Source organism: Staphylococcus coagulans (assembly GCF_002901995.1).
In the GTDB taxonomy this organism is placed as follows: domain Bacteria; phylum Bacillota; class Bacilli; order Staphylococcales; family Staphylococcaceae; genus Staphylococcus; species Staphylococcus coagulans.
Genome location: NZ_PPQN01000031.1, coordinates 1 through 47,946 on the forward strand (window position 1 = coordinate 1; position 47,946 = coordinate 47,946).

At 35.5% G+C, this 47,946-nt stretch carries 46 protein-coding genes, 1 rRNA gene and 1 pseudogene; 24 read left to right on the plus strand and 24 right to left on the minus strand.

The genetic code is table 11. From position 1 onward, the window contains the following. Positions 1-93 (plus strand): 5S ribosomal RNA (gene rrf, locus CD118_RS07220); the annotation flags it as partial. A 480-nt stretch (positions 94-573) separates the two neighbouring features. Here the strand turns inward: rrf and ilvA are convergent. From ilvA to ilvD, 9 genes are read right to left on the minus strand one after another with little or no spacing between them, the layout of a single operon-like run. Further along, complete coding sequence (gene ilvA / locus CD118_RS07225) at positions 574-1,842, minus strand: threonine ammonia-lyase IlvA (RefSeq protein ID WP_050345373.1); 1,269 nt, start codon at positions 1,840-1,842, stop codon at positions 574-576. A 12-nt stretch (positions 1,843-1,854) separates the two neighbouring features. Next, positions 1,855-2,427: a 3-isopropylmalate dehydratase small subunit gene (gene leuD / locus CD118_RS07230; RefSeq protein WP_103356469.1), complete on the minus strand. Its 573-nt coding sequence runs from the start codon at positions 2,425-2,427 to the stop codon at positions 1,855-1,857. Next, positions 2,427-3,800 carry a 3-isopropylmalate dehydratase large subunit gene (leuC, locus tag CD118_RS07235; RefSeq protein ID WP_103356470.1) on the minus strand — a complete coding sequence of 458 codons (1,374 nt, stop codon included), beginning with the start codon at positions 3,798-3,800 and terminating at the stop codon, positions 2,427-2,429. The genes leuD and leuC overlap by 1 nt, the downstream gene beginning before the upstream one ends. Positions 3,801-3,803: 3 nt before the next feature. Next, positions 3,804-4,853 carry a 3-isopropylmalate dehydrogenase gene (gene leuB / locus CD118_RS07240; protein WP_050330444.1) on the minus strand — a complete coding sequence of 350 codons (1,050 nt, stop codon included), beginning with the start codon at positions 4,851-4,853 and terminating at the stop codon, positions 3,804-3,806. Then, positions 4,850-6,382: a 2-isopropylmalate synthase gene (locus CD118_RS07245; protein ID WP_103356471.1), complete on the minus strand. Its 1,533-nt coding sequence runs from the start codon at positions 6,380-6,382 to the stop codon at positions 4,850-4,852. The genes leuB and CD118_RS07245 overlap by 4 nt, the downstream gene beginning before the upstream one ends. Positions 6,383-6,401: 19 nt before the next feature. Continuing rightward, a complete protein-coding gene (gene ilvC / locus CD118_RS07250) occupies positions 6,402-7,406 on the minus strand; it encodes a ketol-acid reductoisomerase (RefSeq protein ID WP_103356472.1) in 1,005 nt (334 codons plus the stop codon). Positions 7,407-7,434: 28 nt separating this feature from the next. Next, positions 7,435-7,908, minus strand: a complete 474-nt coding sequence (gene ilvN, locus CD118_RS07255) for an acetolactate synthase small subunit (protein ID WP_103356473.1) — start codon at positions 7,906-7,908, stop codon at positions 7,435-7,437. Continuing rightward, positions 7,905-9,659 (minus strand): biosynthetic-type acetolactate synthase large subunit, encoded by a 1,755-nt coding sequence (gene ilvB / locus CD118_RS07260; protein WP_103356474.1) that lies wholly within the window; start codon positions 9,657-9,659, stop codon positions 7,905-7,907. The genes ilvN and ilvB overlap by 4 nt, the downstream gene beginning before the upstream one ends. A gap of 19 nt (positions 9,660-9,678) precedes the next feature. Further along, a complete protein-coding gene (ilvD, locus tag CD118_RS07265; protein WP_103356475.1) occupies positions 9,679-11,367 on the minus strand; it encodes a dihydroxy-acid dehydratase in 1,689 nt (562 codons plus the stop codon). A gap of 495 nt (positions 11,368-11,862) precedes the next feature. On the opposite strand from ilvD, the gene tsaE reads away from it, so the two are divergent. Genes tsaE through tsaD form a run of 4 tightly spaced genes read left to right on the plus strand, consistent with a single transcriptional unit; the run spans position 11,863 to position 14,428 of the window. Then, positions 11,863-12,309: a tRNA (adenosine(37)-N6)-threonylcarbamoyltransferase complex ATPase subunit type 1 TsaE gene (gene tsaE / locus CD118_RS07270; RefSeq protein WP_050330452.1), complete on the plus strand. Its 447-nt coding sequence runs from the start codon at positions 11,863-11,865 to the stop codon at positions 12,307-12,309. Beyond that, positions 12,302-12,958, plus strand: coding sequence for a tRNA (adenosine(37)-N6)-threonylcarbamoyltransferase complex dimerization subunit type 1 TsaB (gene tsaB / locus CD118_RS07275; protein ID WP_060829618.1), 657 nt, complete (start codon positions 12,302-12,304; stop codon positions 12,956-12,958). The genes tsaE and tsaB overlap by 8 nt, the downstream gene beginning before the upstream one ends. Continuing rightward, positions 12,937-13,407 carry a ribosomal protein S18-alanine N-acetyltransferase gene (gene rimI / locus CD118_RS07280; RefSeq protein ID WP_050330456.1) on the plus strand — a complete coding sequence of 157 codons (471 nt, stop codon included), beginning with the start codon at positions 12,937-12,939 and terminating at the stop codon, positions 13,405-13,407. Before tsaB ends, rimI begins: the two co-directional genes overlap by 22 nt. Beyond that, the gene (gene tsaD / locus CD118_RS07285; protein ID WP_060829619.1) at positions 13,400-14,428 is read left to right on the plus strand and encodes a tRNA (adenosine(37)-N6)-threonylcarbamoyltransferase complex transferase subunit TsaD; all 1,029 of its coding nucleotides are present in this window, start codon (positions 13,400-13,402) and stop codon (positions 14,426-14,428) included. The genes rimI and tsaD overlap by 8 nt, the downstream gene beginning before the upstream one ends. Before the next feature lie 448 nt (positions 14,429-14,876). Here tsaD and abc-f read toward each other — a convergent pair whose 3' ends face one another. Next, on the minus strand, positions 14,877-16,820 hold the full coding sequence (abc-f, locus tag CD118_RS07290; protein WP_103356476.1) for a ribosomal protection-like ABC-F family protein: 1,944 nt from the start codon (positions 16,818-16,820) through the stop codon (positions 14,877-14,879). 152 nt (positions 16,821-16,972) lie between these two features. On the opposite strand from abc-f, the gene CD118_RS07295 reads away from it, so the two are divergent. The 4 genes from CD118_RS07295 to CD118_RS07310 all read left to right on the plus strand — a co-directional run bounded on the left by CD118_RS07295 (position 16,973) and on the right by CD118_RS07310 (position 21,120). Then, positions 16,973-17,611, plus strand: a complete 639-nt coding sequence (locus tag CD118_RS07295; RefSeq protein ID WP_060829621.1) for a redox-sensing transcriptional repressor Rex — start codon at positions 16,973-16,975, stop codon at positions 17,609-17,611. A gap of 292 nt (positions 17,612-17,903) precedes the next feature. Continuing rightward, positions 17,904-18,986, plus strand: a complete 1,083-nt coding sequence (locus CD118_RS07300; RefSeq protein WP_103356477.1) for a YeeE/YedE family protein — start codon at positions 17,904-17,906, stop codon at positions 18,984-18,986. Positions 18,987-19,010: 24 nt separating this feature from the next. Continuing rightward, the gene (locus CD118_RS07305) at positions 19,011-19,235 is read left to right on the plus strand and encodes a sulfurtransferase TusA family protein (RefSeq protein WP_050330465.1); all 225 of its coding nucleotides are present in this window, start codon (positions 19,011-19,013) and stop codon (positions 19,233-19,235) included. A gap of 397 nt (positions 19,236-19,632) precedes the next feature. Continuing rightward, positions 19,633-21,120 carry a sucrose-6-phosphate hydrolase gene (locus CD118_RS07310; protein WP_103356478.1) on the plus strand — a complete coding sequence of 496 codons (1,488 nt, stop codon included), beginning with the start codon at positions 19,633-19,635 and terminating at the stop codon, positions 21,118-21,120. A gap of 57 nt (positions 21,121-21,177) precedes the next feature. Here CD118_RS07310 and agrA read toward each other — a convergent pair whose 3' ends face one another. From agrA to CD118_RS07330, 4 genes are read right to left on the minus strand one after another with little or no spacing between them, the layout of a single operon-like run. Beyond that, positions 21,178-21,894 carry a quorum-sensing response regulator AgrA gene (gene agrA / locus CD118_RS07315; RefSeq protein ID WP_103356479.1) on the minus strand — a complete coding sequence of 239 codons (717 nt, stop codon included), beginning with the start codon at positions 21,892-21,894 and terminating at the stop codon, positions 21,178-21,180. 14 nt (positions 21,895-21,908) lie between these two features. After that, positions 21,909-23,201: a quorum-sensing sensor histidine kinase AgrC gene (gene agrC, locus CD118_RS07320; protein ID WP_103356480.1), complete on the minus strand. Its 1,293-nt coding sequence runs from the start codon at positions 23,199-23,201 to the stop codon at positions 21,909-21,911. 31 nt (positions 23,202-23,232) lie between these two features. Continuing rightward, positions 23,233-23,367 (minus strand): cyclic lactone autoinducer peptide AgrD, encoded by a 135-nt coding sequence (gene agrD / locus CD118_RS07325; protein WP_050345386.1) that lies wholly within the window; start codon positions 23,365-23,367, stop codon positions 23,233-23,235. A gap of 2 nt (positions 23,368-23,369) precedes the next feature. After that, positions 23,370-23,936, minus strand: a complete 567-nt coding sequence (locus CD118_RS07330; protein WP_103356481.1) for an accessory gene regulator AgrB — start codon at positions 23,934-23,936, stop codon at positions 23,370-23,372. 406 nt (positions 23,937-24,342) lie between these two features. Here CD118_RS07330 and CD118_RS12370 point away from each other — a divergent pair, with 406 nt between their 5' ends. Then, positions 24,343-24,420, plus strand: coding sequence for a delta-lysin family phenol-soluble modulin (locus CD118_RS12370; protein WP_103356492.1), 78 nt, complete (start codon positions 24,343-24,345; stop codon positions 24,418-24,420). 252 nt (positions 24,421-24,672) lie between these two features. Here CD118_RS12370 and CD118_RS07340 read toward each other — a convergent pair whose 3' ends face one another. Continuing rightward, a complete protein-coding gene (locus CD118_RS07340; protein ID WP_060829626.1) occupies positions 24,673-25,476 on the minus strand; it encodes a carbon-nitrogen family hydrolase in 804 nt (267 codons plus the stop codon). Between the two features lie 165 nt (positions 25,477-25,641). Between CD118_RS07340 and CD118_RS07345 the strand changes: the two genes are divergently transcribed. After that, positions 25,642-27,147 (plus strand): SdrH family protein, encoded by a 1,506-nt coding sequence (locus tag CD118_RS07345; RefSeq protein ID WP_142380862.1) that lies wholly within the window; start codon positions 25,642-25,644, stop codon positions 27,145-27,147. Positions 27,148-27,259: 112 nt separating this feature from the next. Here the strand turns inward: CD118_RS07345 and mroQ are convergent, their stop codons facing one another. Continuing rightward, complete coding sequence (gene mroQ, locus CD118_RS07350) at positions 27,260-28,012, minus strand: intramembrane glutamic endopeptidase MroQ (protein WP_103356483.1); 753 nt, start codon at positions 28,010-28,012, stop codon at positions 27,260-27,262. A gap of 204 nt (positions 28,013-28,216) precedes the next feature. Between mroQ and groES the strand changes: the two genes are divergently transcribed. Then, positions 28,217-28,501 carry a co-chaperone GroES gene (gene groES / locus CD118_RS07355; protein WP_016425569.1) on the plus strand — a complete coding sequence of 95 codons (285 nt, stop codon included), beginning with the start codon at positions 28,217-28,219 and terminating at the stop codon, positions 28,499-28,501. A 45-nt stretch (positions 28,502-28,546) separates the two neighbouring features. Continuing rightward, on the plus strand, positions 28,547-30,166 hold the full coding sequence (groL, locus tag CD118_RS07360) for a chaperonin GroEL (protein ID WP_050330477.1): 1,620 nt from the start codon (positions 28,547-28,549) through the stop codon (positions 30,164-30,166). A 174-nt stretch (positions 30,167-30,340) separates the two neighbouring features. Here the strand turns inward: groL and CD118_RS07365 are convergent, their stop codons facing one another. Continuing rightward, positions 30,341-30,895 (minus strand): histidine phosphatase family protein, encoded by a 555-nt coding sequence (locus tag CD118_RS07365; RefSeq protein ID WP_060829648.1) that lies wholly within the window; start codon positions 30,893-30,895, stop codon positions 30,341-30,343. A 347-nt stretch (positions 30,896-31,242) separates the two neighbouring features. Between CD118_RS07365 and CD118_RS07370 the strand changes: the two genes are divergently transcribed. Continuing rightward, positions 31,243-32,079, plus strand: coding sequence for a MetQ/NlpA family ABC transporter substrate-binding protein (locus tag CD118_RS07370; protein ID WP_240621915.1), 837 nt, complete (start codon positions 31,243-31,245; stop codon positions 32,077-32,079). 5 nt (positions 32,080-32,084) lie between these two features. Then, positions 32,085-32,891 (plus strand): MetQ/NlpA family ABC transporter substrate-binding protein, encoded by an 807-nt coding sequence (locus tag CD118_RS07375; protein WP_103356484.1) that lies wholly within the window; start codon positions 32,085-32,087, stop codon positions 32,889-32,891. Positions 32,892-33,043: 152 nt separating this feature from the next. On the opposite strand, the gene CD118_RS07380 is transcribed toward CD118_RS07375, so the two are convergent. The 4 genes from CD118_RS07380 to CD118_RS07395 form a co-directional block, all read right to left on the minus strand. Continuing rightward, a complete protein-coding gene (locus CD118_RS07380; protein ID WP_103356485.1) occupies positions 33,044-34,288 on the minus strand; it encodes an acetylornithine deacetylase in 1,245 nt (414 codons plus the stop codon). Next, positions 34,281-34,793, minus strand: coding sequence for a methylated-DNA--[protein]-cysteine S-methyltransferase (locus CD118_RS07385; protein ID WP_060829652.1), 513 nt, complete (start codon positions 34,791-34,793; stop codon positions 34,281-34,283). Before CD118_RS07385 ends, CD118_RS07380 begins: the two co-directional genes overlap by 8 nt. Before the next feature lie 23 nt (positions 34,794-34,816). Beyond that, positions 34,817-35,638, minus strand: coding sequence for an SPL family radical SAM protein (locus CD118_RS07390; protein ID WP_103356486.1), 822 nt, complete (start codon positions 35,636-35,638; stop codon positions 34,817-34,819). A 65-nt stretch (positions 35,639-35,703) separates the two neighbouring features. Then, a complete protein-coding gene (locus tag CD118_RS07395; RefSeq protein ID WP_103356487.1) occupies positions 35,704-36,990 on the minus strand; it encodes an aminotransferase class I/II-fold pyridoxal phosphate-dependent enzyme in 1,287 nt (428 codons plus the stop codon). Between the two features lie 218 nt (positions 36,991-37,208). On the opposite strand from CD118_RS07395, the pseudogene CD118_RS12205 reads away from it, so the two are divergent. The 7 genes and pseudogenes from CD118_RS12205 to CD118_RS07420 all read left to right on the plus strand — a co-directional run. Further along, a pseudogene (locus CD118_RS12205) lies at positions 37,209-37,292 on the plus strand (Trp-rich small protein); the annotation flags it as partial. Positions 37,293-37,564: 272 nt separating this feature from the next. Beyond that, positions 37,565-37,741: an SE1626 family protein gene (locus CD118_RS11990; protein WP_169925593.1), complete on the plus strand. Its 177-nt coding sequence runs from the start codon at positions 37,565-37,567 to the stop codon at positions 37,739-37,741. 691 nt (positions 37,742-38,432) lie between these two features. After that, complete coding sequence (gene pmtC, locus CD118_RS07400) at positions 38,433-39,308, plus strand: phenol-soluble modulin export ABC transporter ATP-binding protein PmtC (RefSeq protein WP_060829655.1); 876 nt, start codon at positions 38,433-38,435, stop codon at positions 39,306-39,308. Then, positions 39,305-40,033 carry a phenol-soluble modulin export ABC transporter permease subunit PmtD gene (gene pmtD, locus CD118_RS07405; RefSeq protein ID WP_050330495.1) on the plus strand — a complete coding sequence of 243 codons (729 nt, stop codon included), beginning with the start codon at positions 39,305-39,307 and terminating at the stop codon, positions 40,031-40,033. The genes pmtC and pmtD overlap by 4 nt, the downstream gene beginning before the upstream one ends. A 170-nt stretch (positions 40,034-40,203) precedes the next feature. Further along, entirely contained in the window at positions 40,204-40,881 is a 678-nt protein-coding gene (locus tag CD118_RS07410) for a GntR family transcriptional regulator (RefSeq protein ID WP_103356488.1), read from the plus strand. 18 nt (positions 40,882-40,899) lie between these two features. Further along, positions 40,900-42,444 carry a gluconokinase gene (gntK, locus tag CD118_RS07415; protein WP_060829657.1) on the plus strand — a complete coding sequence of 515 codons (1,545 nt, stop codon included), beginning with the start codon at positions 40,900-40,902 and terminating at the stop codon, positions 42,442-42,444. Positions 42,445-42,456: 12 nt separating this feature from the next. Continuing rightward, a complete protein-coding gene (locus tag CD118_RS07420) occupies positions 42,457-43,818 on the plus strand; it encodes a gluconate:H+ symporter (protein WP_060829658.1) in 1,362 nt (453 codons plus the stop codon). 160 nt (positions 43,819-43,978) lie between these two features. Here CD118_RS07420 and CD118_RS07425 read toward each other — a convergent pair whose 3' ends face one another. Further along, entirely contained in the window at positions 43,979-44,536 is a 558-nt protein-coding gene (locus CD118_RS07425; protein WP_103356489.1) for a thioredoxin family protein, read from the minus strand. Between the two features lie 170 nt (positions 44,537-44,706). Between CD118_RS07425 and CD118_RS07430 the strand changes: the two genes are divergently transcribed. Beyond that, positions 44,707-45,264, plus strand: coding sequence for an HAAS signaling domain-containing protein (locus CD118_RS07430; RefSeq protein WP_050345405.1), 558 nt, complete (start codon positions 44,707-44,709; stop codon positions 45,262-45,264). 2 nt (positions 45,265-45,266) lie between these two features. Continuing rightward, positions 45,267-46,109 carry a DUF4097 family beta strand repeat-containing protein gene (locus CD118_RS07435; protein ID WP_103356490.1) on the plus strand — a complete coding sequence of 281 codons (843 nt, stop codon included), beginning with the start codon at positions 45,267-45,269 and terminating at the stop codon, positions 46,107-46,109. Positions 46,110-46,173: 64 nt separating this feature from the next. On the opposite strand, the gene CD118_RS07440 is transcribed toward CD118_RS07435, so the two are convergent. Together CD118_RS07440 and CD118_RS07445 are read right to left on the minus strand one after the other, a co-directional pair. Continuing rightward, the gene (locus CD118_RS07440) at positions 46,174-47,217 is read right to left on the minus strand and encodes a C45 family autoproteolytic acyltransferase/hydrolase (RefSeq protein ID WP_103356491.1); all 1,044 of its coding nucleotides are present in this window, start codon (positions 47,215-47,217) and stop codon (positions 46,174-46,176) included. 315 nt (positions 47,218-47,532) lie between these two features. Continuing rightward, positions 47,533-47,919 carry a hypothetical protein gene (locus CD118_RS07445; protein ID WP_060829661.1) on the minus strand — a complete coding sequence of 129 codons (387 nt, stop codon included), beginning with the start codon at positions 47,917-47,919 and terminating at the stop codon, positions 47,533-47,535. Between the last annotated feature and the right edge of the window lie 27 nt (positions 47,920-47,946).

Here is a 47,946-nt window from a genome sequence, read left to right on the forward strand (position 1 = left end):
TCACACCTGTTCCCATGCCGAACACAGAAGTTAAGCTCTTTAGCGCCGATGGTAGTCGGACTGACGTTCCGCGAGAGTAGGACGGTGCCAGGTTATTTCTAAAGAGACATCGTGTATGTCTCTTTTTTTATTTAATTAATCAGGCAAATGGATGGGCTATTAAATGCAGACAGTCATAATGGATTTTAGGAAAAGGCTAAGGCATTAATCCCAAAATAAATAGCGCTAAGATGGTTTTTACTAGAAAATCGTCTTAGCGCTTCCTTTTTATGTTAAAACTTTGTATGAGATGACTTCGTTTTCCAAGTGGCAAGCCTTAGTCTATAGTCTTTGGCTCGTCCTGTTCTCTCAGATGTCTCGCCATTAATAGGAAGAAAGTATTTTCCACACACATCAAACAAAAATCGGCAATGTGGAATCGAATCATTCATTGCACATTACAGATTAATCATAGTTTCACGCATTGGTTGATGTATGATTGAAAAAAATACATTTCAGTCATCTCTCATTAATATTCGATAAGTTTTATACGGAAACAGTTTCACTGGACCTTTATTAATCTGAGAAGTGACACTAAATTAATAATGAGTAGAGCATTTTATTTTCGTTAATATAAATATTCTTCGGATCAAACTGATTCACGTGCTGCTTGAGCTGTTCTAAATCCGTATGTCTCTGCAGTTGAATGCCTATAATCACAGTTCCCGTATTTTGGGAAGACTTTTTTAAATACTCAAACTTTGTAATATCATCATTGGGTCCTAATACATCATTAACAAATTCCCTTAATGCACCGGGACGTTGGGGGAAATTGAGGATAAAGTAATGTTTCATCTCTTCATAAAGAAGAGAGCGCTCTTCAATTTCTTTCATCCGATTGATATCATTATTTCCTCCAGAAACAATACATACGACATTTTTACCTTTTATTTTCTCTTTGTATTGTTCCAATGCGCTTACACTTAGCGCACCAGCAGGTTCAGCTACAATCGCTTGTTTAGAGTACATGTCTAATATCGTAGAACACACTGCACCCTCATCAACTTGGATGTAATCATCTAAAGTCTCACGGCAAATATCAAATGTAATGTCTCCTACTCGGGCTACAGAGGCGCCATCTACAAACTTATCAATGTTTTCAAGTGTTACAACATGACCTTGTTTAATCGACTGATACATACTACTTGCGCCTAAAGGTTCTACACCAATCATCTGTGTCTGTGGTGAATAGGATTTAAAATAAGTAGACACACCCGACATCAGTCCGCCGCCCCCGATTGCTCCGAAAACGTAGTCGATTTTAAGTTTGTTTTTTTCAGATTGTTCAATCATTTCTTTGGCTAAAGTGCCTTGTCCGGCAATCGTGTGTACATTATTAAATGGATCGATAAAAGTCATACCTTGTGATGTGGTGTATGCAAGAGCAGCCTTTAAGCAATCGTCAAATGTATCACCAATGAGTTTAATTTCGACATTGTCATCACCAAAAAATTGAACTTGATTAACTTTTTGTTTTGGCGTTGTCACTGGCATAAAAATAACGGCATGAAGATTCAATTGTTTTGCAGTATATGCGACACCTTGCGCATGGTTCCCTGCGCTTGCACAAGTGATACCACGAAGCCTTTGTTCATTGGGTAATACTGCAATGGCATTATAGGCGCCTCGCAACTTAAATGAACGGACCCACTGCAAATCCTCACGCTTTAAATAGACATTACATTGATATTTGAGCGATAAATAATGATCTTTTTCTAAAGGTGTTTCTTTTACGATGTTTTTAAGACGTAAATGTGCATCTTCCACATCTAGTGCATGTACAGTTGTTCGAAGATTAGACATCTCTTTCACTCCTTAAGTATATTTAAGTTCATAATCTTTTATTTCTTTTTCATATTTTAATGTGATTGCGATGTCATCAAGACCATTCACTAGTTTTTCTTTCCATGTCGAATCAATTTCGAAATGAAAAGTTTGTTCTGGTGATTGTACAATTTGTCGGGGTAGATCGACGGTAATGATTTTAAATTGAGCTAAATGTTTTCGTGTATTCTGGTCTAATTTGATGGGTAAAAGCGCATTTTTTGTACAGTTCATATAAAAAATATCACTAAAACTTTCAGCTATTATCACTTGAAAACCAAAATCTTTAAGCGCCCATGCGGCATGTTCTCGGCTCGAACCACAACCAAAGTTATCACCCGTAATTAAAATGGTTGCATCTTTATAATTTTCATCATTTAATATAAAGTCTGGATTGTCTGAACCATCAGAGAGGTAACGCCATTCATCAAATAAAAAGGGACCATAACCCGTTTTAGAAATACTTTTTAAATGAACTTTCGGAATAATTTGGTCTGTATCAATATTGTCATAAAATAAAGGAACAACTTTACCAGTATATTGAGTGATAGGTTTGATTTCCATTACGCTTCAATCTCCTTTCTTACATCTACAAAGTGACCTTGGATGGCTGCCGCCGCTGCCATAGCAGGGGATACAAGATGAGTTCTCGCACCTTTTCCTTGTCGGCCTTCAAAATTACGGTTACTTGTTGAAGCACAATGGACACCAGCAGGGACTTGATCTGGATTCATTCCTAAGCACATACTACATCCAGGTTCACGCCACTCAAACCCTGCGTCCTTAAAGATGACGTCAAGCCCTAGTGCTTCTGCCTCTTTTTTTACTTGACGAGAACCTGGAACGACAATCGCTGTAATATTAGGGTGAACTTTCTTTCCTTTTACGAAATGACTAGCTTCAATTAAATCAGAGAGCCTTGCATTCGTACAAGAACCTAAAAACACGTAGCCTAAAGGAATATCTTTAGCGAACTGGCCGGGTTTTAAATCCATATAGCGGTAAGCACGTTCGTCATTACTATCTTTCGATTCTGGAAAAGGTGTAGTAAACGAAACACCCATTTCAGGACTTGTTCCCCAAGTCACTTGAGGTTCTAAATCTGAAACGTCTAATTGAACCACTTTATCAAAATGTGCGTCCTCATCACTATACAACTTTTGCCACTGTGGCATTTTTAAATCCATATCTTGAGCATAACGACGTCCTTTAAGATAGTCATAAGTTGTTTGGTCTGGTTGGATTAAGCCATATTTTGCACCTGCTTCAATAGCCATATTACATATTGTCATACGACCTTCCATTGAAAGTGATTGAATGGTTTCACCAGTAAATTCAAGTGCATAACCTGTTCCAAAATCAACACCATACTGATTAATTAAATATAAGATAATGTCCTTAGCATATACGCCTTTTGGAAGTACGCCATTGACTTCAATTTTTAAGTTTTTAGGTTTTGTTTGCCAGAGCGTTTGTGTTGCAAAAACATGTTCAACTTCGCTCGTTCCAATACCAAAGGCAATCGCACCAAAAGCACCATGTGTCGCTGTATGTGAATCTCCACATACAACTGTTTTACCGGGCTGAGTGAGTCCTGTTTCTGGTCCTACCATATGTACGATACCTTGTTCGTCAGCACCCATGTCAAAAAGTTGAACGCCAAAATCTTTGCAGTTTTTTTGTAAAGCTTGTATTTGCTTACTTGCAATTTCATCTTGAATATTAAAAATGTCGACAGTCGGGACGTTGTGATCTAATGTTCCAAAAGTTAAATCAGGTCGTCGTAATTGACGGTTTTGTAATCTTAATCCTTCAAATGCTTGTGGAGACGTCACCTCATGAATAAGATGTAAATCGATGTATAAGAGTTGTGGCGCACCATCTTGCCCCGTAATGATATGCTGATCCCAAATTTTATCAAAAAGTGTCTTACTCATTTGTTAAGCCTCCTTTAATTCCTGTATAAAGTGATGGAACACCGCATCAGTCCCATAATGACCTCCTAAATCAGAGGTTGTAATGCCATTTTTAAGTAAGTGGTCGACGGTTTGTTCTAAAAGCTGTGCCATTTTTTCTTGTTGTGCGGATTGGCGTAAACACATGGCGAGTGACAAAATCATGCCGAAAGGATTGGCTTTATTTTGCCCAGCAATGTCAGGTGCAGAACCATGTATCGGTTCGTAGAGTGAAGTACCATTTGTACTAAAGCTTGCAGAAGGGGAAAGTCCTAACGAACCAGGTAACATTGAGGCTTCATCGCTTAAAATGTCTCCGAATAAATTTTCTGTTACAATGACGTCAAAATCAGACGGTCGTTTAATAAGATGCATACTACAAGCATCAACAAGCAAATGTTCCACTTCGACGTCTGGATAGTGCTGTGCGACTTCATTAATCGTTTTACGCCAAAGTTTGCTGCTTGATAACACGTTTTCTTTATCGACAGAAGTTAGTTTTCCTCGACGAGATTGTGCAAGTTTAAAAGCAGTATGTGCAATTCTCATTATTTCCTCTTTACTATATGTCAGTGTATCTACCGCTTCATTTGCATTAAAATAACGTGGTTCACCAAAATAAAGACCTCCCGTGAGTTCTCTCACAATGATTAAATCGGTTTGATTAACAATCTCACTCTTAATAGGTGACAAGTTCACTGTATAAGGTGTTACACGAGTGGGGCGTATATTTGCATATAAATTTAATGCTTTTCTAAGCTGAAGTAATCCGTGCTCCGGACGACAATCGGGATTTTCCCATTTAGGACCACCGATGGCACCTAACAAAATAGCATCCGCATTTTGACAAGCTTGTAATGTTTCTTTAGGCAAAGGTGTGCCATAGTGATCTATGGCACAACCGCCTATTTTATAATTATCGACATGACAGTCAAAATTGAATTTTGTGGCAAGCACGTCAAGAATTTCTAACGTGCCAGCCATTATTTCTGGTCCAATACCATCGCCTGGAAGTGCAACAAGGTTGAATGTCATTCTGTTGCACCTACCTTGATCACAGGCGTTGTCGATTTAGCTACAGCTTCTACGTAGGCTTTACATGAGGCATAGATAATATCATGGTCAAAGCCAATCCCTGTATATTCTTGTCCATTGACTTCTATACGGACATGAACTTCAGCTTGTGCATCAGAACCTTCAGTTACAGCATCAATGCGATAATCCAATAAGGCAGTTTCAACTTTAAAAATGCGGTCTACTGCATTATAAATAGCTAAAATAGAACCTGTGCCTATACTTGAATCTTGATAAACTTGACCATCGTTATCTTTGATGACGACGACTGCACTTTGTAAACCATTTGAAACGAATTGAAGTTGTAATGCATCAAGATGATACTGGGCATGCTTATCATGTTCACTATCTTGAATTAACGCATGAATGTCTTGATCTGTGACATGCTTTTTCTTATCCGCAATATCTTTAAATGATTTAAACAACGTCTTTTGTTCCTCTACATCGATGTTGTAACCTAAAGCTTTTAATTTTTCTTGGAATGCATGTTTACCCGATAGTTTACCAAGAGGTAATTCTGTATTTTTCACACCGACTAATTGAGGTGTCATAATCTCATAGGTTTCAGGATTTTTAAGAAAGCCATCTTGGTGAATACCAGACTCATGGCTAAAAGCATTTTTGCCTACAATCGCTTTATTACGAGGAACCCTCAAGCCAGCATAGCGTGCTACTAAATCAGAAGTTTGCTTTGTCAGTTCAAGATTGATTCGACTTTGAATTTGGTAGTGATCTTGTCGGACATATAAGCCCAGTGCAACTTCTTCGAGTGCAGTATTGCCAGCACGTTCGCCAATACCATTGACGGCACCTTCAATACGTGTTGCGCCATTTTCAATTGCGGCCATGCTATTGGCAACTGCTAAACCAAGGTCGTCATGACAGTGTGCACTATAAGTAATAGGTTGCGTAGTCTTTACTTTTTCGATTAATGTTTTGAAAATGTAGCCATATTCAGTTGGAAATGTATAACCGACAGTATCAGGTATATTAATTACAGTAGCACCTGCATCAACAGCGGCTTGTACACTTTGAATTAAGAAAGGTAACGGTGTTCTTGTAGCATCTTCAGGTGAAAATTGGACAACTACAAAACGTTCTTTTGCATAAGTGACATATTTCGTAATCGCAGCTAATACTTCATCTTCCGTCATTTTTAATTTGTACTTCAAATGGATTGGACTTGTCGCAATAAATACATGTATAGAAGGGGAGACAGCGTCTTTAGTCGCTTCGTATACAGCATCGATATCAGCTTCACGACATCGGGCTAATCCTGTCACAGTTGTCTTTTTTAATGTTTGTGCAATTGCTTTTACAGAATCAAAACTACCTTGACTTGAAGCGGGAAAGCCTGCTTCAATCACATCGACACCCCATTTTTCAAGTTGTTCAGCTATTTTTAACCGTTCTTCAAATGAAAAACTGACGCCAGGTGTTTGTTCTCCATCTCTAAGTGTTGTATCAAAAATTTGAATATGACTAGACATTTTCAATCACTCCTCACAATTATTTCTGAATGCTTTTCGATTTAATAAACGGCATCATTTCACGCAATGATTGTCCCACCTGTGTGATTTGATGATCCTGTTGTGCTTGTCGCATTGATTTAAAGTCTTTAAATCCGTTATGATTATCATCAATGAAACGTTGGCTGAAACGACCATCTTGAATATCTTTAAGGACAGCTTTCATGTTGGCTTTCGTATCCTCTGTGATGACACGTGGTCCTGATACATAATCCCCAAACTCTGCAGTATTTGAAATAGAATAGCGCATATTTTCAAGTCCGCCTTCATACATAAGGTCAACAATTAATTTCATTTCATGTAAAACTTCAAAGTATGCAATTTCAGGTTGGTAACCAGCTTCAACTAAAACTTCGAAACCACTTTGAATGAGGCGTGTCACCCCACCACATAAAACTGCTTGCTCACCGAATAAATCTGTCTCTGTTTCCTCTTTATAAGAGGTTTCTAACACACCTGCACGTGTTGCGCCAATGCCTTTAGCATAACTTAAGGCCAAATCTCGAGCTTGCCCTGAAGCATCTTGGTGAACAGCAAAGAGTGCAGGAACTGCTGAGCCTTCAACAAATGTGCGTCGAACTAAATGACCCGGTCCTTTTGGTGCAACTAAAAACACATCGACATCACTTGGTGGATTAATCACATTGAAATGAATATTAAAACCATGTGCAAATGCGAGCGCATTACCCGCTTCTAAATAAGGTTCAATTTCATTTTTATAGACATCACCTTGGATTTCGTCAGGTAATAGAACCATAACGACATCGGATTGTTGAACGGCTTCACCAACTGGGGATACATCAAATCCATCTTCTTTTGCTTGATCAAAAGATTTACCCGGTCTAATTCCAATGACAACATCGTAACCATTATCTTTTAAGTTTTGTGCATGAGCGTGGCCTTGAGAACCATAACCAATAATTGCGATTTTTTTCCCTTGTAATGCATCGTTTTCAACTGAATTGTCATAATATACTTTTGCCATATTAAACGACCTCCATATGTACATATTTTTAAATAATTGCTGCTGTGCCTGTGCGTGCGACTTGATCAATTTGAAATGATGATAGATCGTCAAGAAGTTGATTTAACGTATATTGAGGGCCTGTCGCTTGAATAAACGTATATTGCCCATCTTCTTTTAATACAGAAACTAGCGCATCATAAGGTTTGATAACTTGCTTCAAGTCGGCTTGTTGATAAGGTTTTTTTAACTTAATTAAAAGTAATTCTCTGTTAAAGCTGTTGGTACTTGTTATATCTTGAACAAGAAGGGTATTGACTTGCTTTTCTAATTGTTGAATGATAGTTCTCTGTTTTTCATCATCTGGAACTTCCGCGATAAAAGTGATTTCTGAAATACCTTCCTCCAAAGTAGGGGTAGCTGTAATGCTTACGATATTAATTTGGCGTCTAACAAACAGACTGGTTAATCGATTCAACGTTCCTGCTTTGTCAAAGACACGTAACTTAAACGTTCGCTTCATAGTAAACCCTCCATTTCATGATTTGCTTTACCACTTGGAACCATTGGCAATACAGGTTCCGTTGGTGAAATTCTAACTTCAATTAATGCTGGGCCATCATGAAGAAAGGCTGCATCGATTTGCGATTCTAGTTTCTGATTGTCATCGATTAAAAAGCTTTTAACCCCATAGGCTTCGCTTAATTTTCTAAAATCAGGTTGATCATTAAATACAGAATGAGAAAAGCGTTGATTAAAAAATTTATCTTGCCACTGCTTAACCATACCGAGTGTGCCGTTATTAATGAGGACAATTTTGATTTTTAAATTAAATTCATTGAGTAAGGCCATTTCCTGATTCGTCATTTGAAAGCCACCATCACCAACAAAAACAACGACCGTGTCAGAAGGTTTCGCAAATTGAGCGCCTATTGCTGCTGGAATACCAAAGCCCATCGTTCCTAAGCCACCACTTGTAATAAGTTGACCATAAGTTTCAAATGGATAAAATTGAGCAACCCACATTTGATGTTGACCGACATCGGTTGCGACATAAGCTTTCCCTTTTGTAATCTCACCAATATATTCAATAACGCGTTGTGGTCGGCTGAATTCGCGTTGTTCAGATGGAAGATATTTGAATGGGTGTTTTGATTTATTGGCATTAACAGTATCGAGCCAATCTTCATGATCGGGAACTTCAATATGATACTTCGATAATGCAGCTAATACGGCACCTACATCAGCAACGATACCTAAATCAGTTCTAATAATTTTGTTGATTTCAGATGGATCAATATCAACACGGACAATTTTGGCATGCGGTGCGAATGATTCTGGTTGGCTTGCAAGACGGTCATCAAAGCGAGAACCAAAGTTAATGAGTAAATCGCAATCCGTTAGTGCCATATTGCTTGCATAGGAACCATGCATGCCGCCCATTCCAAGAAATAAGGGGTGGGAAAAAGGAATAGCACCTAAGCCATGTAAAGTAGTCACTACAGGAATTTGATATTTTTCAACAAATTGTAGGAGGGCTTCATTTGATTTTGAAAAGTTCACACCGGCACCCGCTAAAACAAGAGGTTGCTTGGCTGATTTTAATAATGCAGTCAATTTTTGAATTTCATCAATTTCAGGTTTGTGGTTCACATAATAACCAGGCGTATTAACTGTCTCGTCGTTTGTCGTTTCAGTAGAGAGGACACCCATATCTTTAGGAAAATCAATAACGACAGGTCCTTTTCTACCAGAATTGGCAATATGGAATGCTTCTTTTACAATTCTAGGAATATCCTTTACATCATGAACTTGGTAGTTATGTTTCGTAATTGGTGTCGTCATTGATAAAATATCTGCTTCTTGAAAAGCGTCTTTGCCGATACCGGGTGTTGCAACTTGACCCGTGATGACAACTAAAGGTAAAGAATCACTATAAGCATCTGCAATACCTGTCATCGCATTTGTCGCACCTGGACCACTTGTTACTACGACAACGCCGGGTTTACCACTCACACGTGCATAACCTTCTGCAGCATGTGTGGCGCCTTGCTCATGACGGTAAAGGATATGCTTAATTTGTCCGTTATAAAAAGTATCATAGAGTGGTAGAACAGCACCGCCAGGGTAACCAAAAATATACTCAACTTCTTCTTCTAAAAATGCTTCTACTAATAATTCTGCACCAGTTTTCAACGCGTGTGTCTGTGGTTGTAAAGTTGAAGTCAATTGCTCTGTCTGTCCATAATCCGTTGCTTTTTCAGTGTTTGTCATCTTGAATCCCTCCATCTTTTTAAAGTAACTCATCTGGTACTTTCATGATGCCACCTGTGTTAGCACTCGTAACAAGCGCGGTATATCTGGCTAAATAACCTGTTTTCACTTTTGCTTTAAAGGATTGCTGTTGGGCATCTCGTTTTTCAAGTTCTTCATACGATACATTTAAGGATAAAGTGCGGTGCGTAAGGTCGATTGTAATTTCATCGCCATCTTCAATTAAGCGGATAGGACCACCTGAAGCGGCTTCTGGTGAAATATGACCCACAGCAATACCACGTGTTGCTCCTGAAAAACGACCATCTGTAATTAATGCCACGCCTTTGCCTAAACCTCGCCCTACAATCGATGAAGTAGGTGCTAGCATTTCAGGCATGCCTGGACCCCCTTTAGGACCTTCATAACGAATGACAACGACATGTCCTGCACGCACCGTATGATTATCAATAGCTGAGACCGCTTCGTCATGACTATCAAAACAAATCGCTTTTCCTGTAAAGGTTTTGATGGATGGATCTACTCCGCCAACTTTTATGACTGCGCCATCTGGAGCGATATTGCCATATAAAATAGATAGACCGCCTTGTTGATCATAAGGTGTATCTAAGTGTCGAATGACTTGATTATTAGTAATCTCTTTGTCTTGATTGTTTTCTCGAAGTGTTCGTCCTGTGACAGTTATCCGATCAGGATGTAAGACACCGTCTTTTTTCATTAATTCATTAATAATTGCTGGTACGCCGCCCGCTTGATGGACATCTTCCATTGAATATGCTGAACTAGGTGCGATTTTAGATAAATACGGTGTTTTTTTAGCGATATCATTAATCCGTTGAAGGTCGTAATCAATGCCTGCTTCATTGGCGATAGCTAACGTATGTAATACAGTATTTGTAGATCCACCCATTGCCATATCAAGTGCAAATGCATCATCAATTGCTTCTTTCGTGATAATATCTTTAGGCTTTAAATCATTGTTGACATTTTCTACCAACTGTTTTGCGGCTGCTTTTATCATCTCTCTTCTTTGATCACTCACTGCTAATGCTGTGCCGTTATAGGGTAATGCCAGTCCTAAAATCTCCATTAGACAATTCATTGAATTTGCAGTGAACATTCCTGCACATGAGCCACAAGTTGGACATGCGTTTTGTTCCATTTCTAAAAAGTCTTCTTTACTCATTGAACCTTCTTTAAATGCACCAACTGCTTCAAACATAGATGAGAGAGTCAATGCTTTACCTTGAGAAGATAACCCCGCTTTCATAGGACCTCCAGAACAAAATATAGCTGGGACATTCGTTCTCACTGCTGCTAGTAACATTCCAGGTGTGATTTTGTCACAGTTTGGAATGTAGAAGACACCATCGAACCAATGGGCATTGATAACTGTTTCAGCTGCATCTGCGATAATTTCTCGGCTTGGTAATGAATAGCGCATCCCAATATGGCCCATCGCAATGCCATCATCGACACCAATCGTATTAAATTCAAATGGAATGCCACCCGCTTCTCTAATCGCTTCTTTGGCGATATCAGCTAATTCTCTTAAATGCACATGACCAGGAACAATATCGATATATGAATTACAAATAGCGATAAAAGGTTTGTTCATGTCAGTAGGGGATTTAATTTGTCCCGTCGCATGTAATAAACTTCTGGCCGGTGCTTGTTGGTCTCCTTTTTTAATCATGTCACTTCTCATCTGTATGGCCTCCCTTGATTTTTGAAAATAAAAAAAGATACGCCCCAATTGGTGTTGGGACGCATCTTTAAGTCCCATTCAATTAGAAATAGGACTTAAGCGATTAGTAAAATTTCTACTAATGCTCCAGTCCTGAGCGTAAAATTAAAATGACAATATAATTTTGTTGTGTATGTGTCATGCATGAATATGTTTTCATTGTCTAACGCTCCCTTCAAAATGAATGTGATGTATGTTAAATTAAATTGGTTTCATCAATTACGAGAATGAGAAAAATTTAGAATTTAGAGAATTGTCTAAAAATTACGTGTTATAAATTTAACCCATCTTTTCTTCTAAGTCAACAGTAAATGTAAAATTTTCTGAAAATAATCTTAAAATACAGTCAATAAAGCGTCATTCTTATTTCAAAGTAAATGTCAAGAATCAGATAAGGTCAAATAGAAAAAAATTTGTTACAATAGATAGGAAAATTAAGTCAGGAGTGCGGAAAGTATGAGAATAAAAAATATAGCAGAAATGCAGAGGTTCGCTAATTTACTGACACCACTTCTAAAAGCGCAAGATGTGTTGTTATTAGATGGTGATCTTGGCGCTGGTAAAACAACTTTAAGTCAATTTATCGGAAAAGCATTAGGGGTTAAACGTCACATCAGTTCACCGACCTTTAATATTATTAAGTCATATAAAGGAGACACCTTAAAATTTCATCATATGGATTGCTACCGACTTGAGAACTCCGATGAAGATTTAGGGTTTGATGAATTTTTTAATGACCACGCAGTTACAGTCGTTGAATGGAGTACGTTTATTAAAGATTATTTACCGGATGCATTTTTAAAAATTAACATTAAAGTGATCAATGAAGATGAACGAGAAATCGAACTCGAGGCAAAAGGTCAACATTTTGAAGAAATCAAGGAGCAAATGACACATGTATAGTTTACTTATAAATAGCGCGAATCAACCTTTATCAGTTGCTGTTTTACAAGATGGCAAAGTTTTAGTAACACATACAACGACGGTTAAACGCAATCATTCTATACAATTAATGCCATTAATCGAGTTTTTACTTGTGCAATGTGAACTTAAAGCAAAAGATTTAGATGAAATTATTGTGGCAGAAGGGCCAGGCTCTTATACAGGATTGCGTATTGGTGTCACTACGGCTAAAACATTAGCGTACACTTTAGGCATTCAGTTATATGGTGTCTCTTCATTAAAGGCAATTGCAGCGAATATTGAATACTCAGATGCCTATATTATCCCAATCATTGATGCCCGAAGAGGGAACGTCTTTGCTGGAGTTTATCAATGGCAAGGTCAACAGTTAGTCGCTGTCATGGAAGATCAACATATTGCCTTATCTCAATTAATTTCACAATGGTCTAACAAAGAGAATGTTATCTTTATAGGTGATGATGTCACACATTTCACAAATGAACTTGAAGGATACCAATGTAACGCAGAACCGCCTAGAGCAGATAAAATGTATCGATATAAAGGTGAACCACGTGAGATTCATACGTTTGTACCGCAATATTTAAAGTTATCGGAGGCAGAACAAAATTGGATGGATCAACAGAAATAAAAGAGAAACTTCAAATAAGACATATGATGCTTGAAGATGTTCCAGCTGTTTTTGATCTTGAACAGATAAGCTTTAAAAAGAGTTCGTGGACGATTGATGCGTTTTATTATGAATTGGAGCAAAATCATTTTGCCCATTATTTTGTTGTAGAGTTCGAAGATAAAATAATCGGTTACCTAGGCTTATGGATTGTTGTTGACCAAGCCCAAATTACAACAGTTGCTATTGATCCGGACTATAGAGATTACGGATTAGGTCAATTATTATTAAAATATGTTATTAATTTTGCGTCTTCAATCGCAACGGTAATGAGTTTGGAAGTGCGTGAAGATAATCATGTCGCGCAGCATGTTTATCAAAAACTTGGTTTTGAATATGGCGGTAAAAGAAAAAATTATTACGGTGATGGAGAGGATGCGTTAGTCATGTGGGTGAGTTTAAATGACTGAGAATACAACGATTTTGGCACTTGAGACAAGTTGTGATGAAACAAGTGTCAGTGTAATAGAAAACGGAGCAAAAATTTTAAGTAATAGTGTGTTAAGTCAAATTGACAGTCATAAACGATTTGGCGGTGTTGTCCCTGAGGTCGCAAGTCGTCATCATGTTGAAAATATAACATTAATCATTGAAGATGCATTGCAACAAGCAGACAAATCAATGGACCAGATTGATGCAGTGGCTGTAACGCAAGGCCCAGGTCTTATTGGTGCGTTACTTGTGGGTGTCAATGCTGCTAAGTCACTAGCTTTTGCTAATGATAAACCACTTATACCTGTCCATCATATTGCGGGGCACGTGTATGCGAACCAACTTGGAACAGGATTGAAATTCCCATTAATTGCATTAATTGTTTCGGGTGGACATACGGAGCTTGTCTATATGAGAGATCATTTACAATTTGAGATTATTGGTGAAACACGAGATGATGCAGTAGGCGAAGCTTATGATAAAGTCGCACGAACAATTGGTTTACCTTATCCCGGAGGCCCAGCGGTTGATCGATTAGCAACGCAAGGTGAGGACACATATCAATTTCCTCGTGTTTGGTTGGAGCCTGAGAGTTATGATTTTAGCTTTAGTGGTTTGAAAAGTGCAGTGATTAATAAATTGCATAATCTAAAGCAAAAAGGTGAGCAAGTGATTCCTGAAAATGTTGCGACAAGTTTTCAAAACAGCGTAGTGGAAGTGCTCGTTGGAAAAGCAATGCGTGCTTGTGAAGATTACAATGTTAAACAGTTGATAGTAGCTGGAGGTGTAGCAAGTAACAAAGGGCTTCGTAAAGCTTTAGAACAAGCTACGCGTGAAAGAGGCATAGAACTCGCTATTCCAGAACCACGTCTATGTACGGATAATGCCGCAATGATTGGAGCAGCAGCTCATTATATTTACGAAAAAGGAATTCGGGGCGACATGGCTTTAAATGGTAAAAGCAGTATGGATATTGAAATGTATTTAGATCATGAATAATGAATGCTGCACGTTTTTAAACAGCAACCTTATTTTGAGGGTGAGACAATGAAATCAAACGATTTCTGTCTCTCTTTTTTATATCAAAAGAAAAGTGATATATTCTAATCACCATTAAAATTTAGATGCTTGTCTATATAGATGTATAACTATAAACAACTTAAATCTTCACATTTTAAGCTCACTTTTCTGATTGAGCAAAAGTCAATAGAGAACATGCGTACTTATGCACAAGTTGTTAAGAACCTGTGCATAACATTGACGTAAAATTGGGGATAAGTTGTATATAATTGTGCATAAGGATAGAATATTCTTGTTTTTAACTTGTGGATAATGTGGATAACTTTGTGGATAGTTGGTATTATGCTATTTCATGTGTGGACGAAATGTAAACAGTAGGTGATTAAAAAAATAAACCGAGTAGAAAATTTTACTCGGTTTACTTCATTTAATCTTCATATTCAGTTAACAAAAGTTGTAATTCTTCCCAGTTTGTCATCACTTGTTCTAATGCTTGTTCGATTTTTTGACGTTCTTCAGCTAGAGATTGTGTTTTTTCGAAATCATTAATGACAGCTTCATCTGTCATTTGCAAATCAATCGCTGCAATCTTGTCTTCTAACTCAGAAATTTGGCTTTCGTCACTTTCAATCTGGCGCTCTATTTTACGTTTTTCACGACGAAGCGTCTTTTGATCTTGATAAGTCGTTGGCTGAGTACTTGAATCTACTTCTAACGTCGCTTGATTTTGTTGGTTATCATATGCAGCAAGTGCTTGTTGTTGCTCTAACTTTTCCAAATAGTATTGATAATCCCCTAAATAAAGCGTGCCACCTTTTTCGTTTAAATCAAAAATTCGATTCGCCAATTGGTTGATAAAATAGCGGTCATGCGAAACAAAAATGAGTGTCCCTTGGAAATGTTTTAAAGCTTGCTCTAACATCTCTTTAGAATCAATGTCTAAGTGGTTTGTCGGTTCGTCTAATATGAGCACATTGTTACGTTCTAACATGAGTAATGCCAATTGCAAGCGTGCTTTTTCACCGCCTGATAAATCATTGATGACTTTTAATACGTCATCTTGCGTAAATAAAAAGCGTCCTAAAACGGCACGCACATCTTTTTCAGGCATTTGACGATATTGGTCCCACACAAAATTCAAAATAGTTTTGTTTGAACGAAATTCTGCTTGTTTTTGATCATAGTAGCCAATTTTAAGATTTGCACCATCAATCACTTGCCCCGATAAAGGTGGAAGGCGTTTGGCTAAAGTTTTAATTAAAGTAGATTTACCTATCCCGTTAGGACCGATAATACCAATATGATCCCCTTTGTTGATTTCAAATTGTATGGGTTGCGTAATAGGGGAGACATATCCAATCGTTAAATCTTGAATGTGCATGACATCATTTCCAGTATTGCGATCAAAATCAAATTGAATGTTCGCACTTCTAGCGTCTAACATCGGCTTTTCAAGGCGTTCCATTTTTTCTAAAGCTTTTCTACGGCTTTTAGCCATACCACTCGTGGAAGCACGTGTAATGTTTTTTTCCACAAAAGTTTCAAGACGTTTAATTTCATTTTGTTGTCTTTCATATTCAGCTAAACGCTTTTGATAATATTGATCTCTTAATTCGATAAATTTAGCGTAATTTCCGACATAATGTTTAACTTCTCCTAATGAAACATCGTAAATTTGAGTTACGATTTTATCTAAAAAGAATCGGTCGTGTGAAATAATAACGATAGCGCCTTTGAAATATTTTAAATAATCTTCTAGCCATTCTGTTGTGGCCATATCTAAATGGTTCGTCGGCTCATCTAAAAGAAGGAGATCAGGTTCGCTTAATAACATTTGTGCTAATGACAGACGTGTTTTTTGTCCGCCGCTAAAATCATTAATCGGACGATGATAATCTGCTTCACTAAAATCCAGTCCATTTAAAACAGTTTTAATTTTACTTTCATATTGATAGCCTTCAAGCTGTTCAAATTCATTTGAGAGCTTTTCATATTGATCAATATGCGTTTTATATTCTACTGACTCATACATATCCGCATGAGCTGCAAGCCAATCGGTTTCAAATTTCATACGCTCTGAGATGGATTGAACATGCGCAAACGGTTTGGCCATTTCTTCGAAGACTGTGTTTTGGGTATTTAATGTCATTTGTTGTGTCAAATAGCCTAATTTCAAGCCTTTGATTTTAGAGATATGGCCTGAATCATAGTTTTCAACACCAGCGATGATTTTCATCAATGTTGATTTACCCGCACCGTTACGTCCTACAATGCCAATTCGTTCGCCGGTTTTTACTTCAAAGTTGACGTCTTCAAAAATCTCTTCACCATCAAACGATTTGGTGACGTGACTTAATTGCATTAAAATCATATGGCATGCTCCTTTCATTCTTAATTATTGTACAATAAACGCTATATGTATCAAGTACTTAATGTTTTCATAACCACAAAATTAAGTTATAATTATTATCACATACTATGTATATGAGTGCACGCATAAGAAAGACTACGGAGGACTTTAAAATGGGAAAAGAAAGCAATAAAATTCCTAGAGCGACCTTAAAACGTCTCCCTTTATATTACCGATTTGTCAATATTTTAAAGGCTAAAGGTGAAGATCGTGTGAATTCAAAAGCGATAAGTGAAGGCTTAAATATAGATTCTGCAACAATTCGCCGAGATTTTTCATATTTTGGAGAGCTTGGGAAAAAAGGTTATGGTTACAATATTGATAGTCTATTGGAATTCTTCAAATCTGAGTTAAGCGATTCTGATGAAATCAAAATAGGCATTGTTGGCGTAGGGAATTTAGGTAAGGCACTAATCACTTATAACTTTTCAATTCACGATGATATGACCATTACTGAAGCCTTTGATATCAGTGAGGAAATCATTGGTACACAAGTGGGTGATGTGACGGTAAAATCAATGGACGAGATAAAGAGCACCGTTGAAGCTGAAGCGTTAGAAGTCATTATTATTGCTACACCAGGAAGAGTAGCCCAAGAAGTGGCCGATGCACTTGTAGATGCAGGTGTGAAAGGAATACTTAATTTTACACCGAAACGTGTGCACGTACCTCAATCTGTACAAGTACATCAAATTGATTTAGGTGTGGAATTACAATCATTATTATTCTTTATGAAAAATTATAATGGTTAACCTTTTATGAAAATTATCCATACATACAAAAAGATTTGTTTGGATGAACTGTAAATTAAAACATAGCACTATGAAGAGAGTATAAAAGTCTAATGATAATATTAGATTTTATACTCTTTTTTTATTGCGCATAGGTCAGTTCTAAAGCATGTATGTTTAAATATACAAATGTATTCAAATGAACTTGAGAAAAAATATATGTTTTTATATTTATTTTTAAAATGTACTTGAAAAATAAAGTCTTATTTTTTATAATACCTATAATGTTAATCGGATATAGGGGGTAGGAATATTGATTTGGACCGTGATAAGTGGATTGATTGTGGGAAGTTTACTTGGTTTCGTAATGCAACGTACGCGTTTTTGTTTGACGGGTGGCTTTAGAGATATGTATGTTCAAAAAAATAATAAGATGTTTTATGCGTTGCTTATTGCGATTAGTATCCAAGCTATTGGTTTATATATATTAACTTCATTGGGTGTTATCACGATAGATAATGGGACATTTCCAATTGTAGGAACGATTGTTGGATCATTTATTTTTGGTATTGGGATTCTACTCGCAGGAGGTTGTGCCACTGGGACATGGTATCGTGCAGGGGAAGGTTTAATTGGCAGTTGGATTGCACTTTTCATGTATGCACTATTTGCAGCAATCTCTAAATATGGCGTTCTGTTACCACTGAAAGATACAATTAATCAACAAACCGTTTATGAAGCGGATATGGCGACATCTACAGGGGTACCAAGTTGGATATGGTTAATCTTATTAACTGGTGTTACGCTATTTTTGGTTATGACCACGTTGAAAAAGCCAAAATCAAAAATCGCTATACCAAAATTAAAACCACGCTATACTGGGGTACGTCACTTTTTATTTGAAAAGCGATTTCATCCTTTTGTTGCAGCGATTGCGATAGGTTTCATTGCACTTATCGCTTGGCCAATGAGTATTTCAACAGGAAGAGAAGGTGGGCTAGGCATTACGACACCATCTGCGAACTTAATCGCCTTTTTAACAACAGGAAATGTTTCTTTCATTGACTGGGGTGTTTTCCTCGTTTTAGGTATTTTTGTAGGATCGTATATTGCAGCACGTGGTTCAAGAGAATTTAAATGGCGTTTACCAGATATTAAAACAATACGTAATAGTGTTATTGGTGGTGCATGTATGGGATTTGGTGCAGCGCTCGCAGGTGGATGCTCAATAGGTAATGGTTTAGTTGCAACTGCTGCATTGTCATGGCAAGGTTGGATAGCTTTAGTGGCTATGATTTTAGGGACATGGTTTATGAGCCATTTCTTATTTGTGAAACCTTTAAAAGCAGCGCGTCAACAACAAACGCATACATCAACACAATCTGTTAATATTTAAAAATGAAACGAAAGGAGCTTCACAATGTTATATGAACTCGGTACAGTGGGCATGGTTTGTCCATTTCCTTTAATTGAAGCACAGAAAAAGATGGAGGAATTAGCACTAGGCGATGAACTGAAAATTGACTTTGACTGTACACAAGCCACAGAGGCTATTCCCAATTGGGCAGCAGAGCAAAACTATCCAGTGACTGAATTTGAACAAATAGATCATGCGTCTTGGACGATTACGGTTCAAAAGGCGTAAATGATAGCACGTTCAATAATAATTGAATAATTTATATGGTATAAAGCAGTTGAGGTATATCTCAGCTGCTTTTTGTACGATATCATATTTTAAAATATTAAGATAAAGCAATATAAAAGAGTCTAAGGTCTTAATTTTAGGACATGCTTAAACATTTTTATGATAAAATAGCTACTGAGATCATATGGAGGAGCTAAGATGGGGACAGCTTACTTTTCCAATGCAAATTAAAATCATGATGCTCAAACGTAGCGTCTTTTTTAATTTTACATAACTCTAACGTGTTTAACGCGTCGTATCATATTAACAGCAAATCATCAAAATAAGCGCAAGGTTTGGTTTATATGTAACAACAGGTGGCATATATGATCAGCAGTATGAGATAAGGAGGATACATATGGAACAATGGAGTCGCGAAATGCGATATCGTAAATATGAGGAAGTAGATGAAAAGGAAATTTTAGCATTACATGAAAAAGTAAAGTCTTCTCCATATCGTCAAATTTTTCATATTCAACCACCTACAGGATTACTCAGTCATCCGAGTGGTTTAATTTTTTTTAATGGCCAATATTATATCGCACATCAGTGGTTTCCTTTAGGGCCAGTAGATGGCTTGAAATATTGGAGACAACTAACAAGTGATAACTTAGTGACTTTCAAAGATAAAGGTGTGGTTTTACGTCCTGACCAGACATATGACAGTCATGGCATACATAGCGGCAGTGCATTTTCTTATCAGTCGTCGCTTTATTATATGTATACTGCAAGCCATAGAGATGAGAATTGGGAGCTTAAAAGTAGCCAAGTTATTGCTAAGGTACAAGACGATGGATCAGTAGAAAAATTATCTCCACCGGCAATTAGTACGCCACCTGAAGGCTATACACAGCAGTTTAGAGATTCGAAAGTATTTAAAAAAGGGGAACAATTATATGCTGTGATTGGTGCACAGCGTGAAGATTTAACAGGTTGTCTTCTCATGTATGTCGCAGATCAACCAGAAGGACCTTGGCATTTTAAAGGTGAAATAAAAACGCAATTACAGAGTTTTGGACATATGTGGACTTCACCAGACTATTTTCAAATTCATGGAAAAGATATTTTCCTATTCTGCACTGAAGGTGTGGAATCTGATCAATATCAAAATACGTATTTAAGTGGCTATATCGTAGGGACATTAGATTTTGAAACACTCGTATTCGAACATGGGGAATTTCAAGAATTAGATGCAGGTTTTGATTTTTATGCACCGCAAACGATAGAGGATGAAGCGGGGAGACGCGTTTTAATAGGATGGATGGGTATACCTGATGTAGAGTACCCAACAGATGACGATGGTTGGGCACACTGTCTGACACTTCCTCGAACATTGACTATTGAAAATCAAATATTGAAACAAAAACCACATATGCATTTGAGAAAGTTGCGCAGTAACGAAGAATCAGCACTAGGCTACGCTAATAAATTTATTAAACAGCTCCATCCCTATGAAGGGGTCCAGTATGAACTAGTCGTTGATATTTTAGAAAACGAATCTTCTGCTTTTGAATTACAGTTACGTGCTTCTAGTCATGAATCGACTGTCATTCGTTATGAGACAGCAACGAAAGAAGTCATACTTGAGCGTTTTGATAGTGGCGCACTGCCATTTCCGGTAGAAGGGACATCAAGAAGTACACGTTTAAACTCAGAGTTAAAACAATTGCGTATTTTTGTAGATACATCGAGTATCGAAATCTTTTGCAACGAAGGCGAACGTGTGTTAACTTCGCGTATTTTCCCGAAAACAACATCGAATAAAATTAAGGTCGTTACGGATTCGGGGCAAGTTTATTTAAAAATGACTAAATATGATATTGCGACAGAAATGACAGAAGAATAATCTAAAAATGAATACAATCCAATAAAAAAACAAGCAGGTGATTTTTTTCCTGCTTGTTTATATTTTCTTTAAATTACGTACTGAAACATAACAAAACTCTTCATTTTTAAAATATGCAATGCGTTCTTTAGAATCCACACTACTTATGTTATGTCTGTTGAGTACAAAATTGTTATGACATCTAAAAAAACGATCATCAATTTGCGCTAACTCTTTGAGATTGCCATAAAATTCGATTTGGCGATTATCTAAATGTGCAATCAAACGATGTGATTTAGGTGATGATTCAAAAAACATCACATCATCATATTGAACATAAACAGAATTGCTGCCGCGTTTCAGTTCTAATGTTTCAACAGTTTTATCTTTCGTTAATAAATCTAAACGTTTTAATGCAGTTTCTAAACAATCAACAATTCGTGTACGTAATTCTTCAGGATCGTCTTTAAAAATAAAATCCATCGCTGCAACTTTGTACACAAATGTCAAATAAGTCAATTCAGTATGGCTTGTTACAAAAATGATATTACCAACAGGGTCATGCTTACGAATCTCACTTCCAAGTTTAATCCCGTTAATATCAGATTCTAATTGAATATCTAGAAAATAACAGCCAATATCACTCATGTTTTTAGAAGCTTCTAACACTTCATATGGATTATCTGTGGCAATTTCGATTTCCATAGGTTTTTCTTCAATCATGATATAGTTTTCAATAATGGATACCATGCGTTCACGTTGTTTTGGATCGTCTTCACAAATCAATACTTTCATAGTTACGCACATCCTTAATCATCATCATTCATGACTTCAATTTTTTGTATAAAATATTGGTTTTCAATCGTTGTATCAAGCAAAACATTTTCTGTTTTATCTGTAATTTCTTTCAAAGTCGATAAACCGATACCTCGATTTTTCCCTTTCGTTGAAAAGCCTTCTTGGAAGAGGGTATGTAATTTTGGCATATTTTTTGGTGCTTTATTGATGATAATAATTAAAACAGAAGTCTCTGTTTTAATGAATGCAATTTGAATCATTGGGTCTTCAACCGTCAATGAAGCTTCGATCGCATTGTCCATGATAATACCTAAAACACGACTCAAATCAATAATTTCCATATTAATAGATGAAATCTCATCAGCAACTTCAACACTAATTTCGATATTATTTTCTTGAGCTGATAAAATTTTAGTAGTGATAACGCCTTTAATTTCGCGTACTTTTAACTTCTCAATCCCATTTAATTTTAAAGAATTTGTTTCAAAATGTCCTTTTAGGGGATTAATATTATTATGATAATACGCTTTCAGACCTTCTAGATCATCTTCACGCAAGTACTCAGACATTGTTGCTAAAATATTAATGTAATCATGACGAAACTTACGCATTCGATTATTAACTTTTTCCATTTCTAATGTGTATTTATAATAATCTTCTGCCTCTTGTTTTTTGTGTTGATATCTGATTTCACGTGAAATTGTAATAGTAGTGACTACAATTAGTATAATAAATACAGCAAGTAGAATGAAATACAAAGAACCTACAGCTATAAACTCATGCAAGGATTCCGCAGTGTTTGGCATTTGGAAGAAAAAGATGTAAATTCCAAATGCCAAAAATAAAATTAGAATGGTTAAGTAAAGTCTATTTAAATGAAGCCATGAAAGTTTGAATTTTTTAAATAAAACAACAAAAATCATAGCAAAGAAATAACAGCAAAATAAAAATATAAAAGTGTATAGAACATTAGCGATATAGAAATTTATGTTATGATTAACAAAATAAGCATAAGCTAAAACGCTAAAAAAGTTACTAATCATTAATACTAGTGTCGTTACTAATACGGCTATAACACCCATAATCTTTTGGCGTTTGTAGTAGAAAATAAAAAAGCCAATAACCAAATAAAACAAGCTGTCTCTTCCGAAAATAAAATATAAAATAACAGAGGGAATTACAATTCCTAATAAAATAAGAATGTAATCCCTTTTAGTGTATCTATATTTCGGAATAATGCTTGTTATCGATGCAAATACAAAAGCTTGAAGTCCAATAATTATTATTGACAAAATTAAATCCAATTTTTATACACGCTCTCTAAACATTATTTTATTATTCTTCTTCTAAAAGTTCAGCAGGAATTTCAGGTTCATAAAAGTATCCAATACAGAAAGGATATTTTGCATAAGTGCTAATAGAAGCAAAGACACTTGTTAAAAGTTTTAAAAGTGAGTCTAGAAATTTCATAATTAAATTTCCTCCTTAATAGAAAATATAGGTAATAACGTTATGGATTGCAATATGACTGCATAAGTGATTAACTTGTTAAAAGGCGTTGGAATAATTAGCGATAAAACAAGCAATATTGTTGCAGTAATAATTGATTTAATCTTAAGCCCTTTTATTTTACTTTGCTTTATAGGTTTCTTCTGAGTTGCGGCCGGTGCATATTCAACAACCAAAAACCATCCTATTATACTTAAGCATAACAAATAAATAAATGGAATGTCATACTGGATGATTATCCATGGTATAAGAACAAAAGATAAAATGTTTTGAACGTGACACAGAAGTGAATTTTCTGAATGTGCCCCGTGCGAAAACATTCTTAATAAAAGAAAAATAATATGAACAAAGAGCGTGTATAAAAAAATATTTAACAGGAGTGCAAGACCGTAAGTTACAATGCCTTTAAATAAATTAATTGCCACTATCTGCATGCCAAGACGTACTTTCAAAAATTCAATGTGACTGAGATTTTGGTGTGCTTGTAACTTCCGTGCTAGTCTTTCAATGACGTTATCAATAATGTGCAAATAGCCCTCCTCCTTAACTACATTATAAATTACATTTAATGTATTAATACATTTTTTGCCTAACTGTTCATTTTATATTCCTAACTGTAGTTTTTATAAAATATATATGTATATTACCATAAATATTAAACAGTTAAGAAGTAAAAATGATAACTTAGGCAATAATTAACACAATTTTATAAAGCCATGTTCTAATATATATAGAATCACAACAGTGATTTGGTAAAGTCATTTTGTTTTAATCATTTTAATTGTGGATTTTAAAGTGATTCAAACAAATTGTACCGAATTAAGTTTAAGTCAGAACATCTTAGTTTATGTATTCTTCGCTCAGCTTACATAACTAAGGCTGCAACAATCTATTAAAGTCTTTGGAATTTATTTATAACTAAGGAGGTGTACTACAATGGCAGGAGATATCATTAGTACTATCGTAGATTTCATTAAACTTATTGCAGAAACGATTAAAAAATTCACTAAATAATAGTATTGTTAAGTGCTATTATTATCTTTTTCCTTACTTAGGCTGAAGTAAAAAGTAAAAGTTAGGTTTCTATTTAAGAAGCCATTTAAGAAGCCATTGTAGCAATATTAATAATCGGTAAATTCACTAAATTTTTTCATAATTAATAACATCCCCAATTAATTGAATAGAATAACTGTAAATTAAACATTCCCTTAATATGGATAAAACAGGCGAGTCCCTCCCAAAATCGCCTGTTTTTTATGTTTTATTTTATTCACTTCGCGTTGCGTATTTGTAAATGCTAGGTCTTATGTTGTCGAATACTGGGATAGCTTTTCTTTGTTCTATTACAAAATTCAGATCTAACTCAACTGTTAAAACCGCTTCTTGTGCATCTGCCTCTTCTATAATTTGTCCATTTGGATCAATAACCATCGAATGTCCGGCATACGTAGTTTTACCATCATTTCCTGAACCATTGACCGCAACGACATACATATCATTTTCAACTGCTCTAGCTTGCAGTAACTGTCTCCAATGTGAGAGTCGAACATCTGGCCATTGGGCGACATAAAAAATAATATTTGCACCTGTTGCAGCAGGATAGCGACTTAATTCTGGAAATCTTAAGTCATAACAAATAATTTGAGAAACTTTTGTACCGTCTGTTAAAGTATAAACGTAAGGTACGTCTTGGCCGTCAGTTAAGTAATCAGGTTCATCTAACATAGGTACGAGATGGATTTTGTCATATTCATAAATCTTATCGCCCGCTTGATTTACAGCAAATGCTGTGTTAAAGACAGCGTCATTCTTTTTGTTTGAGACAGAACCGGCAATAATATCGACTTGATACTGTTGCGCTAATTTTTTTATAAATGGGTAACTTTGTGTTAATTCGTTATCTGCTTTTGTTTGCAATTCTGAGAGTGCATAACCGTTGTTCCACATTTCTGGTAGTACAACGACATCTGTATTATGCTTAACATGTTTATCAAACAATGATGCAATTTTTTCTTGGTTTTTTTTAGCGTCTGCTGGAACGACATTAAATTGAAAAAGTTGGATTTGCATGATCAATTCTCCTCACTTCAATCTTTACTATATATTTTACTAAAATTCGAAAATATAAACAAAGTGAGTCTTGTATGCAATTCTATTTCAATAAGGATGGAATTAAGAGGGGATTTTGTATATACTGTCTTTTACGAACAACTTTAAAAATAGGAGCTGATGTCGATGTCTGGACGTAAAGTGCCTAGTTTTAGGAAAGTAATCACTAAAACAGGGGTCTACACGATGGGATTATTGTGTTTAACCCAACCACTTTTAAATGTAAGTGCGCACGCGTATGCGATGACAGATGATGCTCAATCTCATTCTAATGCATATATAAGTGAAAGCGGACTGTACAATGAAGCGACATTACTAAATAAAGCAACAAGAAACAAAGAAAATCAATCTTTACAAAATAACAATGTAAATCATCAGTATACTGCGACACCTTCCTCAACAAAGGAAAGTTATAATCGCATTGGAAAATCAAATTCAGTGCCTGTTACGAATGTACAAGCACCAACAATAAATAAGAAAGACTCGGAACAATTGAAATCCGAAACTCAAAAAGAAGATGAACATGCATCATCAAACAATGCGTCTCAGGAGGAAGCGCAGAGCGAGGACTCTCAGCAAAATGGTAATAATGGAGCCAACGAAGATCCGGCACCCATAAAACCTGAGAATCATACGCAACCATCCGATCAAGGTCAAGCGTCACCTCAAGGTGGAGAAACACCTCCTAAAGATGAAACAGGGGATTCATCTCAAGCTGGCAATTCACCTTCAAAACCAGATCATGAATTGCCAGATAAAGATGATAAACCGTCAGATTCAGACCAACAACCACCTAAACATGACGATAAACCATCAGATTCGGATCAACAACCACCTAAGCATGATGATAAGCCACCAGCGTCAGATCAACAGTCTGACCAAGGTCAAAAGCCTAAACCAAAACCTAATACGCCAAAGCCAGAAGATAGTCACACGCAAGGTGGAAATGGAGGAGCATCAACAAGTCATCCGAACTATCCATCACATCAAAATGGACCGGCGCAACCCAACACGAATGGTCATTTTCCGTATCCAAACATTCCACATTACCAACCTAATGGGACGACTGATCATTTTATACCTAAAAATCAAGCAAGTAACAATCAATCAAACAATGATTTCTATCAACGTTATTCAAAATTGATTGGTACGGGTTATAAGTATAATCCATTATTTACGGAACAAATAGAGAATCTTAAGCAAAATGGAAATTTGGCTGATTTCAGTGTTCAACAGCTCAATCAGAAGCAACAATTTTTAAATAATAGTTATTTAAATCAATTACAAAAAAATTCGGATTACTTTAGATTTCAATATTTTAATCCATTATCAACACAAAAATATTATAATAATCTTGATAAACAAGTTTTAGCATTAATTACTGGTAAAGTTGGCTCTATGCCAGATTTAAAAAAGCCATCGGATAAAACAGTTGAAAACGATCATCAACAAGATAAAGTTGAAAAAATAGAACAACATGGTGAAAACCTAACAGAAAAGAATATGAATAATGAAGATCCAGATACGAAACATACGTTTAGTTTGAAATCAATCTCATTGGTAGGCGCATTGTCAGTAGGTTGTGTGAGTATAATTAGCTATATATTATGGCGTAGAAGACATCATATTTAAATATTGAATAAAAAAAGAGATGAGGCTCAAAATGAACTTCATCTCTTTTTTAATATTACTTTACTAACAAGTAAAAAGATTGATTAGTGCGAGTATCAATATGTGAGATCAATCATAAGAAGTGAACGACAAATAATTGAATGAATTGAACTTGTTTCATTGCATCTTCTAATAACTTTTCAGGCATTGTTAGTTGAATTAAAGCGACAAGGCCATTTTGAGCCATATGAATACCGATTGAAACGCTTAAACGTTTTGTGTAAATATAAAAGGCAGAAAATATGACACCCATAACAAAATAAACAAGCAAGTGTGAAAAATCCATATGTGCAACGGCAAATAATAGTGAACTTATGGTCGTTGCGATTAAAAATTTAATCGTTTTATTCGCTCGAATGGCGTTATAGATTTCACCGAATAGCACTTTTCTAAAAACAAATTCTTCCAGTAAAGGCCCAATGATAGCAATTAAAATAATCATAATAGGCATTTCGCGTGCAACTTTTAAAATTCTAAAAGTATTTTCACTCACTGGATTGGTGCCAAAAATAAGAACACTTAATACATTCACGATAATTTGTGCAAAATAGACAATCCCTAAACCAGCTAATATCCATGGGACAATATAACGTTTCTTCTCTTTTGGTTCTAATTCAAACGCAAGTTTATTTTTAACAGTATATTGCATCACTAAAATAATAATTGCTGCACATAAAAAAGCAATCAATTGGATGTAGATGGTTTGGTGCAAAGCGGTTGTACGATGTTGTGTATTTATCCATCCTAAAGCATTTGCGATAGTAGGTGTGAATAATGCAAGTATGTAAAATACAACCGTTAATATAGAAACTAAAATACGATTCATTTTATTCCTCCATTCAATGCTATCATTTTATCATAGATAGAAAATTAGCGCCGAGGTACATAGTTATTAAGTGAAAAAGTTATGATTATAAAGATTCAAACTTATCGCTTGAATTTTTGACCAAATTTGATTATTATAGAAATGTATTAGCACTTAAGAACTTGAAGTGCTAAATTTATGTTTAACATAAGGAGGCACAAACACATGCTTAGACCATTAGGAAATCGTGTGGTTATTGAGAAAAAAGAGCAAGAACAAACAACGAAAAGTGGTATTGTTCTCACTGATTCTGCGAAAGAAAAATCAAATGAAGGTGAAATCGTTGCTGTAGGTCCAGGACGCATTTTAGAAAATGGGGAACGTTTAAAACCTGAATTGAATGTGGGTGACCGTGTTGTGTTTCAACAATATGCAGGTACTGAAATTAAAAGAAATGATACAAAATACTTAGTGTTAAGTGAAGACGAAATTTTAGCAGTTATTGAATAATAGATAAATAAAACAGATGAATATTAAACAACGGAGGGACTCTGAATGGCAAAAGAATTAAAATTCTCTGAAGATGCACGTCAAGCCATGTTACGTGGTGTAGATAAACTTGCAAATGCTGTAAAAGTAACAATCGGACCAAAAGGACGTAACGTCGTATTAGACAAAGAATTTACAGCACCTTTAATTACTAACGATGGGGTAACAATCGCTAAAGAAATCGAATTAGAAGATCCATATGAAAACATGGGTGCAAAATTAGTACAAGAAGTTGCAAATAAAACAAATGAAATAGCCGGTGACGGTACAACAACAGCAACTGTTTTAGCACAAGCTATGATTCAAGAAGGACTTAAAAATGTAACAAGTGGCGCAAATCCAGTAGGTATCCGTCAAGGTATTGATAAAGCGGTAGCTGTAGCGATTGAAGCACTTCATAATATTTCTCAAAAAGTAGAAAATAAAGAAGAAATCGCGCAAGTAGGTGCTATTTCTGCAGCGGATGAAGAAGTAGGTCGTTATATTTCTGAAGCTATGGAAAAAGTAGGTAATGACGGTGTAATCTCTATTGAAGAATCAAGCGGTTTTAATACTGAATTAGATGTAGTAGAAGGTATGCAATTCGATCGTGGATACCAATCTCCATACATGGTTACTGATTCAGATAAAATGACTGCAGAGTTAGAAAAACCTTATATTTTAATCACGGATAAAAAAATCTCATCTTTCCAAGATATCCTACCTTTATTAGAGCAAATCGTTCAATCTAATCGCCCAATTTTAATCGTTGCTGATGAAGTTGAAGGCGACGCTTTAACAAACTTAGTATTGAACCGTATGCGTGGTACATTTACTGCCGTTGCAGTAAAAGCACCAGGGTTTGGTGACCGTAGAAAAGCGATGTTAGAAGATTTAGCTATTTTAACAGGTGCTCAAGTCATCACTGACGATCTTGGTTTAGAATTAAAAGAAGCTACAATCGATATGTTAGGTACAGCAAACAAAGTTGAAGTCACTAAAGACAACACAACTGTTGTTGATGGTGATGGAGACCCAACAAATATCGATGCACGTGTGAACCAAATTAAAGCACAAATTGAAGAAACTGATTCTGATTTTGACCGTGAAAAATTACAAGAGCGCCTTGCTAAATTAGCAGGTGGTGTCGCTGTAATTAAAGTTGGTGCTGCTTCAGAAACAGAATTAAAAGAACGTAAATTACGTATTGAAGATGCATTGAACTCAACACGTGCTGCGGTAGAAGAAGGTATTGTAGCAGGTGGTGGTACAGCATTAATGAATATCTTCAAAAATGTTGAAGAAATTGATGCAGAAGGCGACGAAGCTACAGGTGTTAACATCGTATTAAAAGCTTTACAAGCCCCAGTACGCCAAATTGCGGAAAACGCTGGTTTAGAAGGTTCTGTCATTGTAGAAAGAATGAAAAATGCAGAACCAGGTGTAGGTTATAATGCAGCAACAGATGAATGGGTCAATATGTTAGAAGCTGGTATCGTGGATCCTACAAAAGTGACACGTTCAGCATTACAACATGCTGCGAGTGTTGCTGCAATGTTCCTCACTACAGAAGCGGTAGTCGCAAATATACCTGAAGAAAAAGGAAATGACATGCCACAAATGGGCGGTATGCCAGGCATGATGTAATTACTATCTTAAACTTTAGATGAATATAATAAATTAATTAAATGAGTAGAGGTGTTTCTCAAGAGTTTCTTACTTTTGGGGAGCGCCTTTTTTATGTATTTGATCCATTATATTTAAAAAGTACTCAATGAAGGTTTGAGATTAATAGAATATACATACAAAAAACGCTTATAGTCAAATCGTTATTTTCTTCAATTTCATATTCTCAAATTCAAATGTGACTATCCAAGGAAATTGATGTTTATATTGATTAAATGCTTCATAACTAAAATCAGTCTGATAATAGTTAATTATTGTTGAAAGAGCTGTACCATGTGTGCCTACTACAATGGATTTTCCAGATGCTTCTTCTAAAATATTTTTTAAAGCCAAAATATTTCGTTCTTGGACTTCTTTTAAACTTTCACCGTTAGGAAGTTTAAATGTGAAATCTTCCCACTGTTTTCTTGCGATTGATGAAAAATCACCTACCCATTTATCAGAAATTTTGCGCTCTCTTAAGTCATTGATGATTTTAATTTGTCGTTGTTTATTGTGTGCTAGCGGAGTAATTGTATCAATAGCGCGTTTATAAGGACTCGAATAGAAATGATCAATTGAAATTGTAGAGAACTGATCAATCAATGTATGGCTTGCTTCAATTCCCTTAATTGTTAGCTCACGTGCCATATCATCATGATTTTGATAGTTAGGCTCCGCGTGACGTATGAAGTAAATCGTGGTTTTCATTATAAACACCTCTTACTAAATAGTTTTATTTTAATTTTAACATTTATGCAGCTTAAATAACGAAATGGCCTTTAATAAATATGATGACTAAGTCATCACTAGAAACAAATAGATCATACAAGGAAGATGTTTTTATAATCATTTTTGAAGTACTATGTCTATGAAAACGTAGAGATTGTAAATGGTTTATGTCGCGCAATGATGAAGATTATAACACTTAATACTGCATGATCTACCATTTAATTTGATTCAAATTATCATTTAAACCGAATTAAAAACATATTGACTTTAAGGTCTAAAATGCTATTATATTTATAAAACTGATAAGAATAATAAGGATTAAAGAGGTGGAGTCATTTGAAGCGATTTTTTTACGTTTTGATTTTAGGATTTATCGTTATATTGTGGCTGGCTGTGGTAAGTCTGACTCGGAAAGTAACAGTGATAAAACGTTTACGATTGGATTTGGTGTGGGGACTTATGAAGAGCAATTTAGAAAAGGCATCTTACCTATTCTTCAAAAAGAAGGTTACGATGTAAAAATTAAAACTTTTTCTCAAAATGATCAAGTTGATCCTGCTTTAGTTGATGAAGAAATTGATGCTACGGTTCATCAAAGTCGGGCTTATATGAATAGTATGAACAAAAAATTAAATGGAGAAATGATTGTGAACAATCACGTACCGACTGCGCCACAATCTATTTGGTCGACGAAACATCATTCTCTAGATGACGTTAAAGATGGTCAAACGATAGCAGTACCTAATGATCCAGTGAACCAAGAACGTGCATTTAGAATTTTGGAAAAGCTTAAATGGGTGAAAATTGATAAAGATGCGGGAACAGTCAATTTCAATGTTAAAAGTGTAAAACCCGATCGGTATCATTTAAATTTTAAAGAGATTCATTCTGCACAAGTTTTACGTTCCTTAGATGATGTAGATTATGGTATCGTCAATGGAAACTATATTGCAGATGCGCATAAAGTTATCGCAGATGGCTTGATTGTGGAAAAAACGCCAGAACAGCATAAAGTTGTACTGACCATTAATAAAAAAGATCAAAATGAGGCGTGGGCAAAAGCACTTAAAAAAGCATATTACTCAGATGAATTTAAAACTTGGTATGAAAAGCAAAATAAATATAAAGGCTTTATTACACCAAAAGAATGGAATGAGGGGTAAGAGTCATGAGAAAAAATTTAATTTTATTACTGACTATATTTTTATCTTTGATTTTAATTGCTTGTGGTCATGAAGAGAAAGATAAAAAGGAAATTACAGTTGCCACATCACCTGGGCCCTACAGTGAACTCTTTTTAAAAGGAATAAAGCCTGAATTAGAAAAGAAAGGTTATACGGTTAAAAATAAAGATTTTACGGAGTTACTGCAAGCAGATGTGGCTCTGCAGGAAGGTAGCGTTGATGTGAACGTGGATCAACATAAGGCCTATATGGATACTTTTAATCAAGAAAGAGATGCAAATTTAACCAATATCACCAAAATACCAACCGTTCCGACGCAAATCTTTTCGAAACGTCATACTTCTTTAGAGGAAATAAAAGAAGGGGACACGATTGCGATTCCACAAGACCCTTCAAATGCTTCGCGTGCTTTTCGTATATTAGAAAAAGCGGGATGGATTGTAGTTGATGCTAAAAAGAATGATATTACCATTACTAAAAAAGATATTACAAAAAATCCTAAACATCTCAATATTAAGGAGATGAATTCTGCAAGTATTCCAAGAGTTTTAGATGATGTTGACTATGGTGTTATTCCTGGCTCAATTGTTTACGCTTCTCATTTAGATGCTTCAAAAGGATTATTAAAAGAAGATTTGATTAATGATTTATATTTACAAGTTGTTGTGAACGAAAAGAATAAAAATCAGCAATGGGTGAAAGACATTCAAAAAGCTTATCACTCTAAAGCATTTAAAAAAGTGCTGGCAAAAGAGAATAAAGATGGCTATTGGGTTGTTCCAGAAAAATAGTGTTTTAGATTAAAACATGAAATATTTAGATAAATATAGGAATTGGGCATTTAAGGATAAAGCAAATGATTTAAGAAAGTTTCATAATTGTAAAGCGTATAATATGAGCTTGTTACTCATATCATACGCTTTTTAAATGTTTAACACGTTACTTATTGGCTAGCTGCTTTGACAGGGTTTTTATACCAGGTTTTCAAAAAGTGATAAAGCACTTCTGTATAATCTTCGAGTGATTTGATTTCAATTTTTTCGTTAGTGCCGTGTGCTTCATTTAGTTCTCCTGGCCCATATAAAATGGTTGGAATGCCGAAATCTGCTGTCCAACCGCCATCTGTTACAGTCATACTCATCGTTGATTGAAGCGGACCTTGATGAATTTTTTCATGTGCCTGTTCCAGTAAATGGTAGCCTGGATGGTTAACGGGAAGGGTAAAACTAGGGAATATTTCTCCTTTATCTTCTATCATTGAATTGCCACCCCATTCAAACTGAAGTGGGTGGTGTTGCAGCCATAAATCACTTTCTGCCACTTTATTTAAATAGTTTTCAACCTCATTAATAATATATTCATAATTTTCATGAGGGAGAAAATGAACAGTAATCCAAAGTTTACATTGATCCGCAATAAAAGCGGGGTGACGTCCACCTTCAATGACTGCAGGATTAATCGTATTAGCACCACTTGGCATACCTGGATAAGATTTTGTCACGGCCCAATGGCGCTCAAGCTCTTGTAACGCTTGAATAATTTTTACCATTTTTTCAATCGCACTTGCGCCATGACGTCCACCGCCAGCGTGTATAATATGACTCCGAGCACCATCATGGATTGTGACATCGCTCTGTATTGTAATCCATCCGGTAATTACACCACCTTGTCCCATTGCAATAGATTCGCTTGTATCTAGGACGAGTGCTAAATCAGCTTTCGGTGAATGTTCACATGCAATTTTTGTTCCTGCTTCACCCACTTCTTCGCCTACAACTGATTGAACTATGATATCTCCTTCAGGCTGCACACCATCTTGATATAGGCGTTCAAGATTATAAAATAACGCAGACATGCCACCTTTCATATCGGCGACACCTCTTCCATACAAATAGCCCTCTTTTTCAACGAGTTTAAATGGATTTGTATGCCAAAATGTTTCGTTTTCAACTTCTGCAACATCTACATGTCCATTCAATATGAGTTTTGGGGCATGTTCATTTTTGCCTTTTAATGTGGCAACAATAATCTCATCATTGTCATAAAAAGGGATTTGTGTGGTATCGAATCCTATCGCTTTAAGCCAATGTGCAATCTTTTGTTGAAGGGGCTTTGTATTTCTTGCGGGCGGGCTGACAGTAGGTTCTGCAATAAGTGAGGATAATATTTCAAATTGTCTTTTATTCATTCAAATGACCCTCCAATGTTAATAAACGTATTTTTCTGTTTAATCCGCTGTTGAAGCCACCCAACTGGCCATCCTTTCTAATGACCCTGTGACATGGGATGATAATGGATAAGGGATTCAGACCAATTGCTGAAGCCACGGCACGGGTGCTTTTAGGATGTCCCATCATTTGAGCAATTTCCCCGTAACTTACTTTATTTCCATAGGGGAGCTGTTGTAAGGTACCCCAAACTTTTTGTTGGAAAGGAGTGCCGATTTCAAATGATATTGGCGTTTTAAACGATTGACAGTAGCCGTGAAAATAACTTTCTAATTCGTGAGCAAGTTGATTAATTAAATCATGTTGCGAGCGGTGTATCAACTTATGCTGCCCATTTAATTTATTCAATAACGTTTGGTAGTCTTTCGAGTCATTAAAAGCTAAACCAACTAATTTATCATGAGCGTTGACAACTGCGGTCATGACGCCAAGTGGTGTGTGTAGATGTTGATAATAATATGACAAGTTGTTTCATCTCCGTTCATTGATTAGAATTCAGTCGGTTTAAAACCATCAACACTAACTGAAATATGTGTTTTAGAAAATCGAGATTGCATCAATTTCAATACATATTGATAGGCGTCAGGTTGATACCAATCTTCTAAATGTAATGCTTGATACATATGACGCATACCTAATGATTCAGTTCTACGACCATTTGAACCATCGCCCATAAAGTAATCATCTATAGTGACATCATCTGTATATTGCGCTAAGATTTCAGGAAAGTTTGTCGTACAAGGTAAAAGAGGTGCCACAGCGACTTGCGTTGGGATACCTGCCTGACGTAATTTTTTGAGCGCATTGAGTCTTGATTGAATGCTAGGTGCTTGTGGTGTGAAATAACGCACTATATCTTCTCGGTCTGTCTCAATAGTCATACTTACAAGTAATCGCCCGGGATACGCTTTTAAAATGTCAATATCACGTTGAATGAGTGGACTACGTGTTTGAATAAATAAAAAGTCGGGAGGATGACTGGCCATAGATGTGAGTAGTGTCCTTGTAATCTCATATTTCTTTTCAAGCGGCTGGTAAGGATCGGTTGAAGAGGACATAAAAATCGTCACAGAGCCTTTTCTTTTGGCATGTTGTAACTCATTTTGAAATTGATGATTAACGTTATTTTTAACTGTCACCCATTCTCCCCAGTTTTTACCAGAAAATAACGAGATTGGTGACTGCCTCACATAACAATACGAACACGCATATTGGCAACCCATGTATGGATTGAGCGTATGCGTATAATCCTTTAGGAATCCACTTGCTTTTGTTAAAAATTGTTTAGGTTGTTTGACATTGATTTCCATTGCGACCCCCAAATTTTATAAAAAAGACAGGAAACATTGTATGAGATGTCCCTGTCTATAGTTGATTATTGTAATGCTTTAATTGCTTCTGCTATTGAGTTGAAAACATATGATAAATCATCTTTCTCAATACAACTAAAGGCGATACGAATATCTGTATCATTTAAGGCAATGATACCTATTGAATGATGTTCGATGAGGTGTAATCTTAATTGTTCTGGGTCTACACCATTTACTTTTAGTGCCATGAAATAGCCGGAGTTAAAGTCGTAAGGTTGCCATAGTGATTTAAAGGCATCTTGATAAACGATTTCCTTAGTCACTTCATAACGTTCTTTCAGTGTATCGATATTTTCTTGAATTTCTTGGTCAAAATTGGCTTTGTTTTTAAGGGCATGTTGTACTGCCGCTTGCGTTGGTGAAGCGCCGCTAGAAATATTGCTACGAATTAATCCTTTCATTTTAGCTTCTAACACTTCTTTTGTTGTGTCATTAGAAAGACCGAATGTAAGGAAACCTACACGGAATCCCCATGCGAAAAATTCTTTCGTTGCGCCGTCTAAACGAACAGGTAATACACGAGAATTGTTGAGTTGTGTCAGTGCTGTGAAGATAGATTGTGTATATACATCTTCATAAAATAAGCCATAATATGCATCATCAACAATTGTCACAACATTTACGCCACGACGTCCTAAGTCATCAATGGCTTTAACAATGGCTTTAACTTCACTCTCAGTAGGGGTATAACCTGTTGGATTGTTAGGATAGTTGAGTACCATGATTACTTTGTCTTGATCAATTTGATTAAGTGTATTCACAAGTTCAGTTGTTGTGAAGTGACCCTGTTCATCAAAAATAGGATAAGTATTGATTTCTGCTTGATGACGCACACCAAAAACAAGTTTGTAGTTCCCCCAGTTATGTGTGGGAAGTAAAACAGTATCTCCAGGATTTACAAAAAGGTCGCCAACTAATGATAGACCGTGTGTGAGTGCGTTAGTGACTAACGGTAAACTGATCGCATCAGCAGAAAGATCAGGGTTTTCTTTCAACATTTTTTGTTGCCAAAGCTCACGCAACTCACCTAAACCTTGGGGAGGAGCATAGGAGAAAACTTCATCTGTGTTAAGCTCATTAAACATACTGTAAAGTGACTCAGTGTACAATTTTCCCTTAGAATCTGTTGCCATTCCAATCGTCGCGTTATACTGCGTAGATTTTGCTTCAGCAGATTGTGTTAAAATGCCTTTTGGATAATACATGTTTTTCCCTAAATCAGAAAGCATATCTAAAATAATAGGTTGATTCTCTGTTAATTGTTCATTCAATTGCAGCGCTAAAGGGTTCATCTCATTTCGACCTCTTTCTTAAAATTCATAATATATATGTCTATCATACAGTGAAAACTTATAAATTTAAAGTTACAGTTAGTGCGGGTTTAAAAATTAAAACACCAAAACAGAACACACGTTCGCTATTTTGTGTTAAAATAAATTTAGCCACCTTTCCCTACATTTTTGGTGCTAAAAATAAAAATGGCTTCGCAAAGTAGGAGGTGTTCTTAATCATGCAGTGGACAGAGTTTTTAATGTCATTAATCACTGGTGGTATTTTAATTATTTTTAGATGTTGGTTTGAGTCTAAATGGCGACAATATGATCACCATTCAGACCATGAGGATGACGAAATCACCTCAAAAACCAAAAAGTAAAGTATTAAAAAGCCCCAAGCTTGCGGCAACAAGTTTGGGGTTCTTAATCATGTGTGGATACAACTTTATATTAGCATGTGTGATATTTTGAAGCAAACAATATAATGAAAAATTAAAAGTAGTTACAATCATAAATACAAATCAAATAAACGATTGACAAATAAATTGGCTTTTTCTAAAGTGAAATCAATGAATAAAAAGAGGTGAAATGATTGAAACATCTAACTAAAATATTTGTAGTGATTGCACTTATCATTTTTATTTTAGGTGTTATTTTACAATTTATAAATCAAGAAGGTGCAGCTATTAAATTATTTGTAGCAACAATTTTATTTATGATTTGTGCCTTTATTAGTCGGAATAATGATCGTAAAAAACAACAAAAGTAAGGTCACTTCTGAAAACAAGCCATTGAAAATCTTCATAACAGTTTGTTTCGTTTAGCATCAATGCAATCTAATGTTGTCAAAAATGACTGTGAAGTCAAATACTATAGCACTTGATAGTCATTTTGACCCCTTCTATTTGTGTAATTTAACACTTAGTCACCACTTTATCTTTCTGCTATTCATTTTCCAATTACCTTACCTGTCCATGTTTAACTCTAAGTCCTATTAATAAGACTTATACGTATGACGTAAGAAATTTTACTCTTTTAAATTTTAGCCTTAACACAAAAATAATAAGAATCAAATATGTGATGTACATTGTAAAAATGATGTAAAACTGAGGTCGAATTCTATCTATCAGTAGAACAAATATGTCACAATATAGAGGAAGACTTTAATATTTTGTTGAGAAGATGTATAAGAAGAATTAATTATTCTTTCAGTTTTTTATAATTTACCATGATTGTGATACTTTTGGATATGTGTAATAAAAGTAATTTAAATTTAAAATATTTTTTATTTTAAATAGATAGAGAATTTTTGGGCGAAATCAAAGAAATAATATATAATGGAATCTAAATGATATTACGATTTAATTTATCATTTTGTCTTATTCATTATAAATGTTATTGTTGAAAGAGACGTATATTATTTAACTAAAAGCTTATAGAGATGGTAGGAGGGCATGTGCATGGAGTTAAAGCAGATTACGAAGCGTTACAACAATAATACTGTCATCGATCAAATTGATTTTGCTTTTAATGATAGTCATATTGTTGGTCTAATAGGAAAGAACGGTGTAGGTAAAACGACACTAATGAAAATTATGAATGGTAACATTATAAATTATTCGGGTGAAGTCAAAACCTCAAGTGATGAGCGTATTGGTTATTTAATTGAGCATCCTAAACTTTATGATAATAAGACCGGATTATATAACTTAAAACTTTTCGCTCAAGTGTTAGGAAAGGGCTTTGATAAAGAATATACAGATAAAATTGTTAAAGCTTTTGGTATGGAATCTTATATTAAGAAAAAAGTGAAAAAGTATTCAATGGGAATGAAACAAAAATTAGCAATTGCAGTTTCCTTAATGAATAAGCCGAAATATTTAATATTGGATGAGCCAACGAATGGAATGGACCCAGACGGCTCCATTGATGTTCTAAAAACAATACAGCAACTTGTAGAACAATTAGATATGAAGATTTTAATATCGAGTCATAAATTAGAAGATATAGAATTAATTTGTGATCGTGCTGTATTCTTAAGAGGAGGCCACTTTGTTCAAGATGTCGATATGTCAAATGGTCAATCTGCAAATCAAACGATTGTCAAAGTTGCTCCAAAAGACTTTGAAGAAGCCCTTTACTATTTAACGGATCATTTTAAAGTAGCACAATCACACAAAGATTCAGGGGAAATTATTTTGAATGCACAAAGTAATTATCAAATGTTTTTACAAGGCTTAGCACAAAAACAGATATTTCCAACATACATTGAAACGAGAAAAATTTCATTGCGTGACACATACTTTAATATTAATCAACGAGGTGACGAACAATGAGAATATTGCAATTAGTTAAATTCGATATGATTAGTATATTGAAGAGTCCACTTACATATTTAGCGATTATTTTGGGTGTCGCACCGCTGATTACTACAATGGCAATCCTCGTTACACATGATAAACCTGTCAATGCGAATACACTTTTTAGTGTAGGGAAATGGTTCTTCTCGTTAATTGGGTTACTTTTTGTAATCAAAACCATTACACGTGATAGTGGCCAAGGCACGATTCAACTCTTTTTGAACCACTATCGAAATCGTGTTGGTTATTTTATTGCAAAATGCTGTTCAATCGCGCTTATTTCCATAATTACAACAGCTGTTGTTTTAATCGTGACATATTTAATTCAATGGACAACCAAAGGTGAAGAACTTAATAATCAGAATACATGGAAGTTGTTGGTCTTTTATTTAATTCTTTTCTTTGTGTATGGTTTGCTGTTATTTTTAATTAATTTAATTGTTCAAAAACCGGCACTAGTTTATACATTAGGTATTTTACTGTTGCTTATATTACCGGTGATGAAACCATTTATTCCTTTGATTCCTGTCATTGGGGATGATATTCAAAAATCGTTGAAATACATTCCGTTTAGCTATTTGAGTGAAAAGTCTCTAGACAGTGGGTTAACGTTTTCAAACTGGCAATGGTTTATCAATGCTGCATCCATCGTCGTATTATTCATTGCTAATTTCCTTTTAATTAGTAAGAAAGATATCTAAAATCATCTATTTAAGTGATATATGTTAAATAGAAAGCGATATAAATTAAAAATGAGATTGAGATCTAAACGTGTTTTAGATTTTAATCTCATTTTTTAGTTTTGTATAGAAAGCGTTTACAAATATGAGGATTTGAACTAGAATACTTGTATACAAGATGAGGTGATCGAATGGAATTTCCAAAAAAATGGTTAACAGATTTATCAAAAGGCGAAGCAATAGCGGCACAAATACGTCTTGATATCATTAACGGGGATCGTTCAGCGGAACAGATTTTAACTGAGAATCAAGTTGCTGCTGAATTTCATGTGAGTCGTTCACCTGTTAGAGATGCATTTAAAATTTTAAAACAGGGTCGCTTGATTCGCTTAGAACGAATGGGAGCTGAAATAGTGCCTTTTACCGATCAGCAACGCCAGGAACTGACGGATATTCGGTTAATGATCGAATCATTTGCTTTTACAAAAGTCATTCAACGTGCCGATTTGGATACGATTGTTCGAGCGATGTATCAAGCGCTTGAAATGATGAAAGTAAGTTTGAAGTTTGAAGATGCGATAAGCTTTACAGAAAATGATTTAAACTTTCATGAAACAATGGTACGCGCGTGTGAACACCATTATTTAACACACTTATGGAAACAAATGAAGCCGACAATGCTTTGTATGATTTATATCAGTATGCAGCGCAGAATGGACACAAATGTCATTGATTTTAAGCGAATTATTACGAACCACGAACTGTTTGTAAAAGCCATTGAAGCACAAGACAGAAAAAAGATGTATCAAGCATTTGAGCTGAATTTTAAAGATTTAAATGACGATATCGGTGCTTTTTGGGCGCAGTAGAGAAAGGAGAATGAAAACATGAAAGATTTTATGATAGGTATAGATATTGGTACGACGAGTACAAAAGCGGTTTTATATCGTACGAATGGACATATACAATTAAAAAAGCAAATCGAATACCCATTACTGACACCTGAAATAGATATTTCTGAACAAGATCCTGAAGTGATTTTTAAAGCAGTTATTGAAACGATACAATCCGTTTTAATCGAAAGTGAAATTTCAAGTGAAGACGTTGCATTTATTTCATTTAGTGCACAAATGCACAGTCTCTTACTTATTGATGAAAATAACCAACCTTTGACAAACAGTATGACATGGGCAGATAATCGTGCTCGTTTTGCAGCCGAAGACTTGCGTAAGCATTATGAGGGAAATGAGATTTATAAACGTACTGGCACACCAATTCATGCGATGTCACCACTTTCTAAACTGTGGTGGTTAAAAAATGAGTCTCCGGATCTTTTTAATCGAGCACGTTTCTTTGTAGACATTAAGTCATATGTGTTATTCAGATTAACTGGAGAATGGGTGATGGATGAATCCATTGCTTCAGCCACAGGACTCTATCATTTGAAAAATAGAGATTGGGACGCATCGGTATTAGATTTACTAAATATCTCATTCTCCCAATTACCGCGATTGGTAGAAACTACCAAAGTATTAGCTATAGAAAATAATTTTACTGTCCAACGACTCGGTCTTTCAATTCAAATGCCGATTGTTGTCGGGGCGAGCGATGGTGTTCTTTCTAATTTAGGTGTCAATAGTATTGAAAAAGGGGAAGTTGCCATCACGATTGGTACGTCAGGTGCAATACGAACGGTAGTTGACCGTCCTGTCATAGATGAAAAGGGACGTATATTTTGTTATGTCCTTGATGAACATCATTATGTTATTGGAGGGCCCGTTAACAATGGTGGTGTCGTATTGAAATGGTTAAGAGACGAGTTACTTGCCAGTGAAATTGAAACAGCAAAGCGACTCGGAATTGATACATACGACGTCATGTCCCGTATTGCACAAACTGTGCCGCCCGGTTCAAATGGCTTACTTTTTCATCCTTATCTGACAGGTGAGCGTGCGCCGTTGTGGGATTCTAATGCGCGTGGCTCTTTTATTGGTTTAACGTTGTCACATAAAAAAGAACATATGATACGCGCTGTTATGGAAGGTGTCTTGTTTAATCTTTATACAGTATTTCTAGCTTTAGTCGAAGTCATGGAGGACGTACCTCAGAAAATTAAGGCCACAGGTGGATTTTCAAAAAGCCATTTATGGAGACAAATGATGGCCGATATTTTTGATTGTACAGTAGAGATCCCTAAAAGTTATGAGAGTTCATGTCTCGGCGCTTGTGTTTTAGGCTTAAAAGCGCTCAATCATATTGAGGATTATACCATCGTCGAAACATGGATGGGCTCTACCCATCAACATGTCCCTCATGATAAGAATGTCAATCTCTATCAAGAATTAGCATCCGCTTTTATACAGATTAGTCGTGATTTGAATTATGCTTATCAAACTTTATCTCAATTTCAAAATCAGTTAAAAGATAAATAGGGAGGGAACAAAATGTTACATGAATTTTGGCCACTTATCAGCGTTCTCATTGGTATCATCGTTTTATTATTACTTATTATGCGATTCCAGTTAAACACTTTTATTGCACTTATTATTACAGCTATGTTGACGGGTATTTTATTGGGGATGCCATACAATAAAATTGTAACAACCATTGAAGCAGGTATAGGAGGAACTTTAGGTCATATTGCTTTAATATTTGGTTTAGGCGCAATGTTAGGTAAATTATTAGCCGACGGTGGTGGTGCGACACAAATCGCTGACACCCTCATTGCAAAGTTAGGTAAGAAATATGTGCAATGGGCGATGGTGATTGCGTCTTTTATGATTGGTATTGCTTTATTTTTTGAAGTCGGACTCGTTTTGTTAATTCCGTTAGTTTTTACCATTGCTAAACGTATGAATGTATCTCAATTAAAAATAGGATTACCAATGGTTACAGCTCTTTCTGTTACACATGGCTTTTTGCCTCCGCATCCCGGGCCAGTCGTTATCGCTAAAGAATTAAATGCACCTATTGGGGAAGTGCTACTTTATGGCTTTATCATTGCAATACCAGTCACTTTAATTGCTGGACCACTATTCGTAAAGATCGCACCTTATCTATCGCGGAGTGCTTTTGAAAGAGAAGGAGATATATCATCTCTCGGTGCAGCCAAGACCTTTGAAGATGAAAAAGTGCCCAATTTTGCATTGAGTACATTTACAGCGCTGTTACCAGTTCTTTTAATGTTATTTGCTACCATTTGGCAGTTAGTGACAGGTCATGAGTCAGGACCGAAAAATCATTTAGAAAGAATCATATATTTCGTAGGGAATGCAGGTACTGCCATGTTAATTGCAGTGATATTTGCAATCTTTAGTATGGGTATTTTGCGTGGTAAGTCGACAAAACAGGTCATGAATACATTAACAGAAGCGATTTATCCCATTGGCATGATGCTTCTCATCATTGGAGCTGGTGGTGCGTTCAAGCAAATCTTAATTGATGGAGGTGTAGGTGGCGCTGTTGAGCATATTTTTACGGGCGTTCGCATATCCCCCATTTTACTCGCTTGGTTAGTGGCAGCACTATTGAGATTGGCACTTGGTTCAGCGACAGTTGCGGCAATTTCGACAACAGGCATCATCTTACCCTTATTGCAAACGACAGACGTGAATTTAGCATTAGTTGTGTTAGCAATTGGAGCTGGCAGTATCTTTTGTTCACATGTTAATGATGCAGGATTTTGGATGTTTAAAGAATATTTTGGACTGACTGTAAAAGAAACATTTTTAACATGGTCACTTGTCGAAACTATAATTTCTGTGAGTGGCTTAGGGTTTGTCTATCTCATGAGTCTTATCGTTTAATAAAGGTATAATCATTAAAACTCAAGATAAGATTTAATTTAAAAACAAAGCCTCGAATTGAGAACGGTTTGGTTAAACGTATACTCGATTCGAGGCGTTAATTTTATTACTCTTCACTACATTGAATCAATCATGATACCGAACTTGTGCGCGATTACATTTAAATGAGTCGAGATAAGATAGATTCATAGACTTCATTCCAAAATGAAGGATCTGTCGCATAACGATTATGAATCGTTTGATGAACTTCTTTTTGTTTATCATCAAAACTTGGATCATTTTTATCAGGTAAATATTCTGAACGGACTTGCTCAACAAATTTTTGAACTGTGTGCGCGCGCGGGCCCCATACCGCTTTTTGTTCAAAATTTTCATTCATAAAAATATAAATCGGAATTGAACGTGATTTACCATTGGTTAAATATTGATCGATGAGGTCTGTATTATCATCTCGATAAAAGGCGCGCACTTCTAAATCTGCGCCCTCAGCGATATGCTTTAAAATCGCATTGTTCATCATAGCGTCACCGCACCAATCTTCTGTAATGACAAGAACGTAACGATAACCTTTTTCTTTAAGTTGCTCAATGCGACTATCATTTGAAGGTAATTCAAATTGATGATATATCGATTGGAGTTCGGACTGATTTTGAGACATGTCTTGAATATACTGATCGAAAGGTTTAGATTGTGCGTAATACGTTTTTAAATGTGCCATAATAACCCCTCCCTTGACTTACATTATAACAGTATAATAATTTGATGAAAATTAAAAAGATTACGACAAATTAAGAATATGACATTTACAATACAAATCTAATCAAACTATTTAATTTTAAAGTTTGAGTCCTTATAATTTTTAATATCAGAGTAAAAAGGGGGAGGACGATGGATAAAATCACATTTTTAAATGAATTAGAATATCAACTACATCGTTTACCCGATGATAAAATTGATGAAGTGATGAATACGTATGAGAATTATTTTTATCAAGAAGGACGTAAAGGGAAAACTGATCGTGCTATTGTTAAAGATTTAGATACACCTAAGCAAATTGCAAAGCAGCAATATGCAAAATATGCCGTCAAAAATGCGGAAAGCAAACCTGATGTTGCGCACATTGCACATGCTGTTTTTGCGACAATAGGGATGAGTGTCATCACTTTATTTTTTATTCTGGTGCCTTTGTTTTTTGTAATGATTATTACACTGTTAGGCACTTTTATTGCATTAGGAATGTTGCTATCCCCAATACTCTTGCTCATTATGAATATATGGTCAGGGTTACACAGCTTTTCATTAAGCAATTATCTTTTTAGCTTTGCTTATTTAGGACTGGGTGCTATGTTCCTGGTCATTATTATAAAATTCATCATTGCAATTCGAAACTTACTCATAAGATATTTGAAATGGAATGTCAATTTTATTAAAAAAGGAACATCGTAGCCATGAAAAAATTATTTATATTTGGTTTGAGTTGTTTTTTAGTCTCTTTTATTTTAGGAACAATTGTATGGTTTGGATTTGAAAAAAAGCAACAATCCATTGAAACTGTGGAAAAAACATACGCCAAAAACGAAATTAATCAACTCATCGTGAATATGGCATCAGCTGATGTCAAAATTGTTGAAGGCAAACAATTTCATGTCACATATAAAGGTAAAGAAGATTTGAGCGTTTCGAAGCAGCACAAAACGTTAAATATTGCAGAAATCAAGCATTCAAGAGGGAAGGAACCTAATTTAAATCCTTTCAATAGAGAAGGTAATTACATTACTATCACTGTTCCCTCAGCACAATTGAAAGAGCTTAATGTTTCGACTGGCTTCGCTAAAATACAAGCCGATGGTATTGATAGTCAGAATGCGAAATTTTGGAATGAGCGCACTGGTGAAGTGACGATTAATCATAGTCAATTTTCACATACTAAAATCATTGGTCGTGAATCGTTAGTGAACATTCATAATAGTCATTTGAATCAAAGTGAAATCAGCGTTGATAATGGTCAGATTAATGCTAATCATTCAGCACTTCATAGAAGTATTTTTAAAATTAAGCAAGGAAATATCGTGATGAATGATATGGAAACAGAATGTGATTTTAAAGGATCAACACAAAAAGGGAATATAGATTTAAATTATCGAAATACACCTCATAATGTGATGCTGTCGTTAAACCCAGAACATGGGCATGCGCATATTAAAAATCAACATTTAAAGCATGGTAAAAATGGTAAAGGAGAGCATAAAGTTGAACTTTACACAAATCATGGGGATATTACGGTAGATTAATGGATAAAATAGATTAAGCGCCATAAATGGATGACAACTGTGTCATTTTTATGGCGCGTTTTATTTATTCTGTCGCAAATTGAATTTCTGTATCAATGCTACCTTCAATTTGATTAATCGTTAGATCATGGCCTTTTAACCAAGCCCCAAAATCAATTTTAATCGGGTCTTGATTTTCACCTAATGTAATCCAAGCGTGTAATTGATGTGGATCATACATGGAAGTATGAATTGTGCCACTCCAACTTTTAAATAATTTACTATATATTTCGTATTGGGGTTGATTAAACCGCTTAAATACTTCAAAGCGGTCTTCATGCACTTTCGAAATTTGATTTTCAAGGCGACCTAATCGTTCTTTAGATTCTTTTGTGTAGTTGCGATTTTCATGCGTCAATAATTTAAAGTGATTGGTGCAAGTTTGATCATATCGAACCTCTATACTTCTAGGAGAAACTTCAACTATGGCATGTGCGCCACTTGTATCCTTTACGATATAACTAAATGAACTCCGGTGAGGAATTTCTTTTAAAAAAGCTACGGCTTCTTCTACATTTTTACAATTTTCTAAGACAAGACGGCCAACCATATAACAAACAAATCCATTCGCCGGCTTTTTGCGATGCATAAAATTATAGGCCATAACTAAGCCACATTCGTTCATTCCGTCCATACGACCTGTTACTCGAGACATGGGGCCAATTTGCGCATAACCCCCATCATGAGGCTCAAATAATTGATATCTGGCATCGTATGTTGCAGGGTGATAATCGTAATTTCTCACTAAATAGTCTGATCCAATGTAAACAGAACAACCACTATCAGGCAGTGTTGTGAAGCGGTAATGTGCAAAATTTAAAATCGCTTGTCGTGTAGGAATTTTCAAAACATCTTGAATGCCCATAATTTCTTCCCAGATTCGAGGTGCATATTGTTGATAAATGTGATAAGTTTCTTCGATATCAATATCGAAGCGGGGCACACGTTTCTTCCACTCCTTATTTCTATTTTTTAACAACGCTGTTGTTTGAAGCCATTGACCTGTCATTATCCCATAATCGTAATGGTTCCCTCTAAACGTTAAGATGTCCGATGTGACACTTTGCATAAAAAATCGTCCTTTCTGAAATCTTGCTAACATAATTTGTTAAATGGTTGTAATCATTCTTTAATGGTATTCACTTCATGACGCTACTATAATAAATTTAACATCAGATTAAGCCGTATGTGAATAGGGTTAAGGGGGGAGTTTTATGTGGAATTACTATATTAAAATTAAACATTGGTTTTACAAAAATTATACACGGTGATGATTGCATTGAGGACTAACTATAAATGGATGATATAAAACTCGGACGAAAGGTTATGTATCGTCCGAGTTTGTGTTTAAAATATCTAATGCTATTACGCGATATTTCTTATTTTATTGATTGACGTCTGTTACATTAGGCGTAATATAAACCGTTTTGATGCGATGTCTTTCTCCTGTTCCGTCCCCGAAAGTCATAGTGACCATCGTTTTCGAAGTTTTTTTGTAATCTGGATTTTCAAGTGAATAAACATAAAAAATAATTAATTGACTACCTCGCACATGGGCGCGATGGATAATTTCAAAGTTCCATTGGAGGTCATTTTTCTCCATCACTTGTTGCATGCGTTTTCGTAACATGTGAATGAGCGTTGACTTTGATAATGATTGTGCCTCACCTAGCTCATTAATATAGTATGCTAATACGCGATTATCTACCATATTCTCTATACTTTCGATATCATTGCTTTTCCACGAACTCATTAATGATATGTATGGCATTTAACCTGTCTCTTATACACATCTGAC

Excerpts from the sequence above, each read along its gene's own strand:
- ilvA (WP_050345373.1), bottom strand. The coding sequence starts at position 1,842 with ATGTCTAATCTTCGAACAACTGTACATGCACTAGATGTGGAAGATGCA.
- leuD (WP_103356469.1), bottom strand. The coding sequence starts at position 2,427 with ATGGAAATCAAACCTATCACTCAATATACTGGTAAAGTTGTTCCTTTA.
- leuC (WP_103356470.1), bottom strand. The coding sequence starts at position 3,800 with ATGAGTAAGACACTTTTTGATAAAATTTGGGATCAGCATATCATTACG.
- leuB (WP_050330444.1), bottom strand. The coding sequence starts at position 4,853 with ATGACATTCAACCTTGTTGCACTTCCAGGCGATGGTATTGGACCAGAA.
- CD118_RS07245 (WP_103356471.1), bottom strand. The coding sequence starts at position 6,382 with ATGTCTAGTCATATTCAAATTTTTGATACAACACTTAGAGATGGAGAA.
- ilvC (WP_103356472.1), bottom strand. The coding sequence starts at position 7,406 with ATGGCAAAAGTATATTATGACAATTCAGTTGAAAACGATGCATTACAA.
- ilvN (WP_103356473.1), bottom strand. The coding sequence starts at position 7,908 with ATGAAGCGAACGTTTAAGTTACGTGTCTTTGACAAAGCAGGAACGTTG.
- ilvB (WP_103356474.1), bottom strand. The coding sequence starts at position 9,659 with ATGACAAACACTGAAAAAGCAACGGATTATGGACAGACAGAGCAATTG.
- ilvD (WP_103356475.1), bottom strand. The coding sequence starts at position 11,367 with ATGAGAAGTGACATGATTAAAAAAGGAGACCAACAAGCACCGGCCAGA.
- tsaE (WP_050330452.1), top strand. The coding sequence starts at position 11,863 with ATGAGAATAAAAAATATAGCAGAAATGCAGAGGTTCGCTAATTTACTG.
- tsaB (WP_060829618.1), top strand. The coding sequence starts at position 12,302 with ATGTATAGTTTACTTATAAATAGCGCGAATCAACCTTTATCAGTTGCT.
- tsaD (WP_060829619.1), top strand. The coding sequence starts at position 13,400 with ATGACTGAGAATACAACGATTTTGGCACTTGAGACAAGTTGTGATGAA.
- abc-f (WP_103356476.1), bottom strand. The coding sequence starts at position 16,820 with ATGATTTTAATGCAATTAAGTCACGTCACCAAATCGTTTGATGGTGAA.
- CD118_RS07295 (WP_060829621.1), top strand. The coding sequence starts at position 16,973 with ATGGGAAAAGAAAGCAATAAAATTCCTAGAGCGACCTTAAAACGTCTC.
- CD118_RS07305 (WP_050330465.1), top strand. The coding sequence starts at position 19,011 with ATGTTATATGAACTCGGTACAGTGGGCATGGTTTGTCCATTTCCTTTA.
- CD118_RS07310 (WP_103356478.1), top strand. The coding sequence starts at position 19,633 with ATGGAACAATGGAGTCGCGAAATGCGATATCGTAAATATGAGGAAGTA.
- agrA (WP_103356479.1), bottom strand. The coding sequence starts at position 21,894 with ATGAAAGTATTGATTTGTGAAGACGATCCAAAACAACGTGAACGCATG.
- agrD (WP_050345386.1), bottom strand. The coding sequence starts at position 23,367 with ATGAAATTTCTAGACTCACTTTTAAAACTTTTAACAAGTGTCTTTGCT.
- CD118_RS12370 (WP_103356492.1), top strand. The coding sequence starts at position 24,343 with ATGGCAGGAGATATCATTAGTACTATCGTAGATTTCATTAAACTTATT.
- CD118_RS07340 (WP_060829626.1), bottom strand. The coding sequence starts at position 25,476 with ATGCAAATCCAACTTTTTCAATTTAATGTCGTTCCAGCAGACGCTAAA.
- CD118_RS07345 (WP_142380862.1), top strand. The coding sequence starts at position 25,642 with ATGTCTGGACGTAAAGTGCCTAGTTTTAGGAAAGTAATCACTAAAACA.
- mroQ (WP_103356483.1), bottom strand. The coding sequence starts at position 28,012 with ATGAATCGTATTTTAGTTTCTATATTAACGGTTGTATTTTACATACTT.
- groES (WP_016425569.1), top strand. The coding sequence starts at position 28,217 with ATGCTTAGACCATTAGGAAATCGTGTGGTTATTGAGAAAAAAGAGCAA.
- groL (WP_050330477.1), top strand. The coding sequence starts at position 28,547 with ATGGCAAAAGAATTAAAATTCTCTGAAGATGCACGTCAAGCCATGTTA.
- CD118_RS07365 (WP_060829648.1), bottom strand. The coding sequence starts at position 30,895 with ATGAAAACCACGATTTACTTCATACGTCACGCGGAGCCTAACTATCAA.
- CD118_RS07375 (WP_103356484.1), top strand. The coding sequence starts at position 32,085 with ATGAGAAAAAATTTAATTTTATTACTGACTATATTTTTATCTTTGATT.
- CD118_RS07380 (WP_103356485.1), bottom strand. The coding sequence starts at position 34,288 with ATGAATAAAAGACAATTTGAAATATTATCCTCACTTATTGCAGAACCT.
- CD118_RS07390 (WP_103356486.1), bottom strand. The coding sequence starts at position 35,638 with ATGGAAATCAATGTCAAACAACCTAAACAATTTTTAACAAAAGCAAGT.
- CD118_RS07395 (WP_103356487.1), bottom strand. The coding sequence starts at position 36,990 with ATGAACCCTTTAGCGCTGCAATTGAATGAACAATTAACAGAGAATCAA.
- pmtC (WP_060829655.1), top strand. The coding sequence starts at position 38,433 with ATGGAGTTAAAGCAGATTACGAAGCGTTACAACAATAATACTGTCATC.
- pmtD (WP_050330495.1), top strand. The coding sequence starts at position 39,305 with ATGAGAATATTGCAATTAGTTAAATTCGATATGATTAGTATATTGAAG.
- CD118_RS07410 (WP_103356488.1), top strand. The coding sequence starts at position 40,204 with ATGGAATTTCCAAAAAAATGGTTAACAGATTTATCAAAAGGCGAAGCA.
- gntK (WP_060829657.1), top strand. The coding sequence starts at position 40,900 with ATGAAAGATTTTATGATAGGTATAGATATTGGTACGACGAGTACAAAA.
- CD118_RS07420 (WP_060829658.1), top strand. The coding sequence starts at position 42,457 with ATGTTACATGAATTTTGGCCACTTATCAGCGTTCTCATTGGTATCATC.
- CD118_RS07425 (WP_103356489.1), bottom strand. The coding sequence starts at position 44,536 with ATGGCACATTTAAAAACGTATTACGCACAATCTAAACCTTTCGATCAG.
- CD118_RS07430 (WP_050345405.1), top strand. The coding sequence starts at position 44,707 with ATGGATAAAATCACATTTTTAAATGAATTAGAATATCAACTACATCGT.
- CD118_RS07435 (WP_103356490.1), top strand. The coding sequence starts at position 45,267 with ATGAAAAAATTATTTATATTTGGTTTGAGTTGTTTTTTAGTCTCTTTT.
- CD118_RS07440 (WP_103356491.1), bottom strand. The coding sequence starts at position 47,217 with ATGCAAAGTGTCACATCGGACATCTTAACGTTTAGAGGGAACCATTAC.
- CD118_RS07445 (WP_060829661.1), bottom strand. The coding sequence starts at position 47,919 with ATGCCATACATATCATTAATGAGTTCGTGGAAAAGCAATGATATCGAA.